We start from the raw sequence: 55,533 nt of genomic DNA, 5'->3' as shown, positions 1-55,533 counted from the left end.
CCACCGCGCCGGGCACGAAGCTGGGTTCCATGCGGGGGCGCCCGATCCCCTCGATGCGGGAGCCGCCCTCGCAGACCGGCTCGGGCTCACCGGTCGTCCAGCCGTCGAAGAACACCGAGTTCTCCGGGTCCGCGACGCAGATCCGCGTGTCGTACTGCATGTAGTGCACGTAGCGGGCCAGCGTCGCCGAGGTGCCGCCGGTGCCGGCGGTGGCGACGATCCAGGCGGGCACCGGGAAGCGCTCGAGCTCCAGCTGGCGGAAGATCGATTCGGCGATGTTGTTGTTGCCCCGCCAGTCGGTGGCGCGCTCCGCGTAGGTGAACTGGTCCATGTAGTGGCCGCCCGAGTCCGCCGCGAGGCGCGCGGCCTCCTCGTACATGCGGCGCGGGTCGTCCACGAAGTGGCAGCGACCCCCGTGGAACTCGATGAGCCGGCACTTCTCAGCACTGGTGGTACGCGGCATCACCGCGATGAAGGGCACGCCGATGAGCCCCGCGAAGTAGGCCTCCGAGACGGCGGTGGAACCGCTGGACGCCTCGATCACCGGGCGGCCGGGGCGGATCCACCCGTTGCACAGGCCGTACAGGAAGAGCGAGCGGGCGAGCCGGTGCTTGAGGCTGCCGGTGGGATGGGTCGACTCGTCCTTGAGGTAGAGGTCGATGTTCCACTGCTCGGGCAGCGGGAAGCGCAGCAGGTGGGTGTCGGCGGACCGGTTGGCGTCGGCCTGGACCCGGCGCACCGCCTCCTTCAGCCAGGCGCGGTAGGTCACGTCGCTGCGGTCGACGTCCAGCGTGGCGTCGGCGCCGGAAAGGGGGGCGGGGCTGGGCATGGGAGCTCTCCTCGAACGGCCCGGCAGCGCCGGGAGCCCCGATCATAGACATCTGACTCACGCTTCTCACCTGCATAAACGCACCTTTGGAGTCCTCAAGCACGGCCTTGGGAGCGCGCCGGGGACAGGGGGCGCACAACCGCCGGTCCTGACCCGGCCGGCGTGCCGCGCGCGCCGCGCCCCGGTCCTCCCGGGGCTCTGGCGTCCGGCCCCATGTCCGGGCAGACTGCTCGTAGGGGGTGCAACGGGACGCAGCGGACAAGCGCGAAGGGTGGGGCGTCACCATGCCGGAGCCGGAGTTCACCGCCACGGAGGAGTTCCTCCCGGCAGGGCCCGACGAGGCGGAACAGCCGGGGGGCCAGGACGAGTTCACCGCGACGGGCGTGCGGATCGAGCGGGGCCTGCGCTCGCTGACCCGCGCCGGCCAGGTGCGGGTGCGGGGCGGGCTGGTCGAGCTGCTCAGCAGCGGAGGGAGGGTCCTCGCCTCGGCGCCCGCGAGGAAGGCCCGGCTGCTGCGGATGAGGTTCGGGCGGGCCGACCGCGTCCTGCTGGAGCTGGGCGGCGCCCGCTACATCCTGACGCTCCGTGACGAGGACGCCGACCACGGGCTCGCCGAGAAGCACGCGAAGCCGCGGCCGGAGGGCGCCGAGTCCCCGGCGGCACGCTTGGCGAGGACGGTGCGTCTGGCCGCCCGACCCCACTGAACAGGCCCGATCGCCCTCCGCCAGGGCGCGCGCCGGCCCAGCGGGATGCCGCGAGTTGCGGCGGTGCGAGCGCTGGGTCACGCTGTTCTCACGTCACTCTGGGTTTACCGGCGACTACGCTGACACCCGGTCGTCGCCATCTTCCGGACCTCTACGTCGGGGAGTTGCAGCCGTGATCAGTCACCCGAGCAGACACTGCGCGGTGGAGCTCCAGGCCCTGCCGTCGCGGATCGGACAGGTCCGCAGAATCGTCTCGGCACAATTGCGCTACTGGCATCTGGACTCCCTCATCGAGCGGGCCTCGCTCGGTGTCACCGAACTGCTGACCAACGTCCACCGGCACGCCCGGCCGGACAAGACCTGCACCGTGCGGCTCGAGCTCCTGCTCGACCGGCTCACCGTCTCGGTGCACGACCACGATCCCCAGCTCCCGGTGGTGGGGGACGCCGACTCCCTGGCCGAGTCGCTGGCCACCTGCGGCCGGGGCCTGGCGATGATCGCCGCGCTCAGCGAGAGCTGGGGCGCGCGCCCGGACGGCGATTCCGGCAAGGTCGTCTGGTTCACCCTCCCCGCCGCGGACGACGTCCCCCGGGATCCGCTCCCGCAGCCGACCCTGGTCGACGTCGTGCCCCCCGGAACGCCGCCCCTGACGGAGCCGGAGCCGGCCCTGGTCGAGGTCGTCGTCACCCCCTCCCCCGCTCCCGCCCGTTCGGCCGTTCCCGGCTGACCCGGCGGTGACCCGGTGGGCGGGCGGCGTGCGCAGGCGCCGCCCGCCCTCCGCCGGGTCGGCGGCGCGTGACAGGTCCGGCACGTTTGCCACGGCCCTGTCCCGATCGGGTATCCGGCACCGGCGATCCGGCGTGCCACCTCTACTGTTCCCCGTGATCCGCCGTGGTCTCCTCACGGCGGGCCTTCCTGCGCACGAAGGAAACGGGGAACATGAACGAGCATCCTCACGGCCGCCCCGCGGTGTCCGGCTTCCGCGCCTCGGCGCCCTCGCGCCGCGGTCTGCTGCGTCTCGCCGGCGGCGGTCTCGCCCTGGCCGCGCTCGGCGGGGCGGCCACCGGCTGCCGTGCCGAGGACGAGGGCGGCACGTCGGGCGGCGGCTCGGCGAAGCCCTCCGGGGACGCGGGCAAGGGCAACGGCAAGGGCAAGGACCGCCCGGGCGACGGCGCCCCGGAGCCCCGCTGGCAGGCGGAGACCACCGCGCAGGCCATGGGCGTGGTGCAGGCGCTGGTGGTGGCGGACGGCGTGGTCATAGCCACCGGCGACCCGCTCAAGGGCTACGACGCGGCCACCGGCAAGGAGCTCTGGTCCCGCGAGGAACTGACCGTACCGGGCGCGCAGATGCTGCTGGGCGACGGCACCCTGTACCTGGCGAGCGGGCAGTACGACGGCGATGTCGTCGGCATCGACCCGGCCACCGGCAAGGAGACCTGGCGCAGCCGCCTGGGCGGCGACTACGGCGACCCCCGGGTGGTCGCCGTGGACGACACCCAGGTGTACGTGATCGCCGAGGTGGTGGAGGACGGTGAGCTCACCCGCCGGAACGTGATCGCGGCGATCGACACCGCCTCGGGCCGGCCGGTGTGGAAGGAGCGGCGCGACGCCGGCACGGAGGAGCACGGCATCATCGCCGCCGTCCAGGGGCGGCACCTGGTCTACACCGACTACCGGAAGAACGTCACGGTGCGGGACACCGCCACGGGGCAGCAGGTGTGGACGCACAAGGTCGGCGAGTACAACTACCAGCGGTTCGGCCTGGCGCAGGGTGTGGTGATGCTCGCGGACGGCGGCAGGCTGCGGGCCTTCGACGTCGAGAACGGCAAGGAGCGGTGGACGCTGGCTGCGGAGGAGTTCACCAAGTTCGTCGGCCCGACCCTGCTGGACGGCGTCCTGTACGTCTCGGACACCAACCGCAAGCTGTTCGCCCTGGACCCGGCGACCGGCGACGTCGTCTGGGAGAACACCGGCCTCTCGGAGCGGGAGGCGACCAGCCCGTGGCACTTCGCGCTGGCCGGCGACGTCCTGTACGCGGCCACCGAACTCGACCCCCGCGGCGGCGTGTACGCGCTGGACGCCCGGACCGGCGACTACCTCTGGACGTACAACGACGGCTCCGGCGAGCTGGACGAGTGGTTCGTCACCACGGCCGAGGACGGCGTGTTCTGCCTCCACGGCAAGCGCCTGACCGCCCTTCCGGTCTGATCCCGAGGGCGGCCAGGGCGGACCGTGTCCGGCAGGTCGGCTCCGTTGCTCGTCGTGCACCGCGAAGCCGCGGTGGCCCCTGCGGCCGGAGCCCTGCTCGGGGCTCCGGCCGCAGGGGCGCCGGTGGGGAGCCGGTCGGGTCAGCCGATGGCGATCTCGTCGACCAGGAAGACGGTCGACAGATAGGCGTCCTCGGTGCCGGCGAATTCCAGCTTCACCGTCCGGCCCTTGTAGGCGGACAGGTCGACGGTCTTCTGCACGTACCCGGAGCTCGCGTCGGCGTTGGACCAGGTGGCCAAGGTGGTGCCGTCGACCTTGGCCTTGAGGGTGTCGTAGGCGGTGGAGCCGGACTCCTGGGTGCTGACCTTCAGCCAGAGGGTGAGCTTCGGGGCGCCGGTGGAGGGCACCGCGATGTTCGACTGGGACAGGGACTCGACCGCGGAGGTGCCGTAGCCCATCATCCAGGCGTACCAGGACCCGCCGCGCGCGGCCTGCAGCGCCGAGTTGGTGATGATGTTGTCGCTCTGGGTCCAGCCGCCGGTGCCCTGCTCGAAGCCGCCGTTGATCAGTGCGTTCCCGCTCGGGGGCGTGGTGGACGGCGAGGGGGTGGGGGTGCCCGTGCCGGTGCCGGGGTCGGGCAGTGCGGTGCCTACGCTGACGGCTGCCCAGGCCTTGGAGAGGAGGTACCGCTCCTGGGAGTTGGCGCCGTACAGGTCGGCGGCGGCCTGCAGGGTGGCGGTGCGGGCGCCGGCGTAGTTGGTGGTGGAGGTCATGTAGGCGCTGAGCGCCCGGTACCAGACGGCGGCGGCCTTGTCCTTGCCGATGCCCGCGAAGGTGTCGTTGTTGCAGGTGGTGCCGTTGTGCGAGCGTCCGCCGACGGTCTTCGCTCCGGTGCCTTCGGCGGCCAGGTAGAAGAAGTGGTTGCCGATGCCGGAGGAGTAGTGGACGTCCACCGAGCCGGCCCCGGAGTTCCAGCAGGACAGCGAGTTCCCGTCGGCGGCGGGGTTGTCCATGCGGCGCAGGTAGCCGCTGGACATGTTGGCCTTTTCGCCGATGTAGTAGTCGCCCGGGTCGCCGGCGTTGCCGGCGTAGAACTCGACCATGGTGCCGAAGATGTCGCTGGTGGCTTCGTTCAGACCGCCGGACTCGCCGGAGTAGTTGAGGTTCGCGGTGGCGGCGGTGACGCCGTGGGTCATCTCGTGGCCGGCCACGTCGAGCGCGGTGAGCGGGGTGTTGCTGTTCTGGGAGGAGCCGTCGCCGAAGAACATGCAGAAGCAGTTGTCGTCGTAGAAGGCGTTCACCAGGTTGGTGTCCACGTGGACGTACGCCGGGGCGCCGCGGCCGTCGTTGCGGATGCCGGAGCGGTTGAAGGTGTTCTTGAAGTAGTCCCAGGTCTTCGCCAGGCCGTAGGAGGCGTCCACGGCGGCGCTCTCGCGGCTGGAGTTGGTGCCGTTGCCCCAGGAGTTGGTGGTCCTGGAGAAGGTCCGGGCGTTCTGCTTCGGGTTCGACTGCGGGCTGTTGTACGAGTCGTAGATGATCGTGCCGCCGTGCGCGGCGTCGGTCAGGGTGTAGCCGCTGCCGGACTGGGTGGTCTCGATGGACACCTGGCCGACGGTGACGCCGTTACCGGTTCCCGTGACGCTCTGGTGCAGCTCGTACTGGTCCAGCGGCGCGCCGCTGGACGCGTCAACGATCACCGCCTCCCGCGAGGCCGGGCCGGTCTCTCCCTCACCGGTGACGGTCGAACGGTAGGCGAGGACGGGGAACTTGCCGGCCGCGTACACCACCAGGGTGCTGTCCTTGCTGCCGGCCTTGGCGTTCTTCACGTGCTTGGCGTGCTTCACGGCCTTGGCGGAGGCGGCGGCCGCCGTCAGCTTCGGCGTGGTGCCGGCGAGCCGGATCGCGCCCTGGTGCGCCAGGTCCGAGCCGGTCATCGTGCCGTCCTCGGCGAGGTGCACCACCAGGTCGCCGCCGATCACCGGCAGGCCTCTGTAGGTGCGGTCGTAGCGCACGTGCCGGGTGCCGTCGGCGTCGGTCAGCACGTCCTTGGCCACCAGGCGCTCGTCGGGGCCCAGGCCGAGTTCGCGGGCGGTCGCGGCCGCGCTCCGGTCGGCCGTGCGTATCGCCTCGCCGCGCGCGTCGGCCGTCATCGCCTCGAACCCGGCGTCGGGCCGGGCGGCGGGGGCACCGGCGGCCGCGGTGGACTGGGTGGCCACCACGGTCAGGGAGCCCAGGGCGAGGGCTGCCGCGACACCGGCGGCCACGGTCTTCTTGCGGTTCATCGCAATCCTCCCGCCGAGCCTCGTCGGGGAAATGCCACAGGACGTCATCTGGGGTGCGGGGGGCGTTCGGCAGCAGTTGGCTCGGCTGTGGCCCTGAGGCTAGGGACGCGGGGGGCGGCCGACATCAGGGCGATCCCTTGTCCTGGACCGGAGAAGCCCGGCGGGCGCACCATGGCCCGATGTCAGACTCTGCGACGTGGGCGGGCGCGTCTCCCGAGGCCCATCACGTGGTGCCGGTGGTTCCGGAAGACGTGCACGGCAACCGCCGGCTGGTCCTGTTCGGGCCGCCCGGCAGCGGCAAGACCACCGCGGCCGGGGCCCTCGGGCGACGGCTGGGGCTGCCCGTCCTGCGGCTGGCCCCGCGCCCGCAGGACGCCGAGGTTCCCTGTGCCGGGCTGCTCGAACTCGCGCTGGCCCTGCGGGAACTGCCTGCCGCACGGGAGCTGACGGCGGGACTCGACGAGGCCGCCGACCGGCCGAGCCCCCCGGACGACGGCGGTTCGGCCCTGCGGCTGCGCCACCGGACCGCCGCTCTGCTGCGGGAGGTACCACCCATGACGCTGGTGGTGGACAACGCCCAGTGGCTGGACGCGGCCAGCGTGGCCGTCCTGGGCTGGGCGCTGCGCCTGGCCCCGGACCTTCCCGTCGTCGTGGCCGAGCGCACCTGGCGCCCGGGGGCCGCGGGTCACTGGTGCGGGGAGGACGCGTCCGCGGTGCGCGTCCCTCCGCTGACGGCCCCGCAGGTCGGGACTCTGCTGTCCTCGTACCGGCTCGGCCCCGACGAGGTCACGCGCATCCATGCCCACAGCGGCGGGAACCCGGCGCTGGCCCTGGCACTCGCCCAGGCGCGCGGCCACGCCACCGCGGCGCCGGTCGTGTCGTACGCCGGGGACGACCCGGTTCTCCCACCCCCGGCCCGGCAGTTGGTGGGCGAATGGCTGGGAACCGTGTCGGAGGAGGTACAGGAACTGCTGACCTTCGCCGCGCTCGACGACCGGCCCGGCCTCGAGCTGCTGAGCGATCTCGCCGGTCCGGCGGCCGAAAGTCTCCTGGCCGAGGCCGAGGCAGCCGGACTCGTCGACCTCGGGGAGCCGGGGACGGTGCGGTTCACCGCCTCCGCGATCGGCGCCGAACTCGTGGCCCGGCAGCCGGGCCACGCGCGCCGGCTCCTGCACGCCCGCCTGGCCGAGGCCGGCCGTGACAGCGGCCGCCGCGACCTGCACACCGTGCTGGCGGCCGACGCCGCCGACCCGCGGTCGGCCCGCCGGGCCGCCCACCACGCCGCCCTCGCCGCCGGACGCGCGCGGCTGCGCGGGGAACACCAGCTCGCGGCCGAGCTGTCCCTCCTCGCCGCCGAGCGCACCCCGCACGACGACGGCGAGCTGCTCACCGAACGGGCCCTGACCGCCGTACGCGACGCCGCCCACTGCGGCGACCTCGCCCGCGGCCGGGCCGCCGCCCGCCTCGTCCTGGGCCACGACACCACTCCCGCCCAGCGCGTCGACGCGCTCATCGCCCTGATCGACGCGAGCGGCCAGGACCTGCACGGCGCGGACGAGGTGTTCGCCGACGCACTCCACGCGGCAGCCGGACACCCCGGCCTCACCGCGCGGATCGTCATCCGCCAGTCCATCTGGGCCAACGTCAACGGAGGCGACCCCCACCGGGCGTGTGCCCTGGCCGGCCGGGCCACCGCCCTCGCGGAGGCCGCCGACGACACCACCACCACCGTCATGGCCCTCACGATGCAGGCCCGCTTCCAGCGCATCCTCGGCCACCCGGAAGCCGAGACCACGCTCAGCCGCGCCCTGTCCCTGCCACGCACCGCCCCGATCCCGGTCAACGGGACGCCGCAGCACCTCGCCGCCCGGCACACCCTCTTCGACGACCGCCCGGACGAGGCCCGCGCCGCGCTGCTTCCCCTGCTCGTCGAGGCCGAGCGCACGGGAGACGCCGAGGCGCACGTGGACATCCTGCGCAGCCTCGCCGAGGCCGAACTCCGCACGGGACGGTGCTCCAGGGCGCTCGACCACGCCCACCGTGCCCAGGCGCTGACCGACGCGACCGCCCTGTCGCCCGCACCGGCCTGCTACACCTCCGCCCTCGTAGAAGGCACCGCCGGGCGCACCGACGTCGCCCTCGTCCACGCACGCCGCGGAGTCGACACCGCCCGGCGGGAGGACAACAAGGTCTTCCTCTCCCGGAACCTCTTCGCCCTCGGTCACCTCCTCCTGTCCGCCGGCCGTCTCAAGGAGGCCTTGGAGGCCCTGGAGGAGGTCCGCGCCCTGGAGGAGCTCCAGCAGGTCCGCGACCCGTCCGTCCTGCGCTGGCACCCCGAACTCGCCGAGACCCTCGTCGCCCTCGGCCGCCTCGACCAGGCGCAGAGCCTGCTGGACGACACCCGCTGCACCGCGACCGGCCTCGGCCGGGACACGGTCCTCCCTCCGCTCGAACGTGCCCAGGCGCTTCTGGACGCCGCCCGCGGCGACTACGACACCGCGCGCCGGCGCCTCACCGACGCAGCCGACCGCCTCCGCCATCTGCCCCTCGAACGTGGCAGGACCCTGCTGGCGCTCAGCCACACCGAGCGGCGCGGGCGCCGCCGGGCCGGCGCCCGTGCCGCCGCGCAAAGCGCCGCCGACCTCTTCACCGCCCACCAGGCGCACCCCTGGGCCCGGACCGCCGCGCACACCCTCAGCCGGCTGGAAGCCGGCCGCGTGGGCGGCGAGGCCCACTCCCGTCTCACCTCCGCAGAACAGCGCTGCGCCGAGCTGGCCGCCACCGGAGCGAGCAACCGCGACATCGCGATCGCCCTCACCGTCAGCGTCAAGACGGTCGAGGCGACCCTCACCCGCGTCTACCGCAAGCTCGGCCTGCACTCACGCATCCAGCTCGCACACACCGTCACACCGGCGCGCGAGTGACCCGCGCGGACGGCTCCGGAAGCCGCCGTCAGCCCTCCAGCACCGCCAGGGGGTCGTCGAACACCGGCTGCCAGGCCAGTTCGCCGGCCCCCACCAGGCTGTTGAAGGGCAGGGTGCAGCTCTGCAGCGGGACGGCGCCGCTCTGTCCCCACAGGCTGCGCCGGGCCACCACGGCGTGCAGCCGCTCCGGGTCGGCCTCGAGCAGGGCGCGGTGCAGCCCGCCGAGGATGATGCGGTCGGGGTTGAGGATGTTGACCAGTCCGGCCAGTCCCATGCCGAGCCGGTCGATGAGTGCCCGCGCCGCCTCGCGTACGGCCGGGTCGTGCGTGTAGCCGTCACGGATCAGGTCCTCCGCCTGCCGCAGCAGCGACCCCTCGGGCCCCGGCTCCCGCCCGAGCGCGGCGAGGAACGCCAGCGGATCGGTCTCCACGTCGAGGCAGCCGCGGCTGCCGCAGTGGCAGGGCCGCCCGCCCGGGTCGACGGTGAGGTGACCGACCTCCAGGGCGAGGCCCGAACTGCCGGTGTGCAGCCGCCCGTCCAGCACCAGGGCGCCGCCGACGCCCTGGTGGCCGGTGGCGACGCACAGCAGGTGGTCGGCGCCCCGGCCGGCCGCGTGCCGGTGCTCGGCGAGGGCCGTGAGGTTCATGTCGTTGCCGACGAAGACGGGGCCGTCGACGCCCGCGGTCCGCAGGCACTCGGCGAAGACGTCCCGCACCGGGGATCCGGCGGGCCAGGCCAGCAGGAGCGGGTTGAGCGCGACGCCGTCGGGCTCGGTGACCGCGAAGGGCACGGCCAGTCCGGCCCCGACGCACCGCCGTCCCGTCTCGCGCAGCAGGCGCGCACCCGCCTCCACGGCGACGGAGAGCAGCTGCGCGGGGTCCTCCTCGACCTTCAGGGCGCTGTGCGCGGTGGCGACGATCCGGCCGCCGAGGCCGACCAGGGCGGTGCGGTAGCCGTCGACGTGCACCTGTGCGGCGAGGACGACGGAGCCGTGCTCGGCGACCAGCAGCCGGTGCGAGGGCCGGCCCTGCGATCCTGCGGCGGCGACCGGGTGGGCGTCGACCTCGATCAGTCCCAGCGCCTCCAGCTCCGCTGCCACGGCACCGGCCGTGGCCCGCGTCACCCCGAGTTCCGAGGTCAGCACGGCGCGGGTGGGGGCCCGCCCGGTGTGGACGAGCTGCAGGGCCGGGCCGAGCGCGCCGCGCCCGCGGTCCAGCCGGGTCCGGGTCGTTCCCTCCCCCTCCGGGCGGGGGTCCGCGTTGCCGTTCATGCCGCCGAGTCTTTCATGATCCCCCGACGGTGGACCGCCGGACTGCCGGACGGCCTGACGTGGCGGCTCGGCTAGCCTGGACGCACGATGAACGACCGCTTCACCACCCCCTGGGCCGAGCTCGCCCTCTCCCGCTTCCCCCGGGACCCGCGTGACCGGCTGCGGGCCTGGGACGCCTCCGACGAGTACCTGCTGCGCCACCTCGCGGACGCCGCGCCCTCCGGGGGCGGGGCCGTGGTGGTCGTCGGCGACCGCTGGGGGGCCCTGACCACGGCGCTGGCGGCGCGGGCCGCGTGGGAGGGGGCGGTCACGGGCCGGGCCGGCGCTCCGGTCACCCAGATCACCGAGTCGTTCCTGACCCGCGAGGCCACCCGCGCCAATCTGGCCGCCAACGGCGTGGCCGGGGACGCCGTCACCCTGCTCACGACCCGTGACGAGCCGCCCCGGCGTGTCGACGTTCTGCTGGTGCGGGTACCCAAGAGCCTGGCGCTGCTGGAGGACCAGTTGCACCGGCTGGCGCCGGCCCTGCACGAGGACTCGCTGGTGGTGGGCACCGGCATGGTCAAGGAGATCCACACCTCGACGCTCGACCTGTTCGAGCGGATCGTCGGCCCCACCCGCACCTCGCTGGCCGAGCGGAAGGCGCGGCTGATCTTCGCCTCCCCCGCCCCCGCCGCGGACCGGGGGACGGACCCGTGGCCGCTGCGGTACGCCCTGCCGCAGGACGCCGCCCTGGTGGCGGGCCGCCCGGTGGTCAACCACGCGGGCGTCTTCTGCGCGGACCGGCTCGACATCGGCACCCGCTTCTTCCTCCAGCACCTGCCGACCGGTCCGGGTCTCGGGCGGGTGGTCGACCTCGGCTGCGGCAACGGCGTGGTCGGAACGGCGGTGGCGCTGGCCGATCCCACGGCCGAGGTACTGTTCACCGACGAGTCGTACCAGGCGGTGGCCTCCGCGGAGGAGACCTACCGGGCCAACGTGCCCGGCGGCGAAGCCTCGTTCAGGGTCGGCGACGGGCTGGAGGGCCTCCCGGCGGACAGTGCCGACCTGGTGCTCAGCAATCCGCCGTTCCACTCCCACCAGGCGACCACCGACGCGGTGGCCCGGCGGATGTTCCAGGGCGCGCGGCGGGTGCTGCGGCCCGGGGGCGAGCTGTGGATCGTCGGCAACCGGCACCTCGGCTACCACGTGAAGCTCCGGCGGGTGTTCGGCAACGCGGAACTCGTCGCCTCGGACCCGAAGTTCGTGGTGCTGCGGGCGGTCCGCCGCGGCTGACCTCCGTCGCGGTCCCGGTGGGGCCGCGGCCGGCCGCCGCTCAGTCCCGGGCGACGGCGGCCGGCGTCACGGCGTCCGCGCGGGCGCCGTCCGCCGTGATCACTTCCAGGTAGCGCACCACCGTCGCGGCCATGGCCTCCCGCCCGGGGGCGAGGTAGCGGCGCGGGTCGACCTGCTCGGGGTGCCGCTCCAGGTGGGCGCGCACGGCGCCGGTCAGGGCGACGTTGAGCGCGGTCCCCACGTTGACCTTGCCGATGCCTCCGGAGACCGCCGCCGCCAGTTCGCCGTCGGGGACGCCGGAGGAACCGTGCAGGACGAGCGGCACGTCGACCGCCTCGGCAAGCCGGGCCAGCAGGGCGTGGTCCAGGGCGGCGGTCCGGGTGGTCATGGCGTGGACGCTGCCGATCGCGACGGCCAGGGCGTCCACCCCGCACTCGGCCACGAACGCGCGGGCCTCGGCGGGGTCGGTGCGGGCTCCGGGCGCGTGGGCGTCCAGCGCGGGCGCGCCCTCCTTGCCGCCCACCTCACCCAGTTCGGCCTCCACCCACAGTCCTCGCGCGTGGGCCCGTCGGGCCGCCGCGCGGGTGGCGGCGACGTTCGCCGCGTGCGGGAGCCGGGAGGCGTCGTACATCACGGAGCTGAACCCGGCGTCCGCCGCCTGCCCCAGCAGGGCGTCGTCGGTGACGTGGTCCAGGTGCAGTCCCACCGGCACCTGGGCCGCGGCGGCCGCCGCCGCGGCGGCCCGGGCCAGCGGCAGCAGCCGCCCGCGGTGGAACGCCACGGCGTTCTCGCTGACCTGGACGATCACCGGGGAGCCGGCCCGGTCGGCTCCCTCGACCACCGCCTCGACGTGTTCCAGCGTGATGACGTTGAAGGCGGCCACGGCCCGGCGGACGGCGGCGGCCTCCGCGACCAGGTCACCTGCGGGTACCAGGGGCACGGCTCTCCTTACGGACGGCGAGGCGGGTGTGGAGCCGGGGCGTTCGGGCGGGGTCGTTCAGGCGGGTGCGTCGGCGAGGATCACCGAGCGGGTGAGGTGGCGGGGGCTGTCGGGGTCGAGACTGCGGGCGACGGCGACCGCGACGGCCAGCCGCTGGGCGCGGACCAGCTCGGCCAGCGGGTCGAGCCCCTCCGCCACCCAGAGCGCACCGGTGCCGCGTACCTGCTCGGCCAGGCCCGCCGGGGCCTCGCCGAGCATCCAGGTGGCGGTGGAGTGGGTGGAGACGCTGATGGGGCCGTGCCGGTACTCCATGGCCGGGTACGCCTCGGTCCACGAGAGCGACGCCTCGCGCATCTTCAGCGCCGCCTCGTTGGCGAGACCGACCGTCCAGCCCTTGCCGAGGAACGTGAACTGCGTGCGGTCCACGAGCCCTTCGGGCAACGGCGTGGCGAGCGCGGTCCGCGCGTCGGCGACCGCCTCCTCGGGGTGCAGGCCGAGGTGGGCGCGCAGCAGGGTGAGCGCGGTGGTGGCGAACCGGGTCTGCACCACGGACCGTTCGTCGGCGTACGCCAGGACGACGACCCGGTCGGCGGCCTCCATGACGGGGGTGTCGGGATCGGCGGTGACCGCGGTGGTGGGCACGCCGTCGGCGCGCAGCCGGGCCAGCAGGTCGAGCACCTCGGTGGTGGTGCCGGAGCGGGTCAAGGTCAGGACGCGGTCGTACCGGCGCCCGTGCGGGAACTCGGAGGCGGCGAAGGCGTCGGTCTCGCCCTGGCCGGCCTGTTCGCGCAGGGCGGCGGCGGCCTGGGCCATGAACCAGGAGGTGCCGCAGCCCACGATCGCGACCCTCTCCCCCGGGGCCGGCAGCGCCGCCAGGTGACCGGGCGCCTCGTCCGCCGCCCGCTGCCAGCACTCGGGCTGGGTGGTCAACTCGTCTTCGACATGCGTCACTTGCGCATCCCTCCACGGCGAGGCACGTAATGGCTGCACACTACAGCCGATCTCCGGCAAACTCATGGGATGGACATGGAGATCGTGGAGCACGTCGACATGCTGCGCCGGGAGGGCGAGTCGCTGGCGGCGGCCGCGAAGGAGGCGGGGACGGACGCGCCGGTGCCGACCTGCCCGGGATGGCGGGTGCGGGACCTGGTCCGCCACACGGGGGCGGTGCACCGGTGGGCGACGGCCTTCGTGGCCCTCGGGCTCACCTCGCCCCGGCCGATCGGGGAGCCCCCGGAGCTGGACGGCTCCGAGCTGCTCGCCTGGTTCGCGGAAGGGCACGCCGAGTTGACGCGGACCCTCGCCTCCGCCGACCCGGCCACCGACTGCTGGCACTTCCTGCGGGCCCCGTCCCCGGTGGCCTTCTGGGCCCGCCGCCAGGCACACGAGACCGCGGTGCACCGGATGGACGCCGAGGCCGCCCTCGGTGTCGAACCGGCGCTCGTCACGCCCGAGTTCGCGGTGGACGGGATCGACGAACTGCTGCGCGGCTTCCACGGCCGCCGGTCCAGCAGGGTGCGTTCCCCCGAGCCGAGACTGCTGCGGGTGCGGGCCACCGACGTGGCGGACGCGGTCTGGACGGTACGGCTCTCGCAGGAGCCGCCGGCGACCGTACGGGGCACGGACGGCGCAGACGGCGCAGACGGTCCGGACGGCGCGGCGTCCGCCGACCCGGACTGCGAACTGTCCGGGCCCGCGGCGCAGTTGTACGCCGCCCTGTGGAACCGCGCGCCGATCCCCTCGGTCACGGGGGACGCGGCCACGGCTGCGCTGTGGCGGGAGACCTCCGGGGTGGGATAGCGCCGAACCACACCTTGGCCCCGCTTCGGGGGGCGGGACCGGGAGCCACGTCTCGCGTTGCCACGGGTGGCGTGAGCGGCCAGACTCCTCTCCGTGCAGCGAGATGATCGGTTCGACCCGGAGCGGTTTCGCCGCGAGTGGCCGAAGGGCGACTTCTGGAGACTCAGGCGGTACACCCGTGGCGAGGTCGAAACGCTGCGTCTACCCGAACGGGATGTGGCCGTCCTGGCAGACGTCGGCATCCCGGAAGAGGCGGCCCCGTTTCTCGCTTTCGACGACCGGCGCCTGCCCTGCCCACTGGAGACCTGGGACTTCCCTGACGTGCCTGTCGAGGACCCCGATCCGTTCGTGGTGATCGGGTCCGACGGGTCGGCCAATCCCGTGGTGCTGGACCGGACACGGCCAGGTTTCGTACTGCTCGTCGATCGTGAGCGAGGCACCGGGGTCCACGTGTACAACACGAGCATTCCGCGGTTCCTCGCCTCGCTCCTGGCCTTCCGCGACTTCGTCGAACTCCGCGAGCGGACGTCCTCCCCGGCGACAGCGGCCCTCGAAGCGCTCACCGAGCGTCTTCAGGAGATCGACCCGGAAGCCTGGGGTGCGGAGTGCCTGTGGGCGGCTGAGACAGAGGCCCAGGCGGAGTTGCTCGGCGGCTGATCGCTCACCGCTTCACACGCCGGGCGGCCCTCGGTCTTTGGAAGTGAAGACCGGTGTGTCTTCGCGCTACGCCGCCGTACCGGGCATTTTCGGACCGGCTGGGCGACCGCACCGTGCCGCGAAGTCGCGGAGCGCCCCTCACGCGTCCGGGGTGGCTCCCGGGAAGGCGATTCCCGTCTCGTGGGCGAGGCGGGCGGCGGCGTGGCGGAAGAAGGCGGCGCGGTCCTCGACGACTCGGTGGAACTGGCCGAAGAGTTCGAAGCCGATCAGGCCGAACAGCTCCGCCCAGGCGGCGACCAGCGCGACCGTCGTCTCCGGCGGCAGGTCGGGTGCCAGGTCCGCGGTCATCCGCACCGCCTCGGGGCGCAGCCCTTCCGGCAGGGGGGTGCGCGAGAGTCCGGAGGGACCGCGGTGGGCGTCGCGGGTGATGCCGATCAGGAGCAGCCCCACCCGTGCCGCGGCGGGCACGGTGGTCTGGGGCGCCTGGTAGCCGGGGACGGGGGTGCCGTAGATGAGGGCGTACTCGTGGGGGTGGGCCAGTGCCCACGCGCGCACCGCCTCGCACACCGCGACCCACCGGTCGACGGGCGCCGCACCCGGGGCGGCGGCCGCTTTCGCCTCGGCGGCCTCCGCGGCGGCGCCGAGCGAGTCGTAGGCGTCGATGATCAGGGCGGTGAGGAGGTCGTCGCGGCTCGGGAAGTAGCGGTAGACGGCCGACGAGGCCATCCCCAGTTCCCGGGCCACCGCCCGCAGGGAGAGCTTGGCCGCCCCCTCGTCGGCGAGCCGGCGTCGCGCCTCGTCCTTGATCGCCGCGGTGATCTCCCGTCGGGCACGGGCCCGGACTCCCTCTGTCGCGCTCATGATCCGAGTGTGCCACAGAAGGAGAGCAGTGCACACGTTCGAGAACGGCGCTCCAAAACGAGAGCACCGCTCTTGCTTTTAGGGGTCGGCGGAGCGCACACTGTTCTCAACCGAGAGCACTGCTCTCACTTCTCCGGAGGGGTCCCTCATGCGCAAGGACGACCAGCAGCCCACGCCCGGCACCACCCCCGCCACCCCCTACTACTTCCAGGCCGGCCCCGTGGCCGCACGCTTCAATGCGATCGTCGGCTGGCTGGCCCGGCACGGCGTCAGTCTGATGGGCAGCGCGGAGCTCTCGGTGCGCGGCAGGAAGAGCGGCGCCATGCAGCGCATCCCGGTGAACCCCTACCGGCACGACGGCGAGCAGTACCTGGTCTCCGCCCGCGGGCACTCCCAGTGGGTGCGCAACATGCGCGTGGCCGGCGGCGGCGAACTGCGGGTCGGACGCGAGGTCCGCCGTTTCACCGCCGCCGAACTGCCCGACGACCAGAAGGTCGCCGTGCTGCGCGGCTACCTCGACAAGTGGGGCTGGGAGGTCAACCAGTACTTCCAGGGGGTCACCGCGACCTCGACCGACGAGGAGCTGGCCGCCGCCGCCTCCGACCACCCGGTCTTCCGGATCACGGTCACTGCCTGAAGCGACCGTCCGACCGAGCCACCGGGCTCCGGGCCGGCTGACCCCTCGGTCCGGAGCCCGGTGACCCGGACGGTCGCCCGCTCCTGAACCCGCGTGTGCGGGCTACCGCTCCAGCCGCAGAAGCACCCGCTGCGCCATCGGGTGGGTGCGGACCAGCTCGGCCAAGGTGGTCGCCCCGCGCGTGATGTCGGCGAACGCCCGCCACGCGGGCCGGAACCCGACGATCGCGGCGTGGAAGAGCCCCGGCCGGCGTTCGAAGAGGGCCATCAGGTTCCGGCCGACGCTCATCTCGACGCCCAGCCCGGCCTTGACCGCGAAGGCGTAGTTGAGCGACTCGCGCCGTACGTCCACCGCGTCGGCGGCCTCGGCGATCCGCACCGCCCAGTCGCCGGCCAGCCGGCCCGACCGCAGCGCGTAGGAGATGCCCTCGCGGGTCCACGGCTCCAGCAGTCCGGCCGCGTCGCCGCAGACCAGCACCCGGCCCCGGGAGAGCGGGGAGTCGTCGGTGCGGCAGCGGGTGAGGTGACCGGAGGAGAGGGCGGGTTCGAAGCCCGCCAGGCCGAGCCGGCCGATGAACTGCTCGAGGTACCGCTTGGTCGCCGCCCCGTCGCCGCGCGCGGAGATCACCCCGACGGTGAGGGTGTCGCCCTTGGGGAACACCCAGCCGTAACTGCCGGGCAGCGGGCCCCAGTCGATCAGGACGCGTCCCCGCCAGTCCTCGGCGACCGTCTCCGGCACCGGGATCTCGGCCTCCAGGCCGAGATCCACCTGCCCGAACTTGACGCCGACGTGGGCGCTGGTCCGGCCGGCACTGCCGTCGGCGCCGACGACCGCGCGGGCCAGCACCGTCTCGCCGCCCTGGAGAACCACGGCCACCGTGCGCCGGTCGGGCACCGTCGGTCCGTGCTGTTCCATGCGGGAGACCGTGACGCCGGTGCGCAGTTCGGCTCCGGCCTTCTGCGCGCTCTCCACGAGCGCGTGGTCGAACTCGGGGCGGTTGACGAGCCCGAAGAGCATCCGGCGGGAGCGGCGGGTGCGGGTGCGGCGGCCGTCGTGCGAGAAGGTGACCGCGTGCACGCGGTCCTGGAAGGGGACCTCGAAGCCGGGCGGCAGGGCGTCCCGGGAGGGGCCGATGATGCCGCCGCCGCAGGTCTTGTAGCGCGGTAGTTCCGCCTTCTCCAGCAGCAGCACCCGCCGTCCGGCCACCGCCGCCGCGTAGGCCGCGGACGCCCCGGCCGGTCCCGCGCCCACCACGACCACGTCCCAGACGCGGTCCTCGCCGCCGGTCCGTCCGGTCAGGTCCGCGGAGTCCGCGGGCTCCGCCGGGTCCGACGAGGTGCTTCCGCCGTTCTCACCGTTCTCGCCGCTCACGATGGCCAACCGCTCCCGATCACCAGTCAGATGCCTGCCGCACTGTCCAGAGCATCCTACGGCTGCGATCGCCGCAGGCCACTGTGGGAGTATCGACGGCGCGGACCGGTGCCACTCGCGCCCGTCCGCCGCCTGCGAGGAACCGCCCGCCCGCGAGGACGGCGGCGCAGGGCCCGCCCGCCGGACCCGCGCGGACGGGTCGAGTGAGACCCGAGAGTTACGAGGAGCCCGCCATGTCGTCGAACCCGGTCGCCGCGACCGTCGCCTCGCTGATGCCGAGGGCGAAGGAGGAACTCGCCGAGCTGGTCGCCTTCAAGTCGGTCGCCGACTTCGAGCAGTTCCCCCGCGGCGAGAGCGAGGGCGCCGCGAACTGGGTGGCCGACGCGCTGCGCGCGGAGGGATTCCAGGATGTCGCGCTGCTCGACACCCCGGACGGCACGCAGTCCGTCTACGGCTGTCTGCCCGGTCCCGAGGGCTCGCGCACCGTCCTGCTGTACGCGCACTACGACGTCCAGCCGCCGCTGGACGAGGCCGCCTGGGTCACCCCGCCGTTCGAGCTCACCGAGCGCGACGGCCGCTGGTACGGGCGCGGCGCGGCCGACTGCAAGGGCGGCGTGATCATGCACCTGCTGGCGCTGCGGGCACTCAAGGCGAACGGCGGCGTGCCGGTCACCGTGAAGGTGATCGCCGAGGGTTCGGAGGAGCAGGGCACCGGCGGCCTGGAGCGGTACGCCGAGCAGCACCCCGAACTGCTGGCCGCGGACGCGGTCGTGATCGGCGACTCGGGCAACTTCCGGGTGGGCCTGCCGACCGTGACGACGACCCTGCGCGGCATGACGCTGGTGCGCGTGCAGGTGGACACCCTGGAGGGCAACCTGCACTCCGGGCAGTTCGGCGGCGCGGCCCCGGACGCGCTGGCGGCGCTGGTCCGGGTGCTGGACTCGCTGCGGGCCGAGGACGGTTCGACGACCGTGGACGGCCTGACGGGCGACGCGGAGTGGGAGGGGCTCCAGTACGACGAGGAGCAGTTCCGTGCCGACGCGAAGGTGCTGGACGGTGTCGGTCTGATCGGTTCGGGCACGGTCGCCGACCGGATCTGGGCGCGGCCGGCGGTCACCGTGCTGGGCATCGACTGCCCGCCGGTGGTCGGGGCGACGCCGTCGGTGCAGGCGAGCGCGCGGGCGCTGGTGAGCCTGCGGGTGCCGCCGGGCGTGGACGCCGGTGAGGCCGGGAAGCTGCTGCAGGCCCATCTGGAGAGCCGCACGCCGTGGGGCGCCCGGGTCGCCGTCGAGCGGATCGGGCAGGGCCAGCCGTTCCGGGCGGACGCCGGCAGCCCGGCGTACACGGCGATGGCGCGGGCCATGGCGGTGGCGTACCCGGGCCAGGAGATGCAGTTCGCCGGTCAGGGCGGTTCCATCCCGCTGTGCAACACGCTGGGGACGCTCTACCCGGAGGCGGAGATCCTGCTGATCGGTCTCAGCGAGCCGGAGGCGCAGATCCACGCGCCCAACGAGAGCGTCTCCCCCGAGGAGCTGGAGCGGCTGTCGGTCGCCGAGGCGCTCTTCCTGCGGGAGTACGCGGCGGGCTGAGCACCCGTCACCACCGGACCGACGGCCCCCCGCACAGGTGCGTGGGGCCGTCCGTGGCGTCGGCGGCGGGGGACTTCCGGCGGCGCGGGCCCGGCAGGCGAAGGGCTTCCCGCAGCGGGCGTGCGGCAGGCGCAGGGGCGGCGACTTCCACCGGGGGAAGCCGCCGGGGAACCCCCCGCACGGCCCGCCCCCGCTCACCCCACCGGCTCCCCCGCCTCCAGGTACACCGCCGCCCCGCGTTCGCGGGCCCGCAGCGCCCAGTGGAGACGGCGGAACCGGACCGGGGGCAGCAGCTCGGCCGCCTCCTCCTCGGTGACGAAGCGCCAGCCGCGCAGTTCGGGCCCGGGCAGCAGCACCCGGCCGGCGTCGTCGCCGTGCAGTCTCCCGCCGTCGAAGAGGAAGCGCAGTCCGCCGTAGCCGGGGGGCTGCGGCGACTCCCAGTCGACGACGAGCAGCCGAAGCTCGTCGGCGGGCCGCAGCCCGGTCTCCTCGGCCACCTCCCGCACCCCGGCCTGGGCGGGCGCCTCGCCCCGCTCGACCACTCCGCCGGGGAACTCCCAGCCCGGTTTGTAGGTGGGGTCGACGAGCAGGAACCGGTCCTGCTCGTCGAAGAGCAGCACCCCGGAGGCCACCGTCTCGGCCCTGGGTTCGGGCGTCTGCACGATGTCGCAGGCGGCGGCCTCCCCGTTGCCCACCGCCTGGGCTATCCGCGCGGCGGTCTGCTGCGGGGTGAGCGCACCGTTGTCCACCGGGTGGGCGTCGGCGGCCAGCCAGGAGCCGAGCGCGGCCCGGTACGGCTCGATGTGGTCGTGGCGCCACTGCCGGACGCGCCGCTCGGTCTCCGGACCCGCCGGGTCCTGGGCCTCCGTGATCCGCTGCCGGAGAATCGTTTCCGCCGGAGTGAGGACCACGTGGCACACGGAGATCCGTCGTGCGGCGAGGCCTCCGAAGATCTCGTCCCGGTACTCCTGGCGCAGCAGGGTCATGGGAACGACCAGGGTGCCGCCGAGCTCCTGGAGCATGGCGGCCGCGGTGTCCACGACCAGCCGCCGCCAGATCGGCAGGTCCTGGTAGTCGTCGACCCCGGCGAGGTGCTTGGGCGGCAGCATGAACGTCAGCGCGCCCCCGACCACCTCGGGATCGAAGAGCGCGCTGTCGGGCAGCAGGTCCAGCAGCTCCCTCGCGGTGCTGGACTTGCCCGAACCGAACGCGCCGTTGATCCAGACGATCACTGTTCCCCCTCTTCCCCGGACTTCGTCCTCTCCGGACGTCTGTGACGTGCCCGCCCCACCCTGCACCGGAAACCAGCCGCAGTTGAGGGGGCAACAGGGGAGCACGGGGGATCACGGTCGCGATGTGCGGACCGGCGGCCCGCACCGCCGCGAAGCCGCTCGTGAACACCGGAGGAGGGACCCGGAGGAGGGACCCGGAGGAGGGACCGCCGCGGACGCCGGTCGCCCGAGCCGCGGAGGTCAGCGGCTCAGAGGACCGGCCACACCCCCGCGTCGGGGGCCGGCAGCGCCTCCAGGGCCTCCAGGGCCTGGAGGGACTCCGTCCCGTCGAGGTAGGCCGCGCTCTCGTGGAGGGTGGTCGGGGCGGTCGGGCCGAAGACCTCGTGGCGGGCGATGCTGTCGTCGCCGGTGAGCTCCTCCACCGTGCTGCGCACGTCCTCGACGGGGCGTTCGGCCTCCTCGCCCTCCGCGTGGGAGGGCGAGACCGCCGCGAGGACGCACCCTGCGGCGAACGAGGCGATGGCCAGCATGCTGCGCTTCTTCATGCCGTGACAACACCGCAGCCGGGCCGTCGGTCACCGTGACACGCCCGACGAATCCCGACTCGGTCGCGAGCGGTCACGAAACGGGCGGCGAATCGCCCGACTCCGGCATCTTTCGCCACGGACCGCGCACAACCGGCCGCCGTCGAACCCGGGCTTCGGGGGACTCGCGTCCGCCCGCCGCGGTCCACGGGTCCACGGGTCCGCCGCAGGTTGCGACCACGGCGTCGGACCCCCGCGTCACCCGTCGAGCCGCCCCAGCGCCGCCGCCGCGGCCCCGATCAGGCCGGCGTCCGGCCCGGTCAGGGCGGGGACGACCCGCAGGTCACGGGTGAACGCGAGCGTGGCGTAGTCCGGGAGCGCCTGGCGCAGCGGTGCGAACAGGACCTCGCCCGCCTCGGCCACTCCCCCGCCGACGACCGCGACCTCTATCTCCACCAGCGCGGCCACCCCGGCGATCGCCGCCGCCAGGGCCCGCCCGGCCCGGGCGAAGGCGGCCACCGCCGCCGGGTGACCGTCCCGCGCGGCTGCCGCCACCTCGGCGGCCGAGCCCTCGCCGCCGGGCTCCGGACGCCAGCCGTTCTCCCGTGCCCGGCGGGCGATGGCCGGGCCCCGGGCCAGGCCCTCGACGCAGCCGCGGCCGCCGCAGGGGCAGGGGTCGCCGTCGAGGTCGACGCTGATGTGCCCGATGTGCCCGGCGTTGCCGGTGCGCCCGGGCCGGACCCTGCCGCCGAGGACCAGGCCGCCGCCGACGCCGGTGGACACCACCATGCACAGGGCGTGCGAGCTGTTCCTGGCGGCGCCCACCCAGTGCTCGGCCGCGGCGACGGCGGCTCCGTCGCCGATCAGCTCCACCGGCAGCCCTCCGGTCAGCTCCCGCACCCGCTCGCGCAGCGGGTAGCCGCGCCAGCCGGGGATGTTGACCGGCGAGACGGCGCCCGCGGCGCGGTCGACCGGGCCGGCGCTGCCGATCCCGACGGCCTCCACGGCGGCCCACCGCGGCGAGTCACGGAGGTCGCCGAGCACCTCGGCCGCCGCGGCCATCACGGTCGCTCCGTCCGCCGCGGCGGGCGTGGGGCGTCGCGCGCGCAGCAGTATGCGCCCCTCGGCGTCCACGAGCGCGCCCGCAATCTTCGTGCCGCCGACGTCGAGCGCCGCCACCAGGCCGGCACGGGAGGGCGCGGTGTCCATGGGCGTCATGTCCCCTGCTTTCCTGCGATGTCCTTGCCTGACAACGATGTCCGCACTCTATGCTCGTCGCCACACCCGGCCCCATCCGCCCTCCGGAATCCGCCCTCCCAGGACAGGACTTGCGCATCGTGACCCTGACCGCCGGCCGTCCGCCCGTCCGTTACGGCAGCCGCCCCACGATGAAGGACGTGGCGAGCCGCGCGGGCGTGGGCCTGAAGACCGTGTCCCGGGTGGTCAACGCGGAGCCCGGAGTGACCGCCGAGACCCGGCGGCGGGTGCAGGAGGCGATCGACGCCCTCGGGTTCCGCCGCAACGACAGCGCCCGGGTGCTCCGCAAGGGGCGCACCGCCACCGTGGGACTGATACTCGAGGATCTCGCCGACCCCTTCTACGGACCGCTGTCGCGTGCGGTGGAGGAGGTGGCGCGCGCCCACGACACGCTGCTCATCAACGGGTCCAGCGCCCACGACGGGAGCCGGGAGCGGGAGTTGGCGCTGGCACTGTGCGCCCGTCGGGTGGACGGTCTGCTGGTGGTGCCCGCGGGCGCCGACCACCGGTACCTGGAGCCGGAGATGCGTGCCGGGATCGCCACCGTCTTCGTGGACCGTCCGGCCCGCGGCATCGAGGCGGACACCGTGCTGACCGACAACCACGGCGGCACGCGGGCCGGGGTGGCGCACCTGATCGCGCACGGGCACCGGCGGATCGGCTACATCGGGGACGTGCCGGGCATCCACACCTCCGACGAGCGGCTGCGCGGCTACCGCACGGCGATGGAGGAGGCCGGGCTGCCGGTGCGGCCCGACCGGGTGTCCCTCGGGAGCACCGCGCCGCAGCGGGTACGGCGGGCGGCCGAGGAGATGCTGGACGGCCCGGATCCCGTGACGGCCCTGCTGACCGGCAACAACCGGGTGACGGTGACGGTGGTCCGGGTGCTCGCGGAGCGGCAGCCGCACCGCCCGGTGGCGCTGGTGGGCTTCGACGACTTCGAGCTGGCCGATCTGCTGCGTCCCGCGGTCACCGTGGTGGCGCAGGACCCGGCGGGGCTCGGCCGCGTGGCGGCGCAGCGGTTGTTCGCCCGGATGGACCAGGCCGAGCTGGAGCCCTCCGTGGTGGAGCTGCCCACCCGGCTGGTGGTGCGGGGGTCGGGGGAACTGCCCCCGGCCGACTGACGCCACACCGCCCTCGCCATCCACGCGGCCCCCACCGCCCTCGCGACCCGTGCGGCCCACGCCGCCGCCCGCCGGCCGGGTCCTACCGGACCGCTCCCGGCCGGGCGAAGGCCTCGATACGGGCGCGGGTCAGCCGGGTCCGCCCGGTCACCTCGGTCTCGTCGAAGGCGCCGCAGTCGAGACCTGCGAGCAGGAACCCGGCCAGGGCGCGGGCGGTGGCGGGTTCGTCCAGGACGTCCCCCTCGGCGCCGGTGGCGTACCGGGCGAGCCGGTCCGCGGCCCGGTCGAAGCCCTCGAGGTGGAAGGCGAAGACTGCGGCGTAGCGGGTGGGCAGGTGACCGGGGTGCATGTCCCAGCCCTGCGGGAAGGCGCGGGCGAGCGCCCGCCGGGTGAGCCGGTGGTGCAGGCGCCACGCGGCGTGGACCTGCTCGGTGTCGCCCACCGGCAGCACGTTGGTGGAGCCGTCGCTGACCCGTACTCCGGTGCCTGCGGCGGCCACCTGCATCACGGCCTTGGCGTGGTCGGCCGCCGGGTGGTCGCTGGCCTGGTGGGCCGGGGAGACGCCGAGGGCGGCGCTGTAGTCGAAGGTGCCGTAGTGCAGGCCGGTGGCCCGGCCCTCGGCGGCGTGGATCATCGGGGCGACGGTGGCGGCACCGTCAGGGCCGAGGATCGCCTGGGCGGTCTCGACCTGGATCTCGAAGCCGAGCCGCCCCGGCTCGAGCCCGAGGGCCTTCTCGCACTCCTCGAGGAGACGGACCATGGCGGTCACCTGCTCGGCGGAGGTCACCTTGGGCAGGGTCAGCAGCAGGCCGTCGGGGAGCGGGCCGTGTTCCCGCAGGGTGGTCAGGAAGACGTCGAGGGTGCGCACCGCGCGGCGGCGGACCGGGGCCTCCAGGCACTTCATGCGGATGCCGGCGAAGGGCGGGGCCTGGCCGGTGCGGCACGCTTCGGCCAGCAGCCCGGCGGCGCGGACGGCGTGCGCGTCCTCCTCGGCGTCGGGGCGGTGCCCGTAGCCGTCCTCGAAGTCGATCCGGAGGTCCTCGACGGGTTCGCGCTCCAGCTTGGTGCGGACGCGGGTGTACACCGGTCCGGCGAGTTCCGCGGGCAGCTCCAGCACGGCGGCGAACGAGGCGGCGTCCGGGGCGTGTTCGTCGAGGGCGGCGAGGGCGCGGTCGCCCCAGTCGCGGGGTGTGCCGGCGGTGAAGCGGTCGGCGGGCACGTACACGGTGTGGACGGGCCGACGGGCGCCCGGGTCGCCGGGGTAGCGGCGCGCGAGGTCGGCGTCGGCGGGGGCGAGCAGCGCGTCCAGCCGGTCGTGGACCGCGCCGGACAGGGAGGTCGGCACGGCCTGGCTCATACGGGGCGCCCCTCTCGGCGTTTCAACAGATCGTTGAACTCGGCGGGAGGCTAACGGCCGGTCCGCGGCGCGGTCAACAGCGCCTCACCTGGGACGGCGCCGTACGAGCGGCCGCGGCGACCGCCGTCGTCGGTGGCCGCCGTCGTCGGTGGCCGCCTTCGGGTACGCCGAGGGCCCGCGGCCGGCGAACCGGCGGCGGGCCCTCGGGCACGGCGTGCGGGGATCAGCCCTTGCGGGTCTTGATCTCCTCGGTGAGCTGCGGGACGACCTGGAAGAGGTCGCCCACGACGCCGTAGTCGGCGAGCTCGAAGATCGGGGCCTCGGCGTCCTTGTTGACGGCGACGATGGTCTTCGAGGTCTGCATGCCGGCGCGGTGCTGGATGGCGCCGGAGATGCCGTTGGCGATGTACAGCTGCGGGGAGACCGACTTGCCGGTCTGGCCGACCTGGTTGGTGTGCGGGTACCAGCCGGCGTCGACGGCGGCACGGGACGCGCCCACCGCGGCGCCGAGGGAGTCGGCGAGCGCCTCGATGATCGCGAAGTTCTCCGCGCCGTTCACGCCGCGGCCGCCGGAGACCACGATGGCGGCCTCGGTCAGCTCCGGACGGCCGGTCGACTGACGCGGCGTGCGGGAGACGATCTTGGTGCCGGTGGCCAGGGCGGAGAAGGTCACCGCGAGCTCCTCGACCGCGCCGGCGGCCGGGGCGGCCTCGACGGGGGCCGAGTTCGGCTTGACGGTGATGACCGGGGTGCCCTTGGACACGACGGACTTGGTGGTGAAGGAGGCGGCGAACACCGACTGGGTGGCGACCGGACCGTCGGTGCCGGCCTCGACGTCGATGGCGTCGGTGATGATGCCGGAACCGATGCGCAGCGCGAGGCGGGCCGCGATCTCCTTGGTGTCGGCGGAGGTCGGCAGCAGCACGGCGGCCGGGGATACAGCCTCGTAGGCGGCCTGGAGGGCGTCGACCTTCGGGACGACCAGGTAGTCGGCGAGCTCGGCGGACTCGTTGGTGAGGACCTTCACCGCGCCGTGCTCGGCGAGCGTGGCGGCGGTGGCGGCCGCGCCGGCGCCCAGGGCGACGGCGACCGGCTCGCCGATGCGGCGGGCGAGGGTCAGCACCTCGAGGGTGGGCTTGCGGACGGCGCCGTCGACGTGGTCGACGTAGACGAGAACTTCAGCCATGGGATTCGATCTCCTGCGAATGCGAAGTCTGAGGGGCGGTCAGCTGCGGTGGGCCTAGATGAACTTCTGGCCCGCGAGGAACTCGGCGAGCTGCTTGCCGCCCTCGCCCTCGTCCTTGACGATCGTGCCGGCGGTGCGGGCCGGGCGCTCGGTGGCGGACTCGACCTTGGTGAACGCGCCCTCCAGGCCGACCTCCTCGGCCTCGATGTCGAGGTCGGAGAGGTCCCAGGACTCGACCGGCTTCTTCTTGGCGGCCATGATGCCCTTGAAGGACGGGTAGCGCGCCTCGCCCGACTGGTCGGTCACGGAGACGACGGCCGGGAGGGAGGCCTCGAGCTGCTCGGAGGCGGCGTCGCCGTCACGGCGACCGGTGACCTTGCCGTCCTCGACGGCGATCTCGGAGAGCAGGGTGACCTGCGGGACGCCCAGGCGCTCGGCGACCAGCGCGGGCACGATGCCCATGGTGCCGTCGGTGGAGGCCATGCCGGAGATGACGACGTCGTAGCCGGCCTTCTCGATCGCCTTGGCGAGCACCAGGGAGGTGCCGATGGCGTCGGTGCCGTGCAGGTCGTCGTCCTCGACGTGGATGGCCTTGTCGGCGCCCATGGACAGCGCCTTGCGCAGGGCGTCCTTGGCGTCCTCGGGGCCGACCGTGAGGACGGTGACCTCGGCGTCGTCGGCGTCCTCGGCGATCTGCAGCGCCTGCTCGACGGCGTACTCGTCGAGCTCCGACAGCAGACCGTCGACGTCGTCGCGGTCGACGGTCAGGTCGTCGGCGAAGTGCCGGTCGCCGGTGGCGTCAGGCACGTACTTCACGGTGACAACGATCCTCAGGCTCACGCCGGCTCTCCTACTGCATCGTCATGTCGGGCTGCTTCCTGTCAGGCAGCATATGCGCCCGAAGCCGCCTCTTCCGTCCGGGGAGCGTCTGCCCCCCGACGAATAAATTACCCGCCAGTAGTACACCCGGTGACGCCCGGCTAAGCAAGCGCTTTGCGGTGTGACCTGGGTAACGCTGCGTAACGGCCGGTATGTCAGGGCCGCAGAGCGCCGAAGCGTCCCTGGTGGTAGAGGAGCGGGCGGCCCTCCCCGGCCGGGTCTCCGGCGGTGACCTCGGCGACCACGATCCGGTGGTCCCCGGCGGGTATGCGCGCCACCGGCCGGCAGACGAGCCAGGCGACCACGCCCTCCAGCACCGGGACGCCTTCGGGGCCCTCGCGCCAGGCGGTGGGCGGGGCGAAGCGGTCCGCCCCGCTGCGGGCGAAGGTGGCCGCGAGCTCGCTCTGGTGCTCGCCGAGGAGATGGACGCCGACGTACTCCGCCCGGGCGACGGCGGGCCAGCAGGAGGACCGTTCGCTGATGCCGAACGACACCAGGGCGGGTTCCGCGGAGACGGAGGTGAGCGAGGTGGCGGTGAAGCCGAACGGGCGCCCCTGGTGACCGGCGGTGATCACCGCCACACCGGCGGCGTGTCGCCGGAAGACCGAGCGCAGCAGGTCGGAGGGCGTGTCGCCGCCGTCGGCCGTCGCGGACCCGTTCCGCTCGGGGTCCGACCGGAGCCGACCCGCCGTGGCCCGACCCGCCTGGGGGCCGACCGGGGGCGCTCCCTCCTCGGCCGGGGCCGATCGCCCCGCTTCAGCTCGGCTGCCCGGGACCGCTTCGGCCCGGCTGCCCGGGGTCGCTCGCCCCGGCCCCGGGGTCCACGCGTCCGGCTGCGGCGGGACGGCCGCCGCGGTCTCCTCGGAGAGGGCCGTCACGGGTTCGGCCGCCATACGGGTGTCCTTCCTCATATCGCCTCCCCGAGGGCGGCGATCACATCGGCCTTGCGGGGCACCCCGGCGGCGCGGCGCACCACGCGGCGGTCCGCGTCGAGCACCAGGGTGGTCGGGGTTGCCTCGATCTCGAGCGCGCGCACCAGCGCGAGGTGGGCCTCGGCGTCGATCTCCACATGGGTCACCCCCGGGACCATCGCGGCCACCTCGGCGAGGACGCGCCGTGTCGCGCGGCAGGGCGCGCAGAAGACGGTGGAGAACTGCAGCAGGGTGGCCCGCCGGCCCGCCCGGTCGCCGAGCACCGCCACGTCGACACGTGGCCCGCCTTCGTGGCCGCTCACCCGCACTCCTCCGCTCCGCCGCCGTCGCGGCGTTCCCCATGATGACCTGTACGTGATCGTCAGCGGTGGTCGGGGGGTGCGGATTCCCCGGTCAGGGGCCCTTTCGGGCGACGTGACGAGGATCTCGTCCCCACCAGGCACTTCATCTGGTCCTTTGCCCGTTCTTGGGGCAACATCTCTACGCGCCCGTAAGTTACGGCCGCGTAGGTTGGATCGGCCGGGAGCGGTAACCCCTTCCCCGGCAGCCACTCGGAGAGAAGGGGCTCATCCCGCCCATGGCAGAGCTTGTCTACCGTCCCGTCATCGGTCTCGCCTTGTCGTTGTTCAAGGCCTGGGACCTGAAGATCGACATGCGCGGAGCGGAGAACATTCCCCGGGCGGGCGGTGCGGTGCTGGCCAGCAACCACATCAGCTACCTCGACTTCATCTTCGACGGGTACGCCGCCCTTCCCAGCAAGCGCCTGGTCCGCTTCATGGCCAAGGACTCGGTCTTCCGCCACAAGGTCTCCGGTCCGCTGATGCGCGGCATGCGCCACATCCCGGTGGACCGCCGCAAGGGCGAGGCCGCCTACGCGCACGCCCTGGACTCGCTGCGGTCGGGCGAGGTGGTCGGCATCTTCCCCGAGGCGACCATCTCCCAGTCGTTCTGTCTGAAGAACTTCAAGAAGGGCGCGGCCCGTCTGGCGCAGGAGTCCGGCGTCCCGCTGATCCCCATGGCGCTCTGGGGCACCCAGCGCCTGTGGACCAAGGGCCGCAAGCGCGATTTCAGCCGCAGCCACACTCCGGTGACCATCCGGATCGGCAAGCCGATCGACACCGCCGAGGGCACGCCCGAGGAGCTCACCTCGCGCCTGCGGGAGCGGATCCAGGACCTCCTGGACGACGCCCGGCGCGACTACCCGGACCAGCCCTCCGGTCCGGAGGACTCGTGGTGGCTCCCCGCACACCTGGGCGGCACCGCCCCCACGCCGGAGGACGTCGCCCGCCGCGAAGGGCACTGAGTCGCGCGGGGCCCGGCCGGGGCCCCGGCCGGCCCGCGCGGCCCGCGGGTCACAGCTCCGCGGGCAGCGTCCGCCACAGCTCGGTCCGGTCGCGCGCACCGCGCAGCGCCGCGAGCACCGCCGGATGCGGCGCGGCGTGCAGTTCGGGGTAGTCCCGCTCCCCCGACGAGACGTCCACCGGGAAGGCCAGCCGCTCCCGCGTCAGGGAGAACCGCGCGTCGACCCCCGGCTTGTTGCCCCGGGGGTCCTGGCGGTGCCAGGCGCCGTTGAAACGGACGGCGACCAGGCCGTGCACACCGAACCCGCCGCGGTCGTCGCCCAGCCGCTGGTAGCAGAACGCCGTGGGGATGTCCTCGGCCCGCAGCAGCGCGGCCAGCGCGTGGGCCTTCGCGTAGCAGATGCCGGTGCGCAGCCGGATCACGTCGGAGGCGCGCCAGGTGACCCGCGGGTCGTCCGCGTCGTGCGAGTGGGGGATCGTGTCGCGCACGTACTCGAAGGCGGCTCGCGCATAGTCATACGAGTCCTCGGCCGTCGCGGCGAGCCGCGCGGCGACCTCCCGGACGGCCGGGTGCTCGTGGTCGATCGCCTCGGAGGCGGCGAGATACGCGGACAGGTCAGGCGTCTGCTGGATCGTCTCCATGGCCAAGATCATAGGAATGCGACCGCCCGCGGTCAATCGTTTTGCGGACAGTCGCATATCTATGCATCACCGGAGTGGGTTCAGCGGGAGGCCATCTCCTCCTTGAGGGCGGCGACGAAGGCGTCCACGTCGTCCTCGCGGGTGTCGTAGGCGCACATCCAGCGCACGTCGCCGGCCGCCTCGTCCCAGAAGTAGAACCGGAAGCGCTTCTGCAGCCGCTCCGTCACCGCGTGCGGCAGCCGGGCGAAGACCGCGTTGGACTGCACCGGGTACAGGATCTCCACGCCGTCCACCGCCCGGACGCCCTCGGCCAGCCGCCGGGCCATCTCGTTGGCGTGGCGGGCGTTGCGCAGCCACAGGTCCTTCGTCAGCAGTGCCTCGAACTGCACGGAGACGAAGCGCATCTTGGAGGCCAGCTGCATGGAGGTCTTGCGCAGGTGCTTCATCCGCCGCACCCGCTCCTTGTCGATCACCACGACGGCCTCGCCGAACATGGCGCCGTTCTTGGTGCCGCCCAGCGAGAGCAGGTCGACGCCGGCCGCGTTGGTGAAGGCCCGCATGGGCACGTCCAGGGAGGCGGCCGCGTTGCCGAGCCGGGAGCCGTCGAGGTGGACGGCCATCCCGTGTGCGTGGGCGTGCTCGCAGACGGCCCGTATCTCCTCGGGCGTGTAGACGGTGCCCAGCTCGGTGGACTGGGTGATGGAGACGACCTGCGGCATCGCGCGGTGCTCGTCCTCGAAGCCGAACGCCTGGCGGTCGATCAGTTCGGGGGTGAGCTTGCCGTCGGGGGTCGGCACGGTGAGCAGCTTGATGCCGGCGACCTGCTCCGGCGCGCCGCCCTCGTCGGTGTTGATGTGCGCGCTCTCCGCGCAGATCACCGCGCCCCAGCGGTCGGTGACGGACTGCAGCGCCACCACGTTGGCGCCGGTGCCGTTGAAGACCGGGTATGCCTCGGCGGTGGCGCCGAAGTGGCCGCGCACGACCTGCTGGAGGTGCTCCGTGTACACGTCCTCCCCGTAGGCGACCTGGTGCCCGCCGTTGGCCAGGGCCAGGGCGGCGAGCACCTCGGGATGGACCCCCGCGTAGTTGTCGCTGGCGAAGCCGCGGACCGACGGGTCGTGACGCCGGCGCGCGTCGGTCTTCGGAGGGTTCACGGCTTCTCGGTCAGCCACAGACGATTTCCGTTCACTTCACTGGCGGGCTTGTCCCAGACGCCGGCGACGGCCTCGGCCAGGTCCTTGACGTCGGTGAAGCCCGCGAACTTCGCTTGGGGGCGCTCGGCGCGCATGGCGTCGTGCACCAGTGCCTTCACCACCAGGATGGCAGCCGCGGCGGCCGGGCCCTCCTCGCCCCCCTCCTTGCGGAAGGCGTCGGCGAGGGCCAGCGTCCAGGCCTCGGCGGCGGCCTTGGCGGCGCCGTAGGCGGCGTTGCCCGCGGTGGGCTTCGCCGCACCGGCCGCGCTGATCAGCACGAACCGGCCGCGGTCGCTGCGCACCAGGGCGTCGTGGAAGGCCAGGGAGGTGTGCTGGACCGTGCGGACCAGCAGTTTCTCCAGCAGCTCCCAGTCGGCCATGTCGGTCTGCGGGAAGGAGGCGCTGCCGCGCCAGCCGCCGACCAGGTGCACGAGGCCGTCGATGCGGCCGTACTCCTTCTCGGTCTCGGCCGCCCAGGCGCGCGCCGCGCCGAGGTCCAGCAGGTCGATCGGCTCGCCGGTGACCGTGGCCCCGCCGTGCGCGTAGCGGGCCGCGTCGACGGCCTCCGCAAGGCGCACCGGGTCGTTGTCCGAGGCGACGACCACCGCGCCGGCCTCGGCCAGGCGCAGCAGCGTGGCCCTGCCGGCCGCGCCGCCCGCGCCGGCCACCGCGACGACCGCCCCCTCGAGCGCTCCGTTTCCGTTCCCCATCGCTCTCGCCTCCCAGGCGTGTCGCTGACTCGTCCGGCCGCTTGCGGGCCGGGCCCGGATCCGCCCTACGCGGCGGCGGGCAGTTCGCCGCCCGTCTCGGCGGTGATGCCCTTGGTGGAGGCGATCACCTGCTTGAGCTTCTTGGCGAGGGCCTCGTAGAACATGCTCAGCGGAAACTCGTCCGGCAGCACGTCGTCGACCAGCTTGCGCGGCGGCTGCGTCAGGTCGAGGGCGTCGGGGCCCTTGGCCCAGCGGGAGCCGGGGTGCGGCGCGAGGTAGGTGGACACCAGCTCGTAGCCGGCGAACCAGTGGACCAGCTTGGGCCGGTCGATGCCGTCGCGGTAGAGGGTCTCGATCTCCGCGCAGAGCTGGTTGGTGACCTCGGGGGCGCGCTGCCAGTCGATGTGCAGCTTGTTGTCGGTCCAGCGGACGACGTCGTGCTTGTGCAGGTAGGCGAAGAGCAGCTGCCCGCCGAGGCCGTCGTAGTTGCGGTGGCGCTCGCCGGTGACCGGGAAGCGGAACATCCGGTCGAAGAGGACCGCCATCTGCACGTCGCGGGCCTGCGGAACGCCCTCGGCCTCGAGCTTCACGGCCTCCTTGAAGGCGGTGAGGTCGCAGCGCAGCTCCTCCAGGCCGTACATCCAGAACGGCTGGCGCTGCTTGATCATGAAGGGGTCGAACGGCAGGTCGCCGTGGCTGTGCGTGCGGTCGTGGACCAGGTCCCAGAGCACGAAGGCGTCCTGGCAGCGCTGCTGGTCGTCGAGCATCGCGGCGACGTCGTCGGGCAGACGCAGGCCGAGGATGTCCACGGCGGCCTCGGTGACCCGGCGGAAGCGCGCGGCCTCGCGGTCGCAGAAGATGCCGCCCCAGGTGAAGCGCTCGGGGGCCTCACGGACGGCGACGGTCTCCGGGAAGAGGACGGCCGAGTTGGTGTCGTAGCCGGAGGTGAAGTCCTCGAAGGTGATGGCGCAGAAGAGCGGGTTGTCGTAGCGGGTCCGCTCCAGCTCGGCCAGCCAGTCGGGCCACACCATGCGCAGCACGACGGCCTCGACGTTGCGGTCCGGGTTGCCGTTCTGCGTGTACATCGGGAAGACGACCAGGTGCTGCAGGCCGTCCTCGCGGCGCTGGGCGGGCTGGAAGGCCATCAGCGAGTCGAGGAAGTCCGGGACGCCGAAGCCGCCCTCGGCCCACCGGCGCAGGTCCTTGACCAGCGCCTCGTGATAGGCCGCGTCGTGCGGCAGGAGCGGCGCCAGCGCGGTGACCGCGTCGGCCACCTCGGCCACGGCCCGCTCGGCCTCGTCACGGGACGGGGCGCCGTCGGCGGCGAGGTCGATGGAGCCGTCCTTGCTCTGCCAGGGACGGATGCGCTCCACCGCGCCCTTGAGCGCGGGCCACGCCGGGTGGTCGACCACCCGCGTCCCGGGACCCTGCTGCTGCCCCTGAGTGCCCACCTGCACAAGAACCTCCGTCATGTCTCGCCCTCCACGGGAGTACCTCGAATGGACTCACCGTATGCACCATCTTCTTTTTCGGCAAGGGGAGATCTTGGGAAGACTTCTTGCTTCAACCCCGTTTGGGCGGCGATTTTCCTGTCAAGCGGCTGTCCGGGCGACTCCTGGCCGGGTCGGATCACGTCGCGCCGCAGGGGCCCCTAGGCTTCGGGGCGGAGCACGACGGAGCACTCGGAACCAGAAGAGCCACACCCGCACGGGAGCGAGAAGATCTTGTCTTTCCTTGTCATCGGCCACCGCGGAGTCATGGGCGTCGAGCCGGAGAACACGCTGCGCTCGTTCGTCGCGGCCGAGAAGGCCGGTCTCGACGTGATCGAGCTGGACCTGCACCTGAGCAAGGACGGCGCGCTGGTGGTGATGCACGACGCGACGGTGGACCGCACCACCGACGGCACGGGCGCGATCGCCGAGCAGACCCTGGAGGAGCTGCGGGCTCTGGACGCCGGTTCGGGCGAGCGCGTCCCGGTGTTCGAGGAGGTGCTGGACGCGGTCACGGCGCCGCTGCAGGCCGAGATCAAGGACGTGGCGGCCGCGCAGCGGCTGGCCGAGGTTCTGCTGCGGCGCGACCTGGTGGAGCGGGTGGAGGTGATCTCGTTCCACGCGGAGGCGGTCGAGGAGATCGCCCGCCTGGTGCCGGGCGTACGGACGGCCCTGGTGGCGAGCCGCTACGACGCGGAGGTCGTCGACCGCGCGGTCCGTGCCGGGGCCCGCACGATGTCGCTCAACATCCGTCGTCTCACCCTGGAGACGATGCAGCGGGCCCGGCAGGCCGACCTGCGCGTCCTGGCGTGGACGGTCAACACCCCGGAGCAGCTGCGTCTCGCGCACGCCTTCGGGCTCGACGGGGTGGTCACCGACCGTCCGGAGATCAAGCGGGGCTGACGCCGGGAGCGGCGAGCTCCTTGACCAGGAGCTCGAACTCCAGGTCGTCGCGTCGCGGAAGGCCGAACCGCTCGTCGCCGTACGGGAACGGGCTGGTCCTCCCCGTGCGCCGGTACCCCCTGCGCTCGTACCAGGCGATCAGTTCCTCGCGCACGGTGATCACCGTCATGTGCATCTCGGTGGCGCCCCAGCTCTCGCGGACGCGACGCTCGGCCTCGGTCAGCACGGCCCGGCCCACTCCCCCGCCCTGGAGGCCGGGCCGTACGGCGAACATGCCGAAATAGGCGTGGTCCCCCCGGTGCTCCAACTGGCAGCAGGCCACCAGGAGGCCGTCGCGTTCGGCGACCAGCAGACGCTGGGAGGGGTGGTCGACGATCTCCCGCACGGCCGCCGCGTCGGTGCGCTGCCCGTCGAGGATGTCCGCCTCGGTGGTCCAGCCGGCCCGGCTGGAGTCTCCCCGGTAGGCGGACTCGACCAGGTCGATCAGGGCGTCGACGTCCTGCGTGGTGGCCTCGCGGAAGACCAGCGGAAGGGCGGCGTGGTCGGTGGGGTGCATCTTCTCTCCGTGTCTAGGCTGCCGCCCATGGTGCATGTACTGAGCGGCAGGACGTTGGTCCGCCCCCTCGATCCGGCGGCCTCCCGGGCGTTCTACGGCGAGCGGCTCGGCCTCGCGGTCCACCGGGAGTTCGGCGCCGGCGAGGAACGGGGGACGGTGTACTTCCTCGGCGGCGGGTTCCTGGAGCTGTCGGGGCGGCGGGATCCCGCCGAGCCCGTCGCCCCGGGCGGTCCGGTCCGCCTGTGGCTGCAGGTCGCCGACGTGGCGGCGGCGCGCGAGGAGCTGGCGGAGCGCGGCGTGGAGATCGTACGGGAGCCGGTGCGCGAGCCCTGGGGGCTGATCGAGATGTGGATCGCCGACCCGGACGGCCTGCCGATCGTCCTCGTGGAGATCCCCGCGGATCATCCGCTGCGGTACCGGCCGGGCATCTGAGACGCCCCGACGGACCGGCTCACAGCATGGGCGGGATCCGTCCCTCCAGCTGGCCGAGCAGCTTGCCGAGCAGCGCCGCGAGCCGGTCGCGTTCGTCGTCGGCCAGCCCGGACAGGACGTCCGCCTCGAACGACAGCTGCTGCGGCAGGACCGCGTCGACCGTCTCCCGGCCCGCCTCGGTGAGGCGCACCAGCACCACCCGCCGGTCCCTGGCGTCGGCGCGCCGGTCCACCAGGTCCCGCTCGGCGAGCTGCTTGAGCCGCTTGGTCACCGCCGCCCCCGAGGAGAACGTCTCCCGGGCCAGGTCGCCCGGCGTGAGTTCCCGCCCGGTGCGGCGCAGGGCCCCCAGCAGCTCGAACTCCGCCCGGGTGAGCCCCGCCCGCCGCAGCGGCGCCTCCTCGGCCTGCCGCAGCAGCGCCGCGCTGCGGTTGATCCGCCCGATCAGCTGCATCGGGTCGGTGTCCAGTTCGGGGAGGACCTCGCGCCACTGCCGGACCACCGCGGCGACCGTGTCCGCCGCGCCCGCAGCTCCCGCGCCGGCGCGGTCCCCGTTGTCCGTCATGACGTGGCGTCCTCCGTGGTCGTGCCCGGGCGGTGCCGCGGCCCCGCCGTCGCGGCGGTGCCGGGGCCCGGGTGGCGTACCGTCGCCGCGAGCGTACGGTGTCCCGCCCGCTCCTCCGACGTCACGTCCTGCGTGGGCAGCGTCCGCGCCCACCATTCGCCGGACGCCGCCTGGGTCGCGCCCCGCAGACCGATCAGGGCCGCGGCCAGTTCCCGCCGGGCCACGGCCAGGGCGCCGGGACCGGTCGTGGGACCGGCGAGCAGCGCCTCGGCCCTGTGTCGCGCCGCCCGGGCCTGCCGCAGCGCGGCGGCCACCCGGTCGACGGCCCGGCGGTCGGTGACCACCGCGGCGGCCAGCAGGCCGACCAGCGCCCCGACGAGCGTGTCCACCGCCCGGTCGACCACCAGGGCGGGGGTGTCCTGCCAGTGGGCGTACTCGGTGATGAGCAGGGCCATCGGGGTGACGCAGAGGCTGCCGAGCCAGTAGTTGCGGGAGATGAGCGCCTCGGCCCCGAAGGCGAGCGCGAGGCCGGTCAGGACGAGCGTCCACCGGCTGAGGTGGGCGACGGGCGCGAGGAGGACGAAGAGCACCACGCCCGCCAGGTTGCCGACGACGCGCTGGACGCCGCGGTTCCAGGTCAGCGACAGGGTGGTCTGGAACAGCGCCGCGGCGGTGACCAGGGCCCAGTAGGGGCGCCCGATGCCCAGCGCCAGCGAGGCCCAGCCGGCCAGGGCGCAGCCCAGCAGCGTGCGGAGGGCCACGGCGCGCAGCGGCGCCAGGCGTCGCCTCAGCGGCGGCGGGGCGAAGGCCCGCTCGACCTCGACGCCCAGCAGTTCTCCCTCGTCCTCCGCGTCCAGGACGGGCCCGAAGGTGTCCGGCACGCGGCCGAGGCCGCGCAGCCGCCGCGCCCACTCCCGCAGCACGGCCGCGTCGCCGGGGGCGGGCGCCGCGAGGACGGTCTCCGCGCGGACGAGCAGGGCGCCGAGGGGGCGGCGGGAGGCGGAGCTCCCGCCGGTCGTCAGCAGGGTCTGCCAGGCGTTCTGCACCGCTTCGGTGGCGTCCGCGCGGGCCGCATCGCCGTGCGGACCGGCGGACGGCCCGGACGCGACGGAATCGGCGGCCTCGGGGGTCCCCGCGGCCCCACCCGGCCCGGCCGCCTTCCCGGGCGCGGCGGCCTGCGCGTACCGGGCGACCGCGCCCAGCGCCTGGACGACGGCCCGGCGTTCCGGCCCGTGGGGACGGAGGACCCCCGGCGCCATGCCCACCAGCCAGGAGAACGCGCCGGCCGCGAGGGCGAGTCCGACGTGGCCGGGGACCTCGCCCAGGGTCTGCGGGGCGAACAGCGCCGCCGAGGAGACGAAGGTGAGGATCACGTTGCCGGGCGGCCCGATGCGGGTCGCGTCGCAGAGCACCTTGTGCAGCGCGGCCAGCACGGCGCCCACCGCGACCAGCAGCACGCCCGAGGAGGTGAGGGAGGCCGCGGTCAGCGCCACCGCGAGGCCGGCCACCATGCCGGCGACCACCCATGCCAGCGCCCGGGCCCGGGCGGCGTAGGGGCGGTTGTGGGCGTAGAGGGCGCACAGGGAGCCGGCCATCGTGTACATCGCCAGGTCGAGCCGGCCCAGGGCCACGAGCAGCAGGTTGGGCGGCGCGGTGGCCACCACCACGCTGACCGCGGGCTTGTACCAGATCTCGGCCGGGCGGCCGGGTCGCAGGACCCGGAGCAGCGGCGGGCGTCCCAAAGGGGCCTCCTCGTACGACGGCGGAACGGAACGGCACTCCCTTCCGACGTTAGCAGGTGTTTCACCAGTAAAAGATCGGCGGCATCCGTCACGCTCCGGGCCGATGCTCCCCGTACGCCCCCCTGCGCCCGTATGCGCGCCGTCCGGGGCGGGCATCCCCTGACCGACCGCCGGGGAGGCGGCACCTCGACCAAGGGGGCGGGAGTGCACGGACCGGTCACGACCGGATGGCTGCTGGTGGCCCTGTGCGCGGCGGCGGGCGCGTACTGCGTCCTGCGGACGGGCAGCGGCGTGGAGGAGCAGCGCAGGGCTGCCGCCGGGGAGGCGGTGATGGGCTTCGGCATGGCGGCGATGGCGGTCCCGGCCGCCGTCGTGGATCCGCCGCGCTGGGTGTGGCCGGTGTACGCGGTCGTCTTCGCCGCGGCGGCGCTCCACTCGCTGTGGGCCGCCCGGAGCAGCGCGCACCACCTGCACCACGCGGTGGGCTCGCTGGCGATGGTCTACATGGCGCTGGCGATGACCGCGGCGCCGGCCGGCCACGCGGGTCACGGCGCCACCGGCCTGCCCGCGCTGACGGGTGTTCTGCTGGTCTACTTCGCCGGATACGTCCTCGTCTCCGGCGCCCGGCTGCTGCCCGCGGGCCCGCCCGGGTCCGTGACACGGACGGAGCCCGCCGTCCCGTCGGGGGGCGTAGCGCCGTCGGGTTCCCCGGCGCCGGCCCGGTCCTCGGCACCGGCGGGCGGCGCGGTGCGCTGGGGGGACCGGCCCGAGCTGGCCCGGGCGTGCCGGCTGGGGATGGGGATCGCCATGCTGGCGATGCTCCTGACGATGTGACAGTCCCCGGCGCCTCGGAGGCGGTCCGCGGGGCGCGGGCCGCCGTGGCATGCGTCACTCGGGGCGCGGGTCGGTTCCACGGCGCGGGCCGGGATCCTACGCTGCCTCCATGATGGTCCCCGCGGCACTGTTGCTGCTCGGCGCGCTGACCGCCGTCGTCGCTCCCCGTCTCCTGGCGCGGGCCGATGTGGACCGGGAGCCGGTGGTCGCCCTCTGGGTCTGGCAGTGCGTGGTGGCGGCCGTGCTGCTGTGCTTCGCACTGTCGATGACGCTCAGCGCCGCGGTGGCCTGGCAGGCGGTCCGCGGCCGGGTCTTCGCACCGGCTCCCAGCGACGTCGTCGACGTGTACGTCCCCGGCGGGGTCGGCGGCCCGTGGGCCGCGGCGACCGCGGTGGCGCTGGCCGCCGGGGGCGTGTGGACGGCGGCCATGCTGGCCCGCGAGGTGGTGCGGGCCCGCTCCCGCCTCCGCCGGGAGCGGGCGGCGCTGCTGGAGCGGGCTCCCACGCTGCCCGGCGAGGCCGCGGCGGCCGACGGGCTGGTGGTGCTGGAGGGCGACCGGCCGGACGCCTGGTGGCTGCCCGGCCCGACGCCTCGCCTGGTGGTGACGACGGCCGCCCTGCGGCGCCTGGGCGAGCGGGAGCTGGACGCGGTGCTCGCCCACGAGCAGGGGCACGCGCGGGCGCGTCACGACTGGCTGCTGCACTGCTCCTCGGCACTGGCCGGGGGCTTCCCCCGGGTGCCGGTGTTCTCCGCCTTCCGGGACGAGATCCACCGGCTGGTGGAGCTGGCCGCCGACGACTCCGCCTCCCGCCGGCACGGGCGTCTCGCCGTGGCGCTGGCCCTGGTGGGTCTCAACGAGGACCGCGGCGTCTTCGGCCCCACGCCCTCCGCCGGACAGGACGACGTCCCCCGCCGTGTCCACCGTCTGATCACCCCGCCGCGCCGCCTGACCCCGGTGCGCCGCCTCGGCCTGACCGCGGCGGGCGCACTGGTCCCGGTGGTCCCGGTGCTGATCGCCTTCGCCCCGGGGCTGGGCGTACTGCACCTCGGCTGACCGCCGGACGGCCCAACCGCCCGTCGCCCTTCGCGGGCCACCGGGGACGGGACGGCGCGAAAGGGTGGTTTCAGGGAGGCGGGCCGGGTCAGTATCGGCCCCATGCGCTTCTCCCCGCATGCCCCGCCCCCCACCGCACCTCCTGCCGCACCGCCGTCGCGGCTCCACGACGCGGCTCTGCGGGCCGCCGTCGTGCTGGCGGTGTGCTCCCTGGTGCTGCTCGCCCTGGTGGACGTCTCCTGGCACCCGCTGGTGACCCTGGACGCCGAGGTGGCCCGCACCACGCACCGCTGGGCGGTGGCGGAGGACGGGCCCACGGCGGTGTTCCGGGTGCTCACCGACTGGTTCTGGGACCCGCTCACGCTGCGCGCGCTGACCCTCGCGGTCGCCGTGTGGCTGGCCTGGCGGCGGGGGCAGTGGTGGTCAGCGCTGTGGCTGCTGGGCGTCGTCGTGGTGGCCGCCCTCGCGCAGCAGGTGCTCAAGGCGGTCGTCGCCCGGCCGCGTCCGGTGTGGCCCGACCCGGTGGACCACGCCCACTACTCCGCCTTCCCCTCCGGTCACGCGATGACGGCGACGGTCTGCTGCGGGCTGCTGCTGTGGGTGCTGTACCACCAGGGAGTCGGCCGTGGCGTCCGGCGTGCCGCGGTGACCGTGGCGGCGGTCTCGGTCGTCGGTGTGGGGTTCACCCGGGTCTGGCTGGGCGTGCACTGGCTGTCGGACGTGGTGGGCGGCTGGCTGCTGGGCGCGCTGGTGGTCGCCGCGGCGCTCGTGGTGCGTGAACGGCTGCCCCTGCTGCGGGATTCCGGTCCGCGCCCCACCGCCCGGCCCCGTACGGGACTACGCTCACGCCCATGACCGCCTGGACCACCGTGCTGTTCGACTTCTCGGGGACGCTGCTGCGCATCGAGCCCGCGGAGACCTGGCTGCGCGCCGTGCTGCGCGAGGCCGGAACGCCCATGGCGGAGGACGAGATCGTCCGTGCCGCCCGCGCGCTCGAGGAGGCGGGGGCGCTGCCCGGCGGCGGGGCGCCCCGGGAGCTGCCCGCCGAGCTGGCGGACGCCTGGCGGATCCGCGACCGTACGCCGGAGCTGCACCGCGGCGTCTACACCGCCCTGTCCCGCCGGGTGGCGCTGCCGGACCCCGCACTGCACGACGCGTTGTACGACCGGCACATGACGCCGGACGCCTGGCAGCCCTACCCGGACGCCCTGGAGGTCCTGCGGGAACTGCGCGCCCGGGGACTGCGTGTGGGCGTGGTCAGCAACATCGGCTGGGATCTGCGCCCTGTGTTCCGCGCACATGGGCTCGACCTCTATGTCGACGCCTACACCCTGTCGTTCGAGCACGGGGTGCAGAAGCCGGAGCCGGAACTCTTCCGCATCGCCCTCGACGCCCTGGACGCGGAGGCCGAGCGGACGCTGATGGTGGGCGACGACCGCCGGGCCGACGGCGGCGCCGCGGCACTGGGCTGCGCGGTGCGCTTCGTCGACCATCTCCCCGTCGGCCGGCGGCCCGACGCGCTGCGCGGCGTCCTCGATGCCGTCTCCGCCTCCGCGTAGGGCCTGTACGGCGGGACGCGAAAAAGCGCGGCCGGGCCGGTCCCGTCCGAGGCGCTCCCCCGCGTCGCCCCGGACGGGCCTACCAGGATGTCGCCGGGCCGCCGCGCGGTCAACGGAGCCCTCGCCGAGGGTTTCCCCCGGCCGGGCCGCGGCCGCCGTGGGGCGGGGCCGCCGCCCCGGGCTCGTGGGTGTGGAGCGTGTCGCCCGGGGACTCCCGGAAACGACGGTCCCGCCGCGCGGAAGAACCGCACGGCGGGACCGGGTGCCGGAACGGGTCCGGACGGCCTGATCGGCCGTCCGGTCCCAGGTCACCGCTTGTAGTACTCCGGCTGGGTCTGGGCGTTGAGACCCTTCAGGTGCACGCCGTTGGCCTGGTTGGTGCGCCTGTCGTTGAGCTTGAGGACGTCGAAGCCCTTGGCCATGTCGTTCGAGTACAGGTAGCCGTTGTACCAGTACGTCGACCAGGTGCCACCGCCCGCGCCGTTGGGCAGCGGGCCGCGCTCGAAGAAGGCGATCTCCTTCGGGTGCGCGGAGTCGGTGAAGTCCCAGACCGAGACGCCGCCCTGGTACCAGGACTGGACCATGATGTCCTTGCCCCTGACCGGGACGATCGAGCCGTTGTGCGCGACGCAGTTCTCGGTGTCGGCCTGGTGGCGCGGGATCTTGTAGTAGCCGGCGAAGCGCAGCTTCAGGTCGCGGCCCTTTCCGACCAGGTCGTAGATGCCGTTGGCACCGCGGTTGGGGCCGATCTCCGCGTTGCAGGTGGCCATGCCGCCGCCGCCGAGCTCGTCGGTGAAGACGACCTTGTCGGCGTCCATGTTGAAGGTCGCGGAGTGCCAGAACGCGAAGTTCACGTTGTCCTGGACCTGCTCGATGACCTTCGGGTTCTCCGGCTGGGAGATGTCCAGCAGGATGCCGTCGCCCATGCAGGCGCCCGCCGCGATCTTCCGGGACGGAAGGGCGGTGATGTCGTGGCAGCCTGTGGTGCGGGAGACACCCGGGTTCACCGGGGAGCCGGGGTTGCCGCCGCCGAGCTCGCCCTCACCGGGGAAGAGCACCGGGAAGTTGACGATGGCCGCGGTCTCGGGCGCGTCGGTCGGGACCTTGATGACCGAGATGCCGTCGTGCGGGGGCTGGCAGTCGGGGTACGCGGCGTTCGGCGAGTACGAGGAGACGTACACGTAGACGTCGTCGCCGTCCGGCACCAGCGTGTGGGTGTGCGAGCCGCAGGCGGTCTCGACGGACGCCACGTACTGCGGGTCGGTGATGTCGCTGATGTCGAAGATCTTCATGCCCTCCCAGGAGGACTTCTCCGTCACCGGCTGCGTGGTGCTGTTGCAGGAGTCGTCGCTGCGCGACGAGTCGGTGGAAAGGAAGAGCAGGTCGCCCGAGACCGAGATGTCGTTCTGCGATCCGGGGCAGAGCACCTGCGCGACGACCTTCGGCCGCTTCGGGTTCTTGATGTTGAAGATCTTGAAGCCGTCGTAGTTGCCGGAGAACGCGTAGTCGCCCTGGAAGGCTAGGTCCGAGTTGGTGCCGGGCAACAGGTCCTTCGGGGTGTTGCTGACGTGCTCGATGTTGTCGCTGTGGACGATCTCGTCCACGCCGGGTATCTCGCCGTTCTCGATGGCGGCCTCGACCTCGGCCTGGACACTGCTGGAGATCTTCTTCTCCGGGATGTCTCCCGGACCGGGAACGGCCCCGGCGGGGGCGGCCGTGAGCAGAGCGGCCAACAGACCGGCGGCGGTGGCCGCGATCCCCAGCCGTCCGCTGTGCGTTCGGGGGTTTCGTCTGAGCACTTCGTCCTCCCTCATCGACCCGTGCGCGCAACTGAGCGGGCACGGACCCCCCTGAGTATCGTCTGCATCATGCACAGATCAATAGAGCGCAATGTGATTGGCATAAGATTTTTCGATCACGCGCCGCGGAAACCGTGCTAGGACAGTCGTCGGCAGACACGATGAACCGTCAATCGCTCTTCCCCCGGGAGGTCGCCGTGCTCGTTCGCCGCGCTTCACGAGCTTCGCTCGTCACCGCCTCGCTGGCCCTGGCCGTCCTCGCCCTCGGCGGCTGCGACTCCGGTTCCGACGCCAACTCCGGTACCGCCAAGGGGTCTTCGGTGCTCGCCCCGGGCAAGCCCGGGGAGGCGAACAAGACGCTGTCCCCCGAGGACGCGGCCGAACACCGCCGGGAGGACGACTCCCCCAACGCGGCGGACATCGCCTACGTGCAGATGATGATCGAGCATCACGAACAGGCCCTCACGATGGCTCGCCTCGCCCCGGACCGGGCGAAGTCGAAGGAGCTGAAGGGTCTGGCCTCGCGCATCGCCGACGTGCAGGGCGCGGAGATCGACATGATGGAGGGCTGGCTGGACGAGCACGGCGCCGAGAAGGACACCGCGGGACACGCGCACGCGGAGATGCGGGGGATGGCGACTCCCCGACAGATGAAGGAACTTCGGGGCGCCGAGGGCGCCGCCTTCGACCGCGTCTTCCTCGATCTGATGATCGCCCACCACGAGGGGGCGATCGCCATGGCCGGGGACGTGAAGGCCGGCGGCAACAACATCCGGGCCGAGGAGATGGCCGACGACGTGATCGCCACCCAGACCACCGAGATCGCGCGCATGGAGGACATGCGCCGCTAGAACGGCGCTGTCAGTCGCGGGAGTTCGTCCGCCGCCGGACCCAGTCCTCGAACTGGGCCGGATCGCCGACGCCGTCGTCGAGCACCGCCCGGTAGACGTCGATGCCGGAGACGGACGTGCCGTACTCGGGGCGGCCGGCCCAGGCCCGCTTGATCTCCAGGACGGTCCTGCGGCTTCCGTCGGTCAGCCGCGGGAGCAGGGTGGCCAGATGGGCGGTCGAGGGCTGGCGTCCGGGGTCGTCGAGGAACCAGACGTCGAGGTTCCAGACAGCACCGGTGGGCGTGCGGCATTCCACGCCGAGGTACAGGCCGTCGGGATAGCGGTCCGGCTCCCGGTTCCACTCCCCGCGGTCGTCGCGGAAGGTCACCGTGCGCACGCGCGGGTGCGTCGCGAGCCGTGCGCCCGCCTCGGCCACGGCCGTCGCCGTGGCCTCGTCCAGACGCTCGCAGGTCACGTCGACGTCCAGGTCACGGCGCACCATCACGCCCAGCGCGGCGCTCCCGACGACGGCGGGCGTCCCGACCCTCTCCAGCAGCCCGCCCAGGGCGAGGTCCTCGTACACGCCCCGCGCCTCGGCGCGCAGCGCCGCCTGCTCGGCCCACATGCCGGATCCGTCCACGCGGCCACCCTACGAGGCCGGCCCGCAGGGTGCGTCCGGCGGGCCGCCGCAGGACGCCTGCCCTCGGTGGCGCCGTCGCTACGGGGCGTTGTCGGTGGCTGCGTGCAGACTGGCCGTGACCGCATCGCTCCCCGTCCGGACGACGACGTCCTGAGAGGTGGCCGGCATGGCCGACGTACTGCTCGCCGTAGGCACGAACAAGGGGCTGTTCCTCGCCCGCCGCGGATCCGGCGGCGACTGGGAGTTCGATCCCGATCCGCACTTCAACGCGCAGGCCGTCTACTCGGTGGCCCTGGACACCCGCGGTCCCGCGCCCCGGATCCTGGTCGGGGGCGTGAGCTCCCACTGGGGCCCGTCGGTCTTCCACTCGGACGACCTGGGCCGTACCTGGACCGAACCGGCCAGCCCCGCCGTGCGGTTCCCGGAGGACACCGGCGCCTCCCTGGAGCGCGTCTGGCAGTTGCACCCGTCCGCCGCCGAACCCGGCGTGGTGTACGCCGGCACCGAGCCCGCCGCGCTGTTCCGTTCGGAGGACCGGGGCGAGAGCTTCACCCTGGTGCGCCCGCTGTGGGAGCACCCCACCCGCTCGCGCTGGGCGCCCGGCGGAGGCGGCGAGGGGCTGCACACCATCCTCACCGACGCCCGCGACGCGGCCGCCCTCACCGTGGCGGTGTCCGCCGCGGGCGTCTTCCGCAGCGCGGACGGCGGGGCGAGCTGGTCGCCGTCCAACTCCGGGGTCTCGGCGGTCTTCCTGCCGGACCCGGACCCGGAGTTCGGCCAGTGCGTCCACAAGATCTCCCGGGACGCCGCGGACCCCGAGCGGCTGTACCTGCAGAACCACTGGGGCGTCTACCGCAGCGACGACGGCGGCGGGTCCTGGACGGACATCGGCGACGACCTGCCGACGACCTTCGGTTTCGCCGTGGCCGCCCATCCGCGCCGCGGCGACACGGCCTACCTCTTCCCGGTCAACGCCGACTCCGACCGGGTTCCCGCCGGACGCCGCCTGCGGGTGTTCCGCACCTCCGACGGCGGCGGCAGCTGGGAGCCGCTGTCGGCGGGGCTGCCCGACGAGGACCACTACGGCGTGGTGCTCCGCGACGCCCTGTGCACGGACGACGCGGACCCGGCGGGCGTCTACTTCGGTACGCGCAACGGCGAGGTCTACGCCTCCGCGGACGAGGGCGAGAGCTGGAGGCAGCTGGCCGCGCACCTGCCGGACGTGCTCTGTGTCCGGGCCGCGGTCGTCGGCTGACCCGAGCACGGCCCCTCGTCGGGCACCCCGGGCCGGCGGCGCCCGACCGTGCGTCCGGGGGTGCGGGGGGGAGGGTTCAGCTGGTGGAACTCTTCTCGATCTTCTTTCCGGAGGCGTCGAGGACGAACCACTTCGCGCCGAACTGGTCGAGGCCCTGGCCGTTGGTGTCGCCGGCCGCGCCGTCCCCCTTGTAGGAGTAGAGCGGGTGGCCGTTGTAGACAACCTGCTTCTTGCCGTCGTCACGGGTCGTGGTGCTGAGCTTCGAGGCGTCGACACCCGGCCCGGCCTTCGGCGCGCCCTGCGTGGTCAGCGGAGGCCAGACGCCCGCGCAGGCGCCGTCACAGGTCGACTTCGCCGACGTGTCCGCCGCGAAGAGGTACAGGGTGCGGCCCTGTCCGTCGGCGAGGATCTTGCCGAGGCCGTCCGCGGCGCTCAGCGTCAGGCGGGCCGCGCCACCCGTGGCGGGCGTGGGCGAGGCGTGCTTCGCCTTGTCGGGCGCGGGGGTTCCCGAGTCGCCGTTCGAGCAGCCGCCGAGGGCGGCGGCCGCCATGGCGACCACCGCGAGGGCGCGGACGGGTCCGGAGAGCTTTTCCACGGGGATCTCCTGGGGAGGTGAGGGGGCGGTGATCTCTGCGGGCGTCAGCGCCGTCGGGGAAGGGCGAGGAGCACGGCCGTCGCCACCGTGGCCACGGCTTGGGCGGTGGCGCTGACCACCTTCTTCGTGTACCAGAGGGGCTCGTACATGTTCGGGAACGGCCCGAACGCCCCGACGTCGACGTAGCGGTAGACCAGCACGGCCGCGAGTCCGCCGGCCGCGACCAGGAAGGCGTACGCGCGCAGGAGACGGCTGCGGGAGAACAGCACCAGCAGCGCGGCCAGCGCCGCCAGCACGGCCTCGATCCGGAACAGGGTGCCTTGGCCGACGGTCGCCGAGCCGCCGTCGTAGGTGGACGCGAGGTCGATGTGGAGGTACGCGTCCACGGCCAGCCCCGCCGCCGCCACGACGCGCGTCAGCAGCTCGAACGGTCCGGGCACGCGGGACGCGGACCGGCGGTGTGCGCCCTGTGGCATCGGCAGGCGCCCCCTCTCGTGAGGACGGACGGCGGAACGGCGACCGGTGCGGACGCGGGGACGCGGGACGCCCGCAGGGAGCTCTGCGAGGGCACCCGCGGGAACAGTGCAGCGCGGGATCGCGTGCGGACCGGGCGTACGCGGGCGGGCGGGAACGGGTTCCGCTCTTTCCGGCGAACCGCGGGCGTCCGGACGGACCAGTGCGCGGCGACGCCGGAGACTCACGGCGCGGGCGGTCCCGCGAGGTCGCCGGGCCGTGCCCGAGCGCTCACGGCCCGGGGAAGGACCCGGAGAAAGAACGGTGCCCGCCTGGTCGGCGGCGACCAGACGGGCTGTCAGGAGTGGAGCCGCGGCGCGACGCGGCAGGCCGTGCCTACGGCAGGCGCCAGTCAACCTGTTCGGCGCCCTGCCGGAGCAGCAGGTCGTTGACCCGGCTGAACGGACGTGAGCCGAAGAAGCCCCGGTCGGCGGACATCGGTGACGGATGGGCGGACTCGATCGCGGGGAGGTCACCCAGCAGGGGCCGCAGGTTGCGCGCGTCGCGTCCCCACAGGACCGACACCAGCGGCTTGCCCCGCGCGGCCAGCGCCCGGATCGCCTGTTCCGTGACCTCTTCCCAGCCCTGGCCGCGGTGCGCGCCCGGTTTGCGGGGGGCGGTGGTGAGAGCCCTGTTGAGCAGCAGGACGCCCTGCCGGGTCCAGGGCGTCAGATCGCCGTTGGACGGACGGGGCAGTCCGAGGTCGGAATGCATCTCCCGGAAGATGTTCTCGAGACTGCCGGGGAGGTTGCGCACCTCCGGCGAGACCGCGAAGCTCAGCCCGATCGCCATGCCCGGTGTGGGGTAGGGATCCTGGCCGACTATCAGGACGCGGACGTCGTCGAAGGGCTGCTGGAAGGCCCGCAGGACGTTGGCCCCGGCAGGGAGATACGTCCGGCCGGCCGCGATCTCGGCCCGCAGGAAGTCGCCCATCGCGGCGATGCGGTCGGCCACAGGCTCCAGGGCCTTCGCCCAGCCCGCTTCGACGAGTTCATGTAGAGGTCTTGGTGCCACAACGCGTCACCCTACTGGCCCCCACCGACATCGCCCGCACCTGCGCGAGCACGCCCATGGGGACGGCCCACGACGCTAGTCTTCGTCCTCGTCGAGAGCACCGGGCCGGGCCGACGGCTCGTGCGGCCGGTCCTGTACGAGGAGGGGAACGTGCTCCGTCCCATGGTCGACCCGGCCGCGTCGCGGGAGCGGGTGCTGCTGGCGGTGGACTCCGGCGGCTCCGGGCTGCGGGTCGCCGTGGGCACCCCGCGCAGCGGTCCGGTGGTCCGGCGCGCGGGCCGGGAGCCGGTGCGGACGGGACCGCGAGGTCTGGATCCGGTCCACCTGCTGGAATTGCTGGCCCCGCTCGCCCAATCGGCGCTGGCCGAGGCCGGGTTCGGGACTCCGGAGGCGGTGGCGGTGGGCGCGGCGGGTTTCGCCTCGCTCGGCGACGCCTGGCGGGCGGAGGTGCCGGACGCCCTGGCAGCGCGCTTCGGCAGCGGCGGAGCCTGGGCGGGCGTCGCGCTGTCCTCGGACGCGGTGACGGCGTACGTGGGGGCGCTGGGCGCGCGCCCGGGCGCCGTGGTGGCGGCCGGGACGGGACTGACCGCCACCGGCACCGATCTCGCGGCGTGGCGGCGGGCGGACGGCTGGGGTCATCTGCTGGGCGACTGCGGAGGCGGCGCGTGGATCGGCCGGGCCGGTCTGGAGGCCGCGCTCCGCGCCCATGACGGTCGTCCCGGCGGGTCGGTCGCCCTTCTGGAGCGGGGACAGGCCCTGCTCGGTGCGGCGGACGGCTGGCCGCAGGCCCTGTACCCGCGGACCGACCGGCCCGCGGTGCTGGCCTCGTTCGCACCCGAGGTGGCCGCCTGCGCGCGCGAGGACGCGGTGGCGGAGGCGATCCTGCGGGAGGCCGCCCGGCACATGGCCGCCGCGGCGGCCGCGGTCTGCCCCGACGGGGGCGAGGCCGCGGTGTCGGTGACAGGTGGTCTGCTGGGCCTCGGGGAGCCGCTGCTCGCTCCGCTGGAGGAGGAGGTGGCCAAGGCCCTCCCGCACGCCCGCCGGGTGGCCCCCGAGGGCGACCCCCTGCTGGGCGCCTTCCGCCTGGCGGCGGGACTCGCCCTCGACGACCTGGCGCTCCCCCACGACCGGCGTCTGCTGCACGTCACCCGGGCGTGAGCAACGGGGGCCCCGCCGCGCCCCGGGCGGAATCCGCCGACGGCGGGCGACGGCAGATTCCGGGCACAACTGCCGGGAACGGGACCACAAGTCGACAAATCCCCTCATCTGGCGGCGGCCCCACGGGGCCGCGGGTGAAGATCCGGCGGCGGTTGTGCCCCGTCGGCGCGGGCGGCCGCTCCCCCTGCGGGCGGCGACGGCGGCTTCCGTATGATGCGGCGTCAGGCAGCGCCCAGGTCCCGCACCCTCGCCCCCGCCCCTGCTCGCGAGGCCCGTCACCGGATGCCACCGAGCCCGTACGGTGCGCGGCCGGAGTGAACAAAACCATTCCGCTTGTCACACGACCCGGCGGACAAATGCGGACGGATACCGCTCACCCGCCCCCTCCCCGAACAGAGGAGCCCCTGAAGCCACTAGCATGCGGCAGCATGAGCTCCCCCACTGGGCCCGCAGGCCTGCCTGTACGAATGCCGCGTCCCCGCCAGCCCGGCCGGCACCGCCGGCCCGAGCCCCTGGCTGCCCCTGAGGGCGCGCCCGCACTGGTGCTCGCGGTGCCTGGCACTCCCGGCGCCGCAACCCGCAGCCTCGCCGAGGAGGTCGTGAGCATCGCGCGCTCCGAGCTCCCCGGTCTGGACGGGCGCATCGGTTATCTGGACGGGGACGACGAGGAATTCCCCACCCTGCAGTCCGTGCTGACGCGCGCCGCCGAGGAGCGGACCGCGCGCTACGAGCTGGCGCGCGCCGCCGGCTCGGACGCGCAGGAGCCCGACGGCCCGGTGGCCGTCGTGGTGCCGCTCCTGGCCGGCCCGGACAGCGCCCTGCTGCGCCAGGTGCGCCAGGCGGTCATGGACAGCCGGGTCGCCGCCGACCTGACCGACGCGCTGGGCCCGCACCCGCTGCTGGCCGAGGCGCTGCACGTGCGGCTGTCGGAGGCGGGTCACGCCCGTGCCGACCGTGCCCGCCTGTTCACCGTGCACACGGCCGCCGACGGCATCGTCCTGGCGACCGTGGGCGGCGAGGAGGCCGTGCAGGCGGCCGGCATCACCGGCATGCTGCTGGCCGCGCGCCTCGCCGTGCCGGTCATGGCGGCGGCGCTGGACCAGGAGGGCTCCCTCGCCTCCGTGACCGAGCAGCTGCGCAACGCGGGTTCGCAGCAGCTCGCGCTCGCCCCGTACCTGATCGGTCCCGAGGTCCAGCCGGAGCTGCTGGAGGCAGCCGCGCAGGAGGCGGGCTGCCCGGCCGCCGAGCCGCTGGGCGCCTACCCGGCCGTCGGCAAGCTGGCTCTCGCCAAGTACACGACCGCCCTGGGCATCGCGCCCCAGCAGCCCCAGGGGCTGCCCGTCCGCTGAGCCGTCGGTCCTGCGGAGACCGGTGGCAGTCGGAAACGACGAAGGCCGCGGGCCCCGCTCCTCGATCCCCAGGGATCCGGGAGCGGGGCCCGCGCCCTTCGTGCGTCACGGTCCGCCGTCAGCCGTGCCGCCGCCTCAGCCGTGCGCCGTCAGCCGACGACCACGCAGGAGGCGGCCGGGACCGCGACCGCACCGCGCCGCTCCGGCACGCCGGTGGCGGGGTCGGTCTCGAACCAGGTGACGTCGCCGGAGCGCTCGTTGGCCGCGTAGAGGAAGCGCCCGCAGGCGGTGAGGGCGCGGGGCCAGTGCCCGCCGCAGGGCACGGTGGCCCGCAGGCGCAGGGTCTCCCCGTCGACGGCGAACACCGAGATCAGGTCCGCCCCACGGGTGGCGGTCCACACGAAACGGCCGTCGGCGGACACCACCACTCCCGAGGGGTACGCGTCGCCCTGCGGAGCCCCCTCCAGCACGCCGAGCTCGCACAGCGGCTCCAGGAGCCCTCGCGCGGCCTTCCAGCGGCAGACGGTGACGGTGGGCGTCAGTTCGTTGACCACGTAGGCGCGTTCGCCGTCCGGGTGGAAGGCCAGGTGCCGGGGACCCGAACCGGGGCGCATCTTGATCTCCCGGTGCACCCGCAGGCCCTCCTCCCCGACCGCGCAGACCCTGACGGAGTCGGTGCCGAGGTCGACGCTGACCGCCCAGCGGCCGGTGGGGTCGGGCTGCACCTGATGGGCGTGCGGTCCCTGCTGGCGCAGGCTGGAGGGGCCGGATCCGGTGTGCGTCAGCACGGCGGCGGAGGCCCTGAGCAGGCCGCCGTCGGGACGGGTCCGCAGCGCGGAGACGCTGCCGGAGCTGTAGTTGGCGGTGAGCACCTGGCCGGCGAAGAGGCTCAGGTGCGTGGGACCGCTCCCACCGACCGGCGCCGGCGGGCCGATGCGGACGGGGAGGCCCGCGGTGAGGCGGTAGGCGGCGACGGCGCCCCGGGCGGTCTCGCTCACCGCGTAGAGCACCCCGCCGTCCTCGGACAGGGCCAGGTAGGACGGGTCGGGCAGATCGTCCAGGGCTCCGGCGAGGGCGAGGGCCCCCGTGCCCGGGTCACGATCGGCGGTGACCAGTCCGGGGCCTCCGGCCGGGGTGAAGGACCCGATGTACGCCCTGGGACCCCGCGCCCCGCCGCCGTCCGCCACCGCTGGTCCCCTCTCGCCGCCGCTGCCCGTCCGCCGTGCCGGTGTGGCGGCGTGCCGTGCGGGTCAGCGTCCGCCGGTGTGCCGGTGTGCCGGTCCCTGCGACGGTAGCAGTCGGCGGCGATTGGCCTAGACCAAATTCGGCACACTTCGGCGGGGTGTCGCGGGCGCCCGTTCGACGGTGGCGCGGCGGACTCCGTGAGGGAGGCGGCGGTTGCGCTCGGCGGGCATGGCGGGGGCCCCCGCCGGAGCTGCGCGGGAGGGCTGTCGGGCCCGGTCAGACCCGGGCCGGCGCGGACGTCCCGGCGGGCGCGGAGGCCCGCAGCGGCTCGGCCAGGGCGACCAGGGCCCGCTCCACGCCGTGCAGGTGGGCCAGTGCCCCCTCGGTGACCGTTTCCCGCCGACCGGTCTCCACGGACCGTTCGGCCGCCGGCCCGGTGAGCGCCTCGACGGCCGCCTCCACCCGCCAGCAGGCGGCGGCCAGCCGGGCGTCGTGCGAGGCCTCCGGGTCGGCGGCCACGGACACCAGCGCGCGGACCTCGCACGCGCACTCGTCGAGCAGCACCAGTACCCGCCGGGCCCGCTCCCGGCGCTCCCGGCCCAGGTACAGGGGGTGCACCAGCGGGGCGACGGTTTTGCGCACCTGCGCCAGCAACGCCTCGAGCTCGGCCACCCGGGGCGCCGGGTCGGCGTCGGGGTCGCCGGCCAGCCGGGCCGCGGCCTCGGTGGTGCAGGCGTGCACGCACCGCACGGCGCGGCGGATCCAGGCGTCGTTGAAGGCGTGGGTCGTGACCGGCAGCACCAGCAGCACGGCCAGCCAGGCGCCGGCCGCGCCGGCCAGGGTCTCGGCCACCCGCAGCGCCAGCAGGTGGCCGTCGAGCAGTCCGGCCAGTCCGTAGAGGGCCTGGGCGAGGACCGTGACCGACAGCATCATCCAGGTGTACGAGGTCTGCGCCGTGTAGAAGATCCCGAAGGCGGCGACGGCCGCGACGACCGCCGAGGGGACGGGCGCGCCGTGCAGCGGCAGGGTGAGGACGAGGCCGAAGACCGCGCCGAGGCAGGTGCCCAGGACCCGGCGGAAGCCGCGGACCGCGGTCTCGCCGCGGGAGGTCACGTTCACGAAGATCCACCAGGTCGCGCCGACGGCCCAGTACCACCGCTCGTGCGACAGCAGATGGCCCAGCGGGAGCGAGAAGAGGCAGCCGGCGGTCACCTGGAGGGCCTGCCGGGTCGTGATGCGGCGCAGCCCGGCGCCCCCGGCCGGCGGCGCCGGCGGGACGGGCTGCGGAAGGCGGCGCTCGTAGCACCACAGCCCGAAGCGGACCGCGGCCGCCACCGCGACGGACAGCAGGACGGCAACACAGAGGGACGGCAGCGTGGCGGGTGTGACGCGGCCGAACTGGGCCACGAAGAAGCACATGAAGGCGAAGGCGCCCAGGGTGTGACCGCGCGGCCCCCAGCGGCGCGCGTACACGCCGAGGCCGCCGATCGCCACGAAGACCAGGCCGCCGGCCACCGGGCGCCCGTGCAGCAGCGCGGCGGCCGCCAGGACGGGCAGGCCCACCAGCGGCTGGAGGGCGGCCGTGACGGCCTGGCCGCGCACCGTCGGGTCGGTGACGGTGAAGAGCACCAGCAGGGCGGCGAGGCCGCCGGTCGCCAGACCGGCGATGTCCTGGCCGATCAGCCCGCACGCCGCCACGGCCGCAGCGATGCCGAGCACGCCTCGCGAGGCGAAGCGCAGCCGGACCAGCCCGGGGTCGGCCGGCGGCACGAACGCCCGCGTCCACGGCTTCCTCTGTGTCAGGACCAAGGTCTCACCCTCCTCGTCGCCGTCCCGGCGGTGCCCGGCCGAACCGGCGCCATGAAAAGCGGCACAAAAAAGACGCCGCGGGGATCCGCAGCGCCATTGACCCGACTATTTCACCACGCCGGACGCCGATGGCTCAAACGGTCCCGAGAACACTGGGCCATTGGCTCACCATTCGGGGGCAGGCCTCGGCCGGGAGGGAGCCATCGGACCACCTTTCGGACGCCCCGGCGCAAAGGCGGGCGACCGGCCCGTTGCTACAGTCGGCGGCCATGTCCGTGGACGAGCTCGACACCCGCATCCTGCGACTGCTGCTGGAGCAGCCGCGCACCAGCGCGCGTGAGTACGCGCGCATCCTCGGGGTGGCCCGGGGCACCCTCCAGGCCCGGCTGGACCAGCTGGAGCGCCGGGGGGTGATCACGGGAACCGGGCCCGCGCTGTCGCCCGCGGCGCTGGGACACCCGGTGCTGGCGTTCGTCCACATCGAGGTGACCCAGGGGCACCTGGACGAGGTGGGCGACGAGCTGGCGGCGGTGCCGGAGATCGTCGAGGCCTTCTCCATCACGGGTGGCGGGGACCTGCTCACCCGGGTGGTGGCGCGGGACAACGGCCACCTGGAGGATGTGATCCAGAAGCTGATCAGCCTCCCGGGGGTGGTCCGCACCCGCACGGAGGTGGCGCTGCGCGAGCGCGTGCCGTACCGCCTGCTGCCGCTGGTGGAGTCCGTGGGACGCGCGGTCGCCTCACCCTGAGCCGCGCGCTCGCCTCGCCCGGAGCCGCGCCCCTGCCGCGGGTGCCCAGTGGGTCAGCCCCGCCGCTTGGGCCTGCCGCCGCCGCGGCGCGGGGCGCCGCCCTTGCCGCCGGCCGTGGTGGAGCGTCCGCCCCGCCCGCCGCCCTGGGGCTTCTGCCGGCCGCCCTGTGCGGCGCCTCGGGCCGCGCGGGCCGGCTCCTGCTTCCGCTCGGGCTCGGCTGCGCGCCGCCCCCGGGTGCTGTTGGCGGTGCGCCCCCGCACCACGCCGATGAAGTCGTCCACCGCGTCCGTGGTGGCGTCCTGCGGCCAGGCCAGCGCCACCTCGGACTGCGGCGCGTCGACGACGGTCCGGTAGGTGAGGTCCCGCCGGTGGTGGAAGCGGGCGAGGGACTGCGGCACGACCAGCACGCCGATGTTCGCCGCGACCAGCTCGACGGCGTCCCCGGTGGTGGCCGGCCGCTCGAAGGCCTCGTCGCCCAGCAGCCGGTCCCAGCCGAGCACGTCGTCCAGCGGGTGCAGCACGACCTCCTCGGCGAGGTCCTCGACGGAGATCTCCTCCGCGGCGGTGATCAGGTGGTCCTTGGGGACCACGGCCACCGTCGTCTCGGTGTAGAGCGGGATGGCGCTGAAGACGTCGCGGTCGACGGGGAGACGGACCAGTCCGGCGTCCGCGCCGCCGGTGCGCAGCAGCTCCTGGGCCTCGTGGGCCTCCACCGGAGTGAGTTCGAGCGGGGTGCCCGGGAAACGCTCGTTCCAGATCCGCACCCACTTGGCGGGCGTGGCTCCCGGTACGTAGGCGAGCCGGAAGACGGGGGATGCGGCGGAGTCTGTCACCCGGCCCAGGCTACCCGGCGTGGTCGGAGGCGCTCCGCGCGGTCGTTACGCTTGGCGGTATGAAGTCGCACCAGAACACCCAGACGATGAAGCCCGCGACCGCGGCGAAGAAGCTGGGTGTGTACCTCGAGGCCACGCCCGCCGAGTTCCGGGAGGGCGTCGTCTCGCGCGCCGAGCTGAACCAGCTCCAGACCGACCCGCCCGAGTGGCTGCGGGAGCTGCGGCGCAACGGCCCGCACCCCCGCCAGGTCGTCGCGGCGCGGCTGGGCGTCTCCGCCTCCGGCCTGGCCCGTGCCGGCATCACCGAGGCGCTGACCACGGAGCAGATCAACGCGCTGCGCGACGAGCGCCCCGAGTGGCTGGAGAAGGAGCAGGCCCTCCAGGCGGACGTCCGCAAGGAACAGGAGCGCGTCAAGCAGCTGCACGCCGAGAAGGCCGCGAAGGCGGCCAAGGCGGGGAACGGGGCCGGGCGGGAGAACGCCGGCCGCTGAACCGCCTCCCAGCTCGGCCGAAGGGGCCGGTCCCGCCGTCGCGCGGGCCGGCCCCTTCGCCGTCGCCACGGGGGAATGGCCCAGGGCGTCGCGCCGCGGGGCGGGAGGTGGTTGGCTGTGCCCCTGTCGGATCGATCATGTCGGCCCACGCCGACCACGCTGCCCGGAGGCACCACCGCATGAGCACGCCCACCGTGTACGAGTACAAGGTCGTCACCTTCCGCGAGTCGCTGATCGGCGACGCGCTGGACGGCGACAAGCTCGAGAAGACCCTCAACAAGCACGCCGAGGAGGGCTGGCGCCTGAAGACGATCACGTCGGCCGACGTGAAGGGCCGCATAGGTCCCGGCGCGGTGGAGGGCCTGCTGCTGACCCTGGAGCGTCCGCGCGTCTGACGCCGCGAGGCACCGCGGGCCGCCCCGCCACGGTGGCGGGGCGGCCCCCGGCGGCCCGGGGGCGGCGCGCGGCCGGGCGCCGACGCCCCCGCCCCGCGGCGG

General features: G+C 74.1%; 54 protein-coding genes (1 of these 54 only partly in view). 24 read left to right on the top strand and 30 right to left on the bottom strand.

What is annotated here, in order from left to right:
* Positions 1–829: the 5' portion of an L-cysteine desulfhydrase Cds1 gene (gene cds1 / locus ABT026_RS27805; RefSeq protein ID WP_351117908.1), read on the bottom strand. 299 nt of this gene lie to the left of the window's left edge; 829 of the gene's 1,128 nt are visible here — the first part of the coding sequence; the start codon lies at positions 827–829; its stop codon lies off the left edge, out of view.
* A 284-nt stretch (positions 830–1,113) separates the two neighbouring features.
* Here cds1 and ABT026_RS27800 point away from each other — a divergent pair, with 284 nt between their 5' ends.
* The 3 genes from ABT026_RS27800 to ABT026_RS27790 all read left to right on the top strand — a co-directional run bounded on the left by ABT026_RS27800 (position 1,114) and on the right by ABT026_RS27790 (position 3,741).
* Complete coding sequence (locus ABT026_RS27800; protein WP_351117907.1) at positions 1,114–1,533, top strand: hypothetical protein; 420 nt, start codon at positions 1,114–1,116, stop codon at positions 1,531–1,533.
* Positions 1,534–1,705: 172 nt separating this feature from the next.
* On the top strand, positions 1,706–2,260 hold the full coding sequence (locus tag ABT026_RS27795) for an ATP-binding protein (protein WP_351117906.1): 555 nt from the start codon (positions 1,706–1,708) through the stop codon (positions 2,258–2,260).
* 212 nt (positions 2,261–2,472) lie between these two features.
* A complete protein-coding gene (locus ABT026_RS27790; RefSeq protein WP_351117905.1) occupies positions 2,473–3,741 on the top strand; it encodes an outer membrane protein assembly factor BamB family protein in 1,269 nt (422 codons plus the stop codon).
* Between the two features lie 140 nt (positions 3,742–3,881).
* Here the strand turns inward: ABT026_RS27790 and ABT026_RS27785 are convergent, their stop codons facing one another.
* Complete coding sequence (locus tag ABT026_RS27785; RefSeq protein ID WP_351117904.1) at positions 3,882–6,023, bottom strand: M4 family metallopeptidase; 2,142 nt, start codon at positions 6,021–6,023, stop codon at positions 3,882–3,884.
* Positions 6,024–6,202: 179 nt separating this feature from the next.
* On the opposite strand from ABT026_RS27785, the gene ABT026_RS27780 reads away from it, so the two are divergent.
* Entirely contained in the window at positions 6,203–8,947 is a 2,745-nt protein-coding gene (locus ABT026_RS27780) for a helix-turn-helix transcriptional regulator (RefSeq protein WP_351117903.1), read from the top strand.
* Positions 8,948–8,975: 28 nt separating this feature from the next.
* On the opposite strand, the gene ABT026_RS27775 is transcribed toward ABT026_RS27780, so the two are convergent.
* On the bottom strand, positions 8,976–10,217 hold the full coding sequence (locus ABT026_RS27775) for an ROK family protein (RefSeq protein WP_351117902.1): 1,242 nt from the start codon (positions 10,215–10,217) through the stop codon (positions 8,976–8,978).
* A gap of 87 nt (positions 10,218–10,304) precedes the next feature.
* On the opposite strand from ABT026_RS27775, the gene ABT026_RS27770 reads away from it, so the two are divergent.
* Entirely contained in the window at positions 10,305–11,492 is a 1,188-nt protein-coding gene (locus ABT026_RS27770) for a methyltransferase (protein ID WP_351117901.1), read from the top strand.
* A gap of 40 nt (positions 11,493–11,532) precedes the next feature.
* Here ABT026_RS27770 and ABT026_RS27765 read toward each other — a convergent pair whose 3' ends face one another.
* Together ABT026_RS27765 and ABT026_RS27760 are read right to left on the bottom strand one after the other, a co-directional pair.
* Positions 11,533–12,432, bottom strand: coding sequence for a class II fructose-bisphosphate aldolase (locus ABT026_RS27765; RefSeq protein WP_351117900.1), 900 nt, complete (start codon positions 12,430–12,432; stop codon positions 11,533–11,535).
* 57 nt (positions 12,433–12,489) lie between these two features.
* Complete coding sequence (locus tag ABT026_RS27760) at positions 12,490–13,383, bottom strand: SIS domain-containing protein (protein WP_351117899.1); 894 nt, start codon at positions 13,381–13,383, stop codon at positions 12,490–12,492.
* Positions 13,384–13,458: 75 nt separating this feature from the next.
* Between ABT026_RS27760 and ABT026_RS27755 the strand changes: the two genes are divergently transcribed.
* A complete protein-coding gene (locus tag ABT026_RS27755; RefSeq protein ID WP_351117931.1) occupies positions 13,459–14,232 on the top strand; it encodes a maleylpyruvate isomerase family mycothiol-dependent enzyme in 774 nt (257 codons plus the stop codon).
* A 93-nt stretch (positions 14,233–14,325) separates the two neighbouring features.
* Positions 14,326–14,889 (top strand): SUKH-4 family immunity protein, encoded by a 564-nt coding sequence (locus ABT026_RS27750; RefSeq protein WP_351117898.1) that lies wholly within the window; start codon positions 14,326–14,328, stop codon positions 14,887–14,889.
* A 138-nt stretch (positions 14,890–15,027) separates the two neighbouring features.
* Here the strand turns inward: ABT026_RS27750 and ABT026_RS27745 are convergent, their stop codons facing one another.
* Positions 15,028–15,750: a TetR/AcrR family transcriptional regulator gene (locus tag ABT026_RS27745; RefSeq protein WP_351117897.1), complete on the bottom strand. Its 723-nt coding sequence runs from the start codon at positions 15,748–15,750 to the stop codon at positions 15,028–15,030.
* Between the two features lie 148 nt (positions 15,751–15,898).
* On the opposite strand from ABT026_RS27745, the gene ABT026_RS27740 reads away from it, so the two are divergent.
* Positions 15,899–16,387 (top strand): nitroreductase family deazaflavin-dependent oxidoreductase, encoded by a 489-nt coding sequence (locus ABT026_RS27740; protein ID WP_351117896.1) that lies wholly within the window; start codon positions 15,899–15,901, stop codon positions 16,385–16,387.
* A gap of 102 nt (positions 16,388–16,489) precedes the next feature.
* Here ABT026_RS27740 and ABT026_RS27735 read toward each other — a convergent pair whose 3' ends face one another.
* Entirely contained in the window at positions 16,490–17,686 is a 1,197-nt protein-coding gene (locus tag ABT026_RS27735) for a geranylgeranyl reductase family protein (protein ID WP_351117930.1), read from the bottom strand.
* Positions 17,687–17,991: 305 nt separating this feature from the next.
* Here ABT026_RS27735 and ABT026_RS27730 point away from each other — a divergent pair, with 305 nt between their 5' ends.
* Complete coding sequence (locus ABT026_RS27730) at positions 17,992–19,347, top strand: dipeptidase (protein ID WP_351117895.1); 1,356 nt, start codon at positions 17,992–17,994, stop codon at positions 19,345–19,347.
* Positions 19,348–19,541: 194 nt separating this feature from the next.
* On the opposite strand, the gene ABT026_RS27725 is transcribed toward ABT026_RS27730, so the two are convergent.
* From ABT026_RS27725 to ABT026_RS27715, 3 genes are all read right to left on the bottom strand, one after another.
* Positions 19,542–20,579, bottom strand: a complete 1,038-nt coding sequence (locus tag ABT026_RS27725; protein WP_351117894.1) for an NUDIX hydrolase — start codon at positions 20,577–20,579, stop codon at positions 19,542–19,544.
* 248 nt (positions 20,580–20,827) lie between these two features.
* A complete protein-coding gene (locus ABT026_RS27720) occupies positions 20,828–21,124 on the bottom strand; it encodes a hypothetical protein (protein WP_351117893.1) in 297 nt (98 codons plus the stop codon).
* 237 nt (positions 21,125–21,361) lie between these two features.
* The gene (locus ABT026_RS27715) at positions 21,362–22,321 is read right to left on the bottom strand and encodes an ROK family protein (RefSeq protein WP_351117892.1); all 960 of its coding nucleotides are present in this window, start codon (positions 22,319–22,321) and stop codon (positions 21,362–21,364) included.
* Positions 22,322–22,491: 170 nt separating this feature from the next.
* Here ABT026_RS27715 and ABT026_RS27710 point away from each other — a divergent pair, with 170 nt between their 5' ends.
* Positions 22,492–23,484, top strand: coding sequence for a LacI family DNA-binding transcriptional regulator (locus ABT026_RS27710; RefSeq protein ID WP_351117929.1), 993 nt, complete (start codon positions 22,492–22,494; stop codon positions 23,482–23,484).
* An 82-nt stretch (positions 23,485–23,566) separates the two neighbouring features.
* On the opposite strand, the gene ABT026_RS27705 is transcribed toward ABT026_RS27710, so the two are convergent.
* From ABT026_RS27705 to ABT026_RS27685, 5 genes are all read right to left on the bottom strand, one after another.
* On the bottom strand, positions 23,567–24,841 hold the full coding sequence (locus ABT026_RS27705; protein ID WP_351117891.1) for a DUF6986 family protein: 1,275 nt from the start codon (positions 24,839–24,841) through the stop codon (positions 23,567–23,569).
* A gap of 223 nt (positions 24,842–25,064) precedes the next feature.
* Positions 25,065–26,027: an electron transfer flavoprotein subunit alpha/FixB family protein gene (locus tag ABT026_RS27700; RefSeq protein WP_351117890.1), complete on the bottom strand. Its 963-nt coding sequence runs from the start codon at positions 26,025–26,027 to the stop codon at positions 25,065–25,067.
* Positions 26,028–26,081: 54 nt separating this feature from the next.
* Positions 26,082–26,867 (bottom strand): electron transfer flavoprotein subunit beta/FixA family protein, encoded by a 786-nt coding sequence (locus ABT026_RS27695; RefSeq protein ID WP_351117889.1) that lies wholly within the window; start codon positions 26,865–26,867, stop codon positions 26,082–26,084.
* A gap of 194 nt (positions 26,868–27,061) precedes the next feature.
* A complete protein-coding gene (locus tag ABT026_RS27690) occupies positions 27,062–27,523 on the bottom strand; it encodes a flavin reductase family protein (protein WP_351117928.1) in 462 nt (153 codons plus the stop codon).
* 290 nt (positions 27,524–27,813) lie between these two features.
* Positions 27,814–28,140, bottom strand: coding sequence for a TlpA family protein disulfide reductase (locus ABT026_RS27685; RefSeq protein ID WP_382554555.1), 327 nt, complete (start codon positions 28,138–28,140; stop codon positions 27,814–27,816).
* Positions 28,141–28,415: 275 nt separating this feature from the next.
* On the opposite strand from ABT026_RS27685, the gene ABT026_RS27680 reads away from it, so the two are divergent.
* Positions 28,416–29,141 carry a lysophospholipid acyltransferase family protein gene (locus tag ABT026_RS27680; protein ID WP_351117888.1) on the top strand — a complete coding sequence of 242 codons (726 nt, stop codon included), beginning with the start codon at positions 28,416–28,418 and terminating at the stop codon, positions 29,139–29,141.
* 49 nt (positions 29,142–29,190) lie between these two features.
* On the opposite strand, the gene ABT026_RS27675 is transcribed toward ABT026_RS27680, so the two are convergent.
* The 4 genes from ABT026_RS27675 to ABT026_RS27660 form a co-directional block, all read right to left on the bottom strand.
* Positions 29,191–29,781 carry a transglutaminase domain-containing protein gene (locus ABT026_RS27675; RefSeq protein ID WP_351117887.1) on the bottom strand — a complete coding sequence of 197 codons (591 nt, stop codon included), beginning with the start codon at positions 29,779–29,781 and terminating at the stop codon, positions 29,191–29,193.
* A gap of 80 nt (positions 29,782–29,861) precedes the next feature.
* Positions 29,862–30,935, bottom strand: a complete 1,074-nt coding sequence (locus tag ABT026_RS27670) for a threonine aldolase family protein (protein ID WP_351117886.1) — start codon at positions 30,933–30,935, stop codon at positions 29,862–29,864.
* Positions 30,932–31,684 (bottom strand): SDR family NAD(P)-dependent oxidoreductase, encoded by a 753-nt coding sequence (locus ABT026_RS27665; protein ID WP_351117885.1) that lies wholly within the window; start codon positions 31,682–31,684, stop codon positions 30,932–30,934. The genes ABT026_RS27670 and ABT026_RS27665 overlap by 4 nt, the downstream gene beginning before the upstream one ends.
* Positions 31,685–31,749: 65 nt before the next feature.
* Positions 31,750–33,156, bottom strand: coding sequence for a DUF6421 family protein (locus ABT026_RS27660; protein ID WP_351117884.1), 1,407 nt, complete (start codon positions 33,154–33,156; stop codon positions 31,750–31,752).
* Between the two features lie 252 nt (positions 33,157–33,408).
* On the opposite strand from ABT026_RS27660, the gene ABT026_RS27655 reads away from it, so the two are divergent.
* Positions 33,409–34,077, top strand: coding sequence for a glycerophosphodiester phosphodiesterase (locus ABT026_RS27655; protein WP_351117883.1), 669 nt, complete (start codon positions 33,409–33,411; stop codon positions 34,075–34,077).
* Here the strand turns inward: ABT026_RS27655 and ABT026_RS27650 are convergent.
* Positions 34,064–34,633 carry a GNAT family N-acetyltransferase gene (locus ABT026_RS27650; RefSeq protein WP_351117882.1) on the bottom strand — a complete coding sequence of 190 codons (570 nt, stop codon included), beginning with the start codon at positions 34,631–34,633 and terminating at the stop codon, positions 34,064–34,066. The genes ABT026_RS27655 and ABT026_RS27650 overlap by 14 nt on opposite strands.
* Positions 34,634–34,660: 27 nt before the next feature.
* On the opposite strand from ABT026_RS27650, the gene ABT026_RS27645 reads away from it, so the two are divergent.
* Positions 34,661–35,065, top strand: coding sequence for a VOC family protein (locus tag ABT026_RS27645; protein ID WP_351117881.1), 405 nt, complete (start codon positions 34,661–34,663; stop codon positions 35,063–35,065).
* 19 nt (positions 35,066–35,084) lie between these two features.
* Here the strand turns inward: ABT026_RS27645 and ABT026_RS27640 are convergent, their stop codons facing one another.
* On the bottom strand, positions 35,085–35,627 hold the full coding sequence (locus tag ABT026_RS27640; protein WP_351117880.1) for a MarR family winged helix-turn-helix transcriptional regulator: 543 nt from the start codon (positions 35,625–35,627) through the stop codon (positions 35,085–35,087).
* Positions 35,624–37,369: an FUSC family protein gene (locus ABT026_RS27635; RefSeq protein WP_351117879.1), complete on the bottom strand. Its 1,746-nt coding sequence runs from the start codon at positions 37,367–37,369 to the stop codon at positions 35,624–35,626. Before ABT026_RS27635 ends, ABT026_RS27640 begins: the two co-directional genes overlap by 4 nt.
* Before the next feature lie 204 nt (positions 37,370–37,573).
* On the opposite strand from ABT026_RS27635, the gene ABT026_RS27630 reads away from it, so the two are divergent.
* The 4 genes from ABT026_RS27630 (at position 37,574) to ABT026_RS27615 (ending at position 40,816) form a co-directional block, all read left to right on the top strand.
* Positions 37,574–38,203: a DUF5134 domain-containing protein gene (locus ABT026_RS27630; RefSeq protein WP_351117878.1), complete on the top strand. Its 630-nt coding sequence runs from the start codon at positions 37,574–37,576 to the stop codon at positions 38,201–38,203.
* A 109-nt stretch (positions 38,204–38,312) separates the two neighbouring features.
* Positions 38,313–39,257 carry a M56 family metallopeptidase gene (locus ABT026_RS27625; RefSeq protein ID WP_351117877.1) on the top strand — a complete coding sequence of 315 codons (945 nt, stop codon included), beginning with the start codon at positions 38,313–38,315 and terminating at the stop codon, positions 39,255–39,257.
* A gap of 102 nt (positions 39,258–39,359) precedes the next feature.
* On the top strand, positions 39,360–40,112 hold the full coding sequence (locus ABT026_RS27620; protein ID WP_351117876.1) for a phosphatase PAP2 family protein: 753 nt from the start codon (positions 39,360–39,362) through the stop codon (positions 40,110–40,112).
* Positions 40,109–40,816, top strand: a complete 708-nt coding sequence (locus ABT026_RS27615; protein ID WP_351117875.1) for an HAD family hydrolase — start codon at positions 40,109–40,111, stop codon at positions 40,814–40,816. Before ABT026_RS27620 ends, ABT026_RS27615 begins: the two co-directional genes overlap by 4 nt.
* Before the next feature lie 308 nt (positions 40,817–41,124).
* Here ABT026_RS27615 and ABT026_RS27610 read toward each other — a convergent pair whose 3' ends face one another.
* Positions 41,125–42,615, bottom strand: coding sequence for an LVIVD repeat-containing protein (locus ABT026_RS27610; RefSeq protein ID WP_351117874.1), 1,491 nt, complete (start codon positions 42,613–42,615; stop codon positions 41,125–41,127).
* A gap of 161 nt (positions 42,616–42,776) precedes the next feature.
* Between ABT026_RS27610 and ABT026_RS27605 the strand changes: the two genes are divergently transcribed.
* A complete protein-coding gene (locus ABT026_RS27605; protein WP_351117873.1) occupies positions 42,777–43,466 on the top strand; it encodes a DUF305 domain-containing protein in 690 nt (229 codons plus the stop codon).
* 10 nt (positions 43,467–43,476) lie between these two features.
* Here ABT026_RS27605 and ABT026_RS27600 read toward each other — a convergent pair whose 3' ends face one another.
* On the bottom strand, positions 43,477–44,085 hold the full coding sequence (locus ABT026_RS27600; protein WP_351117872.1) for a hypothetical protein: 609 nt from the start codon (positions 44,083–44,085) through the stop codon (positions 43,477–43,479).
* A gap of 166 nt (positions 44,086–44,251) precedes the next feature.
* On the opposite strand from ABT026_RS27600, the gene ABT026_RS27595 reads away from it, so the two are divergent.
* Positions 44,252–45,340, top strand: a complete 1,089-nt coding sequence (locus tag ABT026_RS27595) for a WD40/YVTN/BNR-like repeat-containing protein (protein ID WP_351117871.1) — start codon at positions 44,252–44,254, stop codon at positions 45,338–45,340.
* A gap of 76 nt (positions 45,341–45,416) precedes the next feature.
* Here ABT026_RS27595 and ABT026_RS27590 read toward each other — a convergent pair whose 3' ends face one another.
* From ABT026_RS27590 to ABT026_RS27580, 3 genes are all read right to left on the bottom strand, one after another.
* Positions 45,417–45,935 (bottom strand): COG4315 family predicted lipoprotein, encoded by a 519-nt coding sequence (locus ABT026_RS27590; protein ID WP_351117870.1) that lies wholly within the window; start codon positions 45,933–45,935, stop codon positions 45,417–45,419.
* 44 nt (positions 45,936–45,979) lie between these two features.
* The gene (locus tag ABT026_RS27585) at positions 45,980–46,375 is read right to left on the bottom strand and encodes a hypothetical protein (RefSeq protein WP_351117869.1); all 396 of its coding nucleotides are present in this window, start codon (positions 46,373–46,375) and stop codon (positions 45,980–45,982) included.
* Between the two features lie 409 nt (positions 46,376–46,784).
* Positions 46,785–47,462, bottom strand: a complete 678-nt coding sequence (locus tag ABT026_RS27580) for a uracil-DNA glycosylase (protein WP_351117868.1) — start codon at positions 47,460–47,462, stop codon at positions 46,785–46,787.
* A gap of 162 nt (positions 47,463–47,624) precedes the next feature.
* Here ABT026_RS27580 and ABT026_RS27575 point away from each other — a divergent pair, with 162 nt between their 5' ends.
* Together ABT026_RS27575 and ABT026_RS27570 are read left to right on the top strand one after the other, a co-directional pair.
* Positions 47,625–48,620, top strand: a complete 996-nt coding sequence (locus tag ABT026_RS27575; RefSeq protein ID WP_351117926.1) for a BadF/BadG/BcrA/BcrD ATPase family protein — start codon at positions 47,625–47,627, stop codon at positions 48,618–48,620.
* A 428-nt stretch (positions 48,621–49,048) separates the two neighbouring features.
* Positions 49,049–49,969 carry a sirohydrochlorin chelatase gene (locus ABT026_RS27570; protein WP_351117867.1) on the top strand — a complete coding sequence of 307 codons (921 nt, stop codon included), beginning with the start codon at positions 49,049–49,051 and terminating at the stop codon, positions 49,967–49,969.
* 149 nt (positions 49,970–50,118) lie between these two features.
* Here ABT026_RS27570 and ABT026_RS27565 read toward each other — a convergent pair whose 3' ends face one another.
* Positions 50,119–51,156 (bottom strand): lactonase family protein, encoded by a 1,038-nt coding sequence (locus tag ABT026_RS27565; RefSeq protein ID WP_351117866.1) that lies wholly within the window; start codon positions 51,154–51,156, stop codon positions 50,119–50,121.
* A gap of 274 nt (positions 51,157–51,430) precedes the next feature.
* Entirely contained in the window at positions 51,431–52,957 is a 1,527-nt protein-coding gene (locus ABT026_RS27560; protein WP_351117925.1) for an FUSC family protein, read from the bottom strand.
* 275 nt (positions 52,958–53,232) lie between these two features.
* Here ABT026_RS27560 and ABT026_RS27555 point away from each other — a divergent pair, with 275 nt between their 5' ends.
* Positions 53,233–53,712: an Lrp/AsnC family transcriptional regulator gene (locus tag ABT026_RS27555; protein ID WP_108957201.1), complete on the top strand. Its 480-nt coding sequence runs from the start codon at positions 53,233–53,235 to the stop codon at positions 53,710–53,712.
* A 53-nt stretch (positions 53,713–53,765) separates the two neighbouring features.
* On the opposite strand, the gene ABT026_RS27550 is transcribed toward ABT026_RS27555, so the two are convergent.
* The gene (locus ABT026_RS27550; protein WP_351117865.1) at positions 53,766–54,545 is read right to left on the bottom strand and encodes a LysR family transcriptional regulator substrate-binding protein; all 780 of its coding nucleotides are present in this window, start codon (positions 54,543–54,545) and stop codon (positions 53,766–53,768) included.
* 59 nt (positions 54,546–54,604) lie between these two features.
* On the opposite strand from ABT026_RS27550, the gene ABT026_RS27545 reads away from it, so the two are divergent.
* The gene (locus tag ABT026_RS27545) at positions 54,605–55,036 is read left to right on the top strand and encodes a DUF5997 family protein (protein WP_351117864.1); all 432 of its coding nucleotides are present in this window, start codon (positions 54,605–54,607) and stop codon (positions 55,034–55,036) included.
* A 179-nt stretch (positions 55,037–55,215) separates the two neighbouring features.
* Complete coding sequence (locus ABT026_RS27540; RefSeq protein WP_108957204.1) at positions 55,216–55,431, top strand: DUF4177 domain-containing protein; 216 nt, start codon at positions 55,216–55,218, stop codon at positions 55,429–55,431.
* Positions 55,432–55,533 lie beyond the last annotated feature (102 nt).

The organism is Streptomyces sp. NPDC002734 (assembly GCF_040295685.1).
Taxonomy (GTDB): Bacteria; Actinomycetota; Actinomycetes; order Streptomycetales; family Streptomycetaceae; genus Streptomyces.
Note: the sequence above shows the minus strand (reverse complement) of the source record. Positions and strands in the feature narration are given on the sequence as shown.

Bases quoted from the DNA above. Each gene is read 5' to 3' on its own strand.
- ABT026_RS27800 (WP_351117907.1), top strand. From the start codon at position 1,114: ATGCCGGAGCCGGAGTTCACCGCCACGGAGGAGTTCCTCCCGGCAGGG.
- ABT026_RS27790 (WP_351117905.1), top strand. From the start codon at position 2,473: ATGAACGAGCATCCTCACGGCCGCCCCGCGGTGTCCGGCTTCCGCGCC.
- ABT026_RS27785 (WP_351117904.1), bottom strand. From the start codon at position 6,023: ATGAACCGCAAGAAGACCGTGGCCGCCGGTGTCGCGGCAGCCCTCGCC.
- ABT026_RS27780 (WP_351117903.1), top strand. From the start codon at position 6,203: ATGTCAGACTCTGCGACGTGGGCGGGCGCGTCTCCCGAGGCCCATCAC.
- ABT026_RS27775 (WP_351117902.1), bottom strand. From the start codon at position 10,217: ATGAACGGCAACGCGGACCCCCGCCCGGAGGGGGAGGGAACGACCCGG.
- ABT026_RS27770 (WP_351117901.1), top strand. From the start codon at position 10,305: ATGAACGACCGCTTCACCACCCCCTGGGCCGAGCTCGCCCTCTCCCGC.
- ABT026_RS27755 (WP_351117931.1), top strand. From the start codon at position 13,459: ATGGAGATCGTGGAGCACGTCGACATGCTGCGCCGGGAGGGCGAGTCG.
- ABT026_RS27745 (WP_351117897.1), bottom strand. From the start codon at position 15,750: ATGAGCGCGACAGAGGGAGTCCGGGCCCGTGCCCGACGGGAGATCACC.
- ABT026_RS27740 (WP_351117896.1), top strand. From the start codon at position 15,899: ATGCGCAAGGACGACCAGCAGCCCACGCCCGGCACCACCCCCGCCACC.
- ABT026_RS27730 (WP_351117895.1), top strand. From the start codon at position 17,992: ATGTCGTCGAACCCGGTCGCCGCGACCGTCGCCTCGCTGATGCCGAGG.
- ABT026_RS27720 (WP_351117893.1), bottom strand. From the start codon at position 21,124: ATGAAGAAGCGCAGCATGCTGGCCATCGCCTCGTTCGCCGCAGGGTGC.
- ABT026_RS27715 (WP_351117892.1), bottom strand. From the start codon at position 22,321: ATGACGCCCATGGACACCGCGCCCTCCCGTGCCGGCCTGGTGGCGGCG.
- ABT026_RS27710 (WP_351117929.1), top strand. From the start codon at position 22,492: ATGAAGGACGTGGCGAGCCGCGCGGGCGTGGGCCTGAAGACCGTGTCC.
- ABT026_RS27705 (WP_351117891.1), bottom strand. From the start codon at position 24,841: ATGAGCCAGGCCGTGCCGACCTCCCTGTCCGGCGCGGTCCACGACCGG.
- ABT026_RS27700 (WP_351117890.1), bottom strand. From the start codon at position 26,027: ATGGCTGAAGTTCTCGTCTACGTCGACCACGTCGACGGCGCCGTCCGC.
- ABT026_RS27680 (WP_351117888.1), top strand. From the start codon at position 28,416: ATGGCAGAGCTTGTCTACCGTCCCGTCATCGGTCTCGCCTTGTCGTTG.
- ABT026_RS27675 (WP_351117887.1), bottom strand. From the start codon at position 29,781: ATGGAGACGATCCAGCAGACGCCTGACCTGTCCGCGTATCTCGCCGCC.
- ABT026_RS27665 (WP_351117885.1), bottom strand. From the start codon at position 31,684: ATGGGGAACGGAAACGGAGCGCTCGAGGGGGCGGTCGTCGCGGTGGCC.
- ABT026_RS27660 (WP_351117884.1), bottom strand. From the start codon at position 33,156: ATGACGGAGGTTCTTGTGCAGGTGGGCACTCAGGGGCAGCAGCAGGGT.
- ABT026_RS27650 (WP_351117882.1), bottom strand. From the start codon at position 34,633: ATGCACCCCACCGACCACGCCGCCCTTCCGCTGGTCTTCCGCGAGGCC.
- ABT026_RS27645 (WP_351117881.1), top strand. From the start codon at position 34,661: ATGGTGCATGTACTGAGCGGCAGGACGTTGGTCCGCCCCCTCGATCCG.
- ABT026_RS27640 (WP_351117880.1), bottom strand. From the start codon at position 35,627: ATGACGGACAACGGGGACCGCGCCGGCGCGGGAGCTGCGGGCGCGGCG.
- ABT026_RS27625 (WP_351117877.1), top strand. From the start codon at position 38,313: ATGATGGTCCCCGCGGCACTGTTGCTGCTCGGCGCGCTGACCGCCGTC.
- ABT026_RS27620 (WP_351117876.1), top strand. From the start codon at position 39,360: ATGCGCTTCTCCCCGCATGCCCCGCCCCCCACCGCACCTCCTGCCGCA.
- ABT026_RS27615 (WP_351117875.1), top strand. From the start codon at position 40,109: ATGACCGCCTGGACCACCGTGCTGTTCGACTTCTCGGGGACGCTGCTG.
- ABT026_RS27605 (WP_351117873.1), top strand. From the start codon at position 42,777: ATGAACCGTCAATCGCTCTTCCCCCGGGAGGTCGCCGTGCTCGTTCGC.
- ABT026_RS27595 (WP_351117871.1), top strand. From the start codon at position 44,252: ATGGCCGACGTACTGCTCGCCGTAGGCACGAACAAGGGGCTGTTCCTC.
- ABT026_RS27575 (WP_351117926.1), top strand. From the start codon at position 47,625: ATGGTCGACCCGGCCGCGTCGCGGGAGCGGGTGCTGCTGGCGGTGGAC.
- ABT026_RS27570 (WP_351117867.1), top strand. From the start codon at position 49,049: ATGAGCTCCCCCACTGGGCCCGCAGGCCTGCCTGTACGAATGCCGCGT.
- ABT026_RS27555 (WP_108957201.1), top strand. From the start codon at position 53,233: ATGTCCGTGGACGAGCTCGACACCCGCATCCTGCGACTGCTGCTGGAG.
- ABT026_RS27545 (WP_351117864.1), top strand. From the start codon at position 54,605: ATGAAGTCGCACCAGAACACCCAGACGATGAAGCCCGCGACCGCGGCG.
- ABT026_RS27540 (WP_108957204.1), top strand. From the start codon at position 55,216: ATGAGCACGCCCACCGTGTACGAGTACAAGGTCGTCACCTTCCGCGAG.